Consider the following 56,860-nt stretch of genomic DNA (forward strand, 5'->3'; position numbering starts at 1 on the left):
GCGATGAAATCGACCGCATCCAGCACGCCGGTCTTATCCTCGCCCTCGGCCCCCAAGGCGTTCACACCGCCAAGGCCCATACCAAGGAACACGGCGTCGTATTCCGCCCGCAAACTGTCCAGCGTCATCGCCGCCCCAAGGGCTGCGTTATTCTGCACGGTGATGCCGCCGATCTTGAGCAGCCAGTCGACCTCTGCCTGCGCGAACCCGTCTGGTGTTTTGTAGGTGGCGATCCCGTATTCATTCAGACCGCCGGGCTTGGGCCGCGCGTCAAAGACGGTCACATCATGCCCCATCATCGCAGCACGGTGCGCACAAGAAAGCCCTGCCGGACCTGCCCCCACGACCGCGACCCGTTTGCCCGTCGGTGCTGCGCGTTCAAACGGGTGCACCCCCTTGGCCTGCAGATGGTCCGTGGCATAGCGTTGAAGCTCGCCGATCTTGACCGGCTTGCCCTCAGCCACTTCACGCACACAGGCCTGTTCACACAGCTGTTCGGTCGGACAAACGCGGGCACACATGCCGCCCATGATATTCTGGCTCAGGATGGTCTTGGCCGCAGCATCCGGTGTGCCGGTGGCGATCTGCCGGATGAACAGCGGAATATCGATGTCCGTCGGGCACGCCGTGATGCACGGCGCGTCGTGACAGAAATAGCATCGGTCTGCGGCGACCAGCGCCTCGTGCACATCCAGCGGCGGGTGCAAATCCGAAAACTGCGCGGTGTAGGCATCAGCGTCCAGCCGTCCGGCAGCGACCCCCGGTTCAAAGATTTTCTGCGACATTTTTTTATCCCTGCTGTCACTATTTATTCAGAAACGCTCCCACGGAATGATTTTTTTATCAACTGGTAAAATTATTTCACTGTTGTGAAATTTCATGCGCAAACGCCCGCCTGTTCTGAATTTGCGGGCAAAAACTCTTGATTTTGTCCTTTTTGGCGCCAAAGTCAGAGGTGCGACGCGAAAGACTTTCGACCCCTCAGCCCTTAGGCGCTGGTGCGATCAAGTTCTGACCGAGCCACGCTGCCGCATAATGTGGGCAGGACAAACACAGGAGTAACGGGGCATGGCTACTGGCACCGTAAAATGGTTCAATACTACAAAGGGATATGGCTTTATCGCGCCTGATGGCGGCGGCAAGGATATCTTTGTTCACATCTCGGCGGTTGAACGCGCCGGCCTGACCGGGCTTGCCGACAACCAGAAGGTGACATTCGACATCGAGGCAGGCCGTGACGGCCGTGAAAGTGCTGCAAATATCGCACTGGCCTGACCGGGCCGAAGCCGGATCATAATATTTTTGACGACGGGCGCTTCGGTGCCCGTTTTTTGTGCAAAACTACTCGGTTTCGTTGATCTGATCGATCAGCGTCAGCACTTTCGGGCCCAAAGCGTCGACGATTCTCGTGACGCCTTGCGCGTTCGGGTGCACACCGTCTGCTTGGAAAAAGCCCCGTGCCTGCGCCAGATCAGGCTGTTTGCCATTCTCTGACAGACCGTCGAAGAAGCTGCCCATCAGGCTCGCGTCATATTGTGAGGCCAGATCGGGATAGATGCTGTCAAAGGCGGTTTTATAGTCGGGGCCAAAGTTGCCCGGCGCGGTCATGCCGACCAGCAGCACCTCGACCTCGGCGTCCTGCGCGGCCTTGAGTATCCCGTCCAGATTGGCACGGCTGACCGACGGATCGATCCCGCGCAAAAGGTCGTTCCCGCCAAGCGTCACGATCATGCCATCCACCTCGGGCGTCATGGTCCAGGCAACACGTGAAAGCCCGCCGGCGGTGGTATCCCCAGACACGCCAGCGTTAATCACCGTTACATCCGCGCCGTTCTGATCCAGCCAGTTTTGCAGTTGAGGCACGAACCCGTCTTCGGCAGGCAGACCGTATCCCTGCGTCAGACTGTCGCCCAATGCCGCAAGAACAAGCGGTTCCGCCAGTGCGGGGCCTGCTAATACCAGAACAAGTGCCGTCGTAACCTTGCGCATCATGGTCGAACCTCCATATCCAACAGGGACCGTATTTCAAAAGGCAGCCCTATGACCGACCCGGTGTTCCAGCTTCAAGATGCATCCCTGAAACTGAATGGCAACGCCGGAAAGGTCGATATCCTACATGGGATCACTCTGGACGTCGCACAAGGCGAGACGGTCGCCTTTACCGGCCCGTCGGGGTCGGGCAAGTCTTCGCTGCTAATGGTCATGGGCGGGCTCGAGAGGGCCACAGGCGGATTGGTGCGCGCCTTGGGCGAAGACCTCAGCACCCTGTCCGAAGACGGGCTGGCCAAGTTTCGCCGCGGGCGGATGGGCATCGTGTTCCAGTCTTTCCACTTGATCCCCACCATGACCGCGCTGGAAAACGTCGCCACCCCGCTTGAACTGAACGGCGTGGCTGATGCCTTTGACCGCGCCGAGGCGGAATTGCACGCTGTGGGTCTGGGGCACCGGCTGAACCACTATCCCGCACAGATGTCGGGCGGCGAACAGCAACGCGTCGCGCTGGCCCGCGCCTCTGCCCCGCGTCCGGCGATCCTGTTGGCGGATGAACCAACCGGCAATCTCGACAGCACCAACGGGGCCGCGATTATGGAGCTGTTGTTCAATCTACGCGAAAAGCATGGGGCGACGCTGGTGCTGGTGACCCACGCCGATGATCTGGCCGCGCGCTGTGATCGGGTGGTGACGCTGACCGACGGGCGCATCGTCGGCGGGACCGGCGCATGAGCCTGCGTCTGGCCGGCCGTTTCGCCCGTCGCGAAATGCGCGGGGGGCTGCGGGGCTTCCGTCTGTTTCTGGCCTGCCTCGCCCTTGGCGTCGCGGCGATTGCCTCCGTAGGGTCTGTACGGTCCGCCATCGAAGGCGGGCTGCAACGCGAAGGCGCGGCCCTGCTGGGGGGCGCGGCAGAGATCGATTTCACCTATCGTTTCGCCACCCAAGACGAACGCGACTGGATCGAGAGGCAAGCCAGCGCCGTGTCCGAGGTTGTCGAGTTCCGGTCCATGGCTGTCGCTGGTGACGGGGCCGCCGCAGACCGTGCGCTGACGCAGGTAAAGGCGGTCGATGATCTGTACCCGCTGGTGGGCGAGATGGCACTGGAACCGGCGATGCCGCTGGAACAGGCGCTCGGGCTGGAAAACGGGCTGTCGGGTGCCGTGATGGAGCGCGCCTTGTCCGACCGTCTGGGCCTTTCCCCCGGCGACACCTTCAAGCTTGGCGTCAAGGAATTCCGCCTCTCCGCCCTGATCGTGCGCGAACCCGACAGCGCCGCCAGCGGCTTTGCCCTTGGGCCCCGCACCCTGCTCCGGACCGAGGCGCTGAACGGGGCCGGCCTGCTGGCGGAAGGGACGCTGTTCAATTCGAAATACCGGATGCTGCTGCCTGCCGATACCGACCTTGATCAACTGCGCTCTGCCGCCCGTGCGCGGTTTGAAAACAGCGGGATGCGCTGGACCGATGCGCGCAATGGTGCACCGGGGGTATCGCGCTTTGTCGAACGGCTCACTGCGTTTTTGATCCTCGTGGGCCTGTCCGGTCTGGCCGTGGGCGGTGTGGGCGTATCGGCTGCTGTACGGTCCTACTTGACCGGCAAGACCGAAGTCATCGCCGTGTTGCGTGCGCTAGGGGCTGACCGCGCGACGATCTTCCAGACATACTTTATCCAGATCGGCGCCCTGTCGCTTTTAGGCGTCGCCATCGGCGTGGTGTTAGGGGCCGTGGCCCCGCTGGTTTTTGCGCCGCTCATTTCCGCGCGGCTGCCGATCCCTGCGGCCTTTGCCATCTACCCCGCGCCACTGGCCGAGGCGGCGATCTACGGGCTGCTCACGGCGTTTGCCTTCACGCTCTGGCCGTTGGCGCGCAGCGAGAACATCCGCGCGGCGACCCTGTTTCGGGATGCATGGGACGGGGCCGCGCGTTTTCCGGCACCGCGCTATGTGGCGATCATCGTGCTGACCGTCGCGCTGCTGGTCGCGCTGGCGGGGTGGTTCAACGGCAGCTGGTGGCTGACGCTCTGGACATTGGGCGGCATCGCAGGCGCGCTTGGGATCCTCACGCTGGCGGCACTGCTGGTGCGTTTCCTTGCGCAACGCGCTGCCGTTCTGGCACGCGGACGACCGCGGCTTCGCTGGGCCTTGACTGCGATTGGCGGCAGTGGCGAAGGGGCGGGAGCCGTGGTGCTATCGCTCGGTCTTGGCCTATCGGTACTGGCCGCCGTGGGTCAGATCGACGGCAACCTGCGTCAGGCGATCTCGGGCAACCTGCCCGATGTGGCCCCGTCGTATTTCTTTGTCGATATCCAGAAAGACCAGATCGAGGGCTATACCAAACGGCTAACCGAAGACCCGGCTGTGCGGCGCATCGACAGCGCACCCATGCTGCGCGGCGTCGTGACCCAGATCAACGGCAAGCCCGCCAAAGAGGTTGCGGGCGACCACTGGGTCGTGCGCGGCGACCGCGGGCTGACCTATGCCGAGGCCCCCGACGACGACACGGTGATCACCGCGGGCGAATGGTGGGCGCCTGACTATGACGGCCCGCCGCTCATTAGTTTTGCCGCCGAAGAGGCCGAGGAGATCGGGTTAGAGCTTGGCGATACGCTGACCATCAACGTGCTGGGGCGCGACATCACCGGCACCATCGCCAGCTTCCAAGAGGTTGATTTCTCGACCGCGGGGATCGGGTTTATCCTGACCATGAACCCCGCCGCCCTGACCGGCGCGCCGCATACCTATATCTCGACCGTCTATGCCGACCCCGAGGCCGAAGCACCGATCCTGCGCGATCTGGCCACAGCCTACCCCAACATCACCGCCATCCGCGTGCGTGATGCGATCGACCGTGTGGCGGCGGTGCTCAGCGGATTGGCAGCGGCGACATCCTACGGTGCGGCGGCTACTCTTCTGACCGGCTTTCTGGTATTGATCGGGGCAGCCGCGGCAGGTGCAGATGCCCGCCGCTATGAAGCCGCCTTGCTGAAAACGCTAGGGGCCTCGCGCCGCAGTATCGCCACCAGCTTTCTGTTGCGCGCCGCCCTGTTGGGGCTGTTCGCAGGGACCGTCGCGCTGCTGGCAGGTATTTTGGGCGGGTGGGCCGTCAGCCGCTTTGTGATGGACACCAGCTTTGCCGTGGTTTGGCCCTCGGCGCTGTTGATCATCACCGGCGGAGCGCTGGCGTCGATCCTTGCCTCGCTTGGCTTTGCGATCAAAGCATTGAACGCCAGACCCGCACAGGTGCTGCGCGCCCGCGAATAAGATGGATCCTATAGACTGCAAAGGGAAACGAAAATGACGCAGACGACCCAGACGCTGCCCGCCCCCCTGCCGCCGGTGCTGACGGCAGCCCAGCAAACCCATGTGATAAATGTCCTGCGCCGTGCTGCGCGGGCCGAGGTTTTGCCGCGGTTCCGCAATCTGGCACCGGCTGACATTGACACCAAATCCGGCCCGCATGATCTGGTCACCGCCGCCGATCTGGCCGCCGAAGCGATGATCACCCGCGCCCTCGCCAAGGCCTACCCCGACGCGCTGATCGTCGGCGAAGAGGCGGTGTCGGCAGACCCCGGATTACTCGACAAGATCGCCGAAGCCCCTCTGGCCTTCATCCTTGATCCCATCGACGGCACATCGAACTTCACCCACGGGCTATCGATCTTCGGCATGATCCTTGCGGTGACACGCTTCGGTAAACCGGCCTTTGGCGTGATCTATGATCCGGTGAACGATGACTGGGTGATTGCCGATGATACCAGCACCCCGCGCTTTGAACGCGCCCTTGGGCTTTCGCGTCCGCTGCGCGTCGGCATGGGCAAGCAAATCGAGGACCTGAGCGGTTTCGTCCCGCTGGGAAACTTCAGCAAAGAGCTGCGGGTCAAAGTCGCCGGCACCCTGCCGAGCTTTGCCAAGGTGAACTCCCTGCGCTGTTCGGCCCACGAATACCGCACCGTCGCCCAAGGCCATGCCGATTTCATCCTAAGCGGCACTCTGCACCCCTGGGACCATGCCGCCGGTGCCTTAATCTGCGCCCAAGCCGGTGCCCACGTCGAGATGCTGTCGGGCGGCCCCTATGACGCGACCCTGCGGACGGGGCATATTCTGGTGGCACCGGACAAGACCACATGGAACCGCCTGCGCAAGGTCTTTGCCTTCCTCGCCGACGATTAAGCCTCAAATGCAAAACGGGCGCGAGGTTCCCCCCCCGCCCGTTCTATCACTCAGACACGTAACAGCTTACTCAGCCGCCTCTGCGTATTCCTCCATCGGGGGGCAGGTGCAGATCAGGTTGCGGTCGCCATGCACGTTGTCGACGCGGTTGACCGGCGGCCAGTATTTGTCGACGCGGAACGCACCGGGGGGGAAGCAACCCTGTTCGCGGGTGTAAGGGCGATCCCATTCGCCGACCAGATCCTCGACCGTGTGCGGCGCGTTCTTGAGCGCGTTATTTTCACGCGGCATATCACCGTTCTCGATCGCACGGATCTCTTCGCGGATCGCCAGCATCGCATCGCAGAAACGGTCCAGCTCGGCCTTGGTCTCTGACTCGGTCGGTTCCACCATCAAGGTGCCCGCGACGGGGAAGCTCATCGTGGGCGCGTGGAAGCCCGCGTCAATCAAACGTTTGGCGATGTCATCCACCGTCACGCCTGCGCTTTCCTCGAACGGGCGCACATCGAAAATACATTCATGCGCGACACGGCCCGTTGGCCCTTTGTACAGCACCTCGAACGCCCCTTCGAGCCGCTTGGCGATGTAGTTGGCGTTAAGGATCGCAACGCGTGTGGCCTGCGTCAGCCCGTCACCGCCCATCATCAAACAATACGACCACGAGATCGGAAGAAGCGACGGCGACCCGTAGGGTGCAGCGGAAACAGCGCCTTCACCACCGTTCGGATGTCCCGGAACATGCGCGATGAGGTGCGATTTCACACCAATCGGACCCATGCCGGGGCCACCGCCGCCATGCGGAATGCAGAATGTTTTGTGCAGGTTGAGGTGGCTGACATCGCCGCCCACATCGCCCGGACGCGCCAAACCGACCATGGCGTTCATATTCGCCCCGTCGATATAGACCTGACCGCCGTGATCGTGGGTGATTTTGGTCACCTCGGTCACGGTTTCCTCGAACACACCGTGGGTCGAGGGATAGGTGATCATGCAGCCAGCAAGGTTTTCGCTGTGCTTTTCCGCCTTGGCGCGGAAGTCGTCCAGATCGATATCGCCGTTGGCAGCTGTCTTGATCACGACCACCTTCCAGCCGACCATATTGGCGCTGGCGGGGTTGGTGCCGTGTGCCGACATCGGGATCAAGCAGATGTTGCGATGCCCCTGCCCGTTGGCACGGTGATAGGACGCAATTGCCAGCAGACCCGCATATTCACCCTGCGCACCCGAGTTGGGCTGCATCGAAATCGCGTCATAGCCCGTGATGTCACAAAGCTTGGCCGACAGATCGTCGATCATATGCTTATACCCAAGCGCCTGATCTTGCGGCACAAACGGATGGATCATCGAGAATTCGCGCCAGCTGACCGGCATCATCTCCGCAGCCGAATTCAGCTTCATCGTGCACGACCCCAGCGGGATCATCGCACGGTCCAAGGCCAGATCACGATCGGCCAAACGACGCATATAGCGCATCATTTCGGTCTCGGCGCGGTTCATGTGAAAGATCGGGTGAGTCAGATAGGCGCTTTCGCGCAGCATGTCGTCGGGGAAGCGATATTGCGCCTCGAACTTCTCATCTGTGCGGCGGATGCCAAAGGCGCGCCAGACGGCTTCGATTGTGGCAGGCACGCTGCGCTCGTCGAGGCTGATGCCGACGCGGGTCTCACCGACGCGGCGCAGGTTGATGCCCTCGTCCACGGCAGATTTCATCACAGCGGCCTGCAAGGGGCCGACATCAACCGTCACCGTATCAAAAAAGGATTTCGGATCGACCTTGAAACCGGCTTCTTCCAGCCCGTTGGCCAAGCGTACAGCCTTGCGGTGAATACGCTGTGCAATCGCCTTTAGACCGTCTGGCCCATGGAAAACCGCATACATCGACGCCATCACCGCCAGCAGCGCTTGCGCGGTACAAACGTTCGACGTCGCCTTTTCGCGGCGGATGTGCTGTTCACGCGTCTGCAGTGACAAACGGTAGGCACGGTTGCCGTGGGCGTCAATCGACACGCCAACAATGCGGCCGGGCATGGCGCGCTTATAGGCGTCCTTGCAGGCCATATAGGCCGCGTGCGGGCCGCCATATCCTTCGGGCACGCCAAACCGCTGGGTGGACCCGACAGCGATATCCGCGCCCATGGCACCGGGTTCTTTCAACAACGTCAACGCCATCGGATCAGCGGATACGACACCCAAAGCACCAGCGTCATGCAGCGCGGTCATATGGTCGGTAAAGTCGCGCACATGGCCGTAGGTGCCGGGATACTGGAACAGCGCCCCGAAAACAGCGTTCGCGTCCATCTTGTCGGGGTCACCGATGATCACTTCGATATCCAGCGGGGCCGCACGGGTCTGGATCACGGCGATGTTCTGGGGGTGGCAATCGCGGTCGACAAAGAACGCCTTGGCCTTCGATTTCGACAGGCGCATCGCCATCGTCATCGCTTCGGCACAGGCCGTCGCTTCGTCCAGCAAGGACGCGTTGGCCACTTCAAGACCCGTTAGATCGCTGATCATCGTCTGGAAGTTCAGCAGCGCCTCAAGACGCCCTTGGCTGATCTCGGGCTGGTAGGGGGTATAGGCGGTGTACCACGCGGGGTTTTCAAAAATATTACGCTGGATCGCAGGCGGCGTCACCGTGCCGTGATAGCCCTGCCCGATCAGCGAGGTCAGCACCTTGTTCTTGCCCGCCACCACGCGCATGTATTCTAATACTTCGCGCTCTGACATCGGCTTGCCAAAATCCAGCGACTCTTTCTGGCGAATTTGGGCGGGCATCGTGTCATCGATCAACGCGCCAAGGCTCTGCGCGCCGACGGTTTTCAACATGTCCGACATCTCTGCCGGAGAAGGCCCGATATGTCTGCGGTTGGCAAAATCATACGGCAAATATTCGGTCGGTTTGAAAACCATGGCGCAAGGCCCCTCTTCCAAATGGTATAAAATCCCCGCCGGAGGCTCCGGCGGGGCAGCGGGCGTTACCCGATGAACTTTTGATAGGCGGCTTCGTCCATGAACTCGTCCATCTGGCTCGGGTCGGACGCCTTCATCTTAAAGAACCACGCCTCGCCCTGCGGGTCGTCATTCACCAGGGCGGGGTTGTCGGACAGCGTGCTGTTGACCTCGATGATCTCGCCATCAATCGGTGCCAGAATATCGGACGCCGCCTTGACGGATTCGATCACGACGACCTCGTCGTCCTTGCTGACAGTCGTGCCTTCATCGGGCAGCTCGACAAACACCACGTCGCCCAGCTGTTCGGCCGCGTGAATGGTGATGCCAACGACGATTTCGTCGCCTTCAACCCGCAGCCATTCGTGTTCTTCGGTAAACTTCATTCTTCCATCCTTCACTAGATTATCTTTTAAAATTCGCCGCAACAAAGGGCAGCTTGGCAACGGTCACTGGCAGTCTCTTGCCGCGGACTTCGCCCCACAGCATCGTATCAATACCCGCCTGCGCTTCACTGACATAGCCCATTGCGACAGGCCCGCCTACCGTCGGCCCGAAACTGCCCGACGTCACTTCGCCCACCTGCGTGCCACCTGTCGCGGCATCAAAAAGCGGTGTGCCGTCGCGCATGGGGGCGCGCCCTTCGGGGGCCAGACCGACACGCTTGCGCGCCGTGCCAGTTTCGAACGCGGCTTGCACAGCGTCGGCACCGGGGTAGCCCCCCGCACGGTCGCCACCAGCGCGGCGGGCCTTTTGGATTGCCCATGTCAGGCTTGCCTCTACCGGGTTTGTGCCCGCGTCGATATCGTTGCCGTACAGACACAACCCCGCCTCAAGCCGCAGCGAATCCCGTGCGCCCAGACCAATCGGCGCAACGCCCTCGATCTCCAGCAAATGGCGGACCAAGGCTTCGACCTGCGCTTCTGGAATAGACAGTTCGAACCCATCCTCGCCGGTGTAGCCCGACCGCGAGGCCCAGACCTCTACCCCGTCCAGCGTCAACGTCGCAAAATCCATGAACCGCATCGCGTCAGCCGCCGGATCAAGCGAGGCGATGGCCGCGCCTGCGGTTGGTCCCTGCACGGCAATTAAGGCACGGTCGGTGATCGGGGTCACGGTGAGCTCAGGCTCAAGCGCCGCTTTCATCCGCGCGATGTCGGCCTCCTTGCAGGCGGCATTCACGACAACAAACAGGTCATCGCCACGACGCGCAAACATCAGATCATCCTCGATCCCGCCCGCGTCATTGGTGAAAAACCCATAGCGTTGACGCCCGTCTTCCAGCCCCAGCACGTTCATCGGCACCAGTGCCTCAAACGCCAGTGCTACGGCGTCCCACGACGGGCCGGTCACCATCACCTGCCCCATGTGGCTGACGTCAAAAACGCCCGCAGCGGCACGGGTGTGCAGATGTTCTTTCATCACGCCCATCGGATACTGCACAGGCATGGAATAGCCCGCAAAGGGCACCATCTTGCCACCCAGGTCCAGATGAAGATCGTATAGCGGTGTCTGTTGCAAATCGCTCATGGTCACGCGGCCTTTTCCATATCCAGAAGGCCATTGACCATACTGGCACCCAGCAGACCGCAGGAATGCAGCCCGTCAAATGCCCCCTCTGTCCTTTCGCCTGAGATCGTTATCCCTTCGGCGGACGCTGTTGCGTCACTCTCCAGAGTTGTTAGGTCCCGTTGCGGTCCTTGCGCCTGAGAGTTTCCGGGGCGGTTGCTCCTTCGGCACCGGCTTGCGCCGGTTCTCCCGTAACGGTGTGGGCAAGTGCTATGCCGGATCGCGGCGCTGCGTCAAGCAAAGTTGACAGCGCAGCGCTAAAACTTTCATCCCGTGCCGCGATATTGAGCAGCCCACCGCGACCTGCGCGTGCAAGATGTGGACATCAGCGCCGCGCGGCGCCAAAACACGCATATGACACCATATTTTTTCGGCTATGGCAGCCTCGTAAATCGCAATACCCACGCCTACCCCGACGCCCGTCCGGCGCAGTTGCACGGCTGGCACCGGCTTTGGGTTCGCATCGCAGGGGCATCGCATGTCTTTCTCAGCGTGCTGCCTGAAAAAGACACCGTCATCGACGGCTTGATCGCGGCTGTGCCTGGTGCCGATTGGGTGGCGCTGGATACCCGCGAAACCAACTACAACCGCATCGGGTCGAACGGGGCTGTCGTACACGACATCATTCCCGCCCCCGATATGGCGCATTATTCCGTGCCGACGGACACCCATGTGACATCCGGCGACCACACCATTTTGCTCAGCTATATTGATGTCGTGGTCCAAGGGTTCCTGCGCGAATACGGGGTCGACGGCGTGCAGCGGTTCTTTGACACGACGCGCGGCTGGGACACGCCGATCCTGAACGACCGCGCAGCGCCGAAATACCCGCGCGCACAAGCACTTACCGTGCAGGAAACCGCGCTGGTGGACGACAATCTGACCCGCCTATCGGCGCAGGTGCAGTAGCGACATCAACCGCCCGTCGCGGGCAAAGACCTCGGGCTTGGCGCGTTTGCGCTGCCCCCCTTGCGCGATCATCCGACGCGCCAAAACCCACGCCAGCGTCCCAAAGACCACCCCCGCCGCCGCCTGCCCGATCAGCACGCCGGGCGCGCCGAACAGCAGGCTGCCGGCCCAGACCAAGGGGATCATCCCCAGCGTGTTGCGACCCCAGTTGGTGACCGTCGAATAATAGGGGTGGCCCATATTGTTGAACGCTGCATTCGACACGAACAACACGCCGTTGAAAAAGAACGCCAGCGAAAGCGGGCCGCAGAACAGATAGATCAGCGTCAACGTAATGCCTTCGGCGTCAAACATCGCCGCCAGCGGTGCGCGGAACGCAAACAGCGCGGCGGAAATCGCCACGATCACCAACGCGGCAAAGCTGACCCCCGCGGCATAGGTCCGTTTGACCCGCCCCAGATCGCCTGCGCCAAAATTCTGCCCGATGATCGGCCCCACCGCCCCAGACAGAGCAAAGATCACGGCAAAGGCTACAGGCATCATGCGGCTGACAATCGCCATGCCCGCCACCGCGTCTTCACCATAGGCCGCCATGGCGCGGGTGACATATGCCTGCCCGACAGGCGTTGCGACCTGCGTCAGGATGGCGGGCACCGCGATGGACAAAACCGGCAACAGATCGCGCCACAGTCCCGCAGGACGTGGCATCGCGATCCCGCCATAATGGCGCACAATCGGCATCAACGCGGTATAGGCAATCACCACCCGCGCGACAAAAGACGCCCAGGCGGCACCGGTCAGACCCAGGTCGAAGGTAAAGATCAGGATGGGGTCAAGAATGGCATTCACAATACCCCCTGCGATCGTTGCCATCATTGCGCGGCGTGCATCCCCATGCGCCCGCAGGATGGCGCTGCCCATCATACCAACCATGAGGAACGGGACGGACGGCACAACAATCTGCAAGAAATGCACCGCCAGTGTCGCCGTCTCACCGCGCGCGCCGACCAATCCGACCAGAACATCCAGCGATAGAAACACACACAGCGCAAAGATCACGCCGAAAAACGCCCCATAGCACAGCGCATGGGTCGTTCGCTCTCGCGCAAGCTGCGCATCATCCTGCCCCAAGGCCCGCGCGACCAAAGCACCGGCCGCAATCCCCAGACCGATCCCGAAAGACGTGGTGAAAAACAGGATCGCCCCGGCATAGCCGATGGCCGCCGCCAGCTCGGCCTTGCCCAGCATAGAAATGAAGATCATGTCGACGAAATCGACAAGGAACACGGCCACCAGCCCGACCGAGGCCAGCAAAGACATGTTGGCCACATGCCCGAACAGGTTGCCCGATAAAAATTTGGCGCGCCCATCAACCATGATGGACGCGCCTTATGTCAGCCGACAGTGGCTTCATTTTGCCAGATAAACTCTCGCCGAAGGCTCCCGAACTTGCGCCCGCGAACCCGACCCGTTTCACCCGCGTGCCTTCACGACTTGCAGCAGCGGCAGCACGGCACCCATATCGGGTCCGTGGGGCTTGCCGGTCAGCGCCAGACGCAGTGGCATGAACAGCCCCTTGCCCTTGCGGCCCGTCTGCTCTTTCACGGCGGCAGTCCATGTGCTCCATGTGTTTTCGTCAAATTCGCCCTCGGGCAGAAGCGCCAAGGCTTCGGCGACGAACTCTTTATCCTCGTCCGCGATCACAGGCTCCGCGCCTTCGCTAAACATCTGCCACCATCCCTCAAGATCGTGAAGTGTCGTGATGTTTTCGCGGGTGACCTGCCAGAACAGGCCGGCCTTATCTGCGGGCACACCAAGGGCTGCGATATCATCGGCGACCGCCTCAAGCGGGAGGGTCTGCAAATAGCGGCCCGTCATCGGGAACAGGTCTTCGACGTCGAACTTGGTCGGCGCAGAGCCAAAGCGTTCGATGTCAAAGCCATCGATCAAGGCCTCCATATCGGTGCGCAGCTCGACCGGATCAGACGACCCCAGACGCGACATGATCGACAGCAAGGCAAACGGATGCACGCCGCGTTCGCGCAGATCGCGCAGCGCCAGCACGCCCAGACGTTTCGACAGCGCCTCGCCTTGCGGACCGGTCAACAGCGAATGGTGCGCAAAGGAGGGCACGGTGCCGCCAAGTGCGTGCATGATCTGGATTTGTGTCGCCGTGTTGGTCACGTGATCAGAGCCGCGCACAACATTGGTCACGCCCATCTCTGTATCATCGACAACCGACGCCAGTGTGTACAAAATCTGGCCGTCACCGCGGATCAAAACGGGGTCCGAAACCGACGCCGCATCAATCGAGATGTCGCCAAGGATGCCGTCCTTCCACTCGATCCGTTCCTGATCCAGCTTGAAGCGCCACACGCCCGGGCCGCGTTCGTCGCGCAGCTTGGCCTTTTCCGCATCCGACAGGTTCAGCGCAGCGCGGTCATAGACCGGCGGCTTGCCCATATTCAGCTGTTTCTTGCGCTTGAGGTCCAGTTCGGTCGGCGTTTCCCACGCTTCATAGAAGCGCCCGATCTTGCGCAGCTCGTCCGCGGCAGCGTGGTATTTCTCCAACCGCTCGGACTGGCGTTCAACGCGGTCCCAATGCAGGCCGAGCCATGTCAGGTCTTCTTTCAGACCGTCGACGTATTCTTCCTTGCTGCGCACCGGATCGGTGTCGTCGATCCGCAGGATGAACTCGCCGCCGTTTTTGCGGGCGATCAGATAGTTCATCAGCGCCGTGCGCAGGTTGCCTACGTGGATATAGCCGGTCGGGGACGGGGCGAAGCGGGTGATGGTCATTGGGTTCTCCTGATTGGCCGCTGGCTTGTCACAGCGCGGCGTCATTGTCTAGATAACGTGCGGCATCGCCCGCGTGATCAACTGGGGTCGCGCCAGCGGTTCACGATGGGATAGCGGCGGTCCAACCAGAACGCGCCCTTGGTCAAACGGGGACCGGGTGCGGACTGAAACCGTTTGTATTCACTGATATAGAGCAGGTGTTCGACCTTTTTGGCAACATCGCGGTCAAAGCCCGCTGCCACGCAATCGGCGATGGACCCGTCGTCGTCGACAAGGATCGTCAGCATCGCATCCAGATCGGGATAGTCGGGCAGGCTGTCGCTGTCCTTCTGATCCTCGCGCAGCTCGGCCGAGGGCGGCTTGTTGATGATGCGCGGCGCGATCACCTCTCCCTCTGGGCCCTTCATCCAGTCGCGGTGGTTCTCGTTGCGCCAGCGGCAGCTGTCGAAAACGCGGGTTTTATACATATCCTTGATCGGGTTATACCCCCCCGCCATGTCGCCATAGATCGTGGCATAGCCCACCGCGACCTCTGACTTGTTGCCCGTGGTCAACAACATCTCGCCGAACTTGTTACTGACCGCCATCAACAACAGCCCGCGCAGGCGCGACTGGATGTTTTCCTCGGTCAGGTCGGGTTCGGTGCCGTCAAACAGCGGGGCCAGCGTGTCGGTGATCGCGGCACGGCCCTGCGCGATCGGCACATAGTCATAGCGGCAGCCAAGCGCCTTGGCGACGGATTCAGCATCATCAAGAGAGGCTTGGGACGTATATTCGGACGGCAGCATCACACAGCGCACATTGTCAGCGCCAAGCGCATCCACAGCGATCGTGGCCACAATCGCCGAATCGATGCCGCCCGACAGGCCCAGCAACACTTTCTTAAAGCCGGTCTTGCCCATGTAGTCGCGCAAGCCCTGCACCATCACGCGGTAGTCCTGCTCAAGCTCCGATGGCATCGGCACCTTCTCGCCCTCGACCACGCGCCAGCCTTCCGGGGTCTGCTCAAGGTCGACATGGGTGATTTGCGCGTCAAAGGCCGGCATTTGAAACGCCAGCTTGCCGCCGGGGTTCAGCGCAAAGCTCGCCCCGTCAAAGACCTGATCATCCTGACCGCCCACCATATTGAGGTAAATCAGCGGCAGTTCAGTTTCGACCACACGGGCGACCATATGGTTCAACCGCGTCTCGAACTTGCCGCGATAATAGGGCGATCCGTTGGGCACCAACAGAAACTCCGCCCCGGTTTCGGCGAGTGTTTCGGCCACATCGGGGTGCCACGCGTCTTCGCAGATCGGGCTGCCGATGCGGGTATCGCCGACGGCGTACGGCCCGCCCAAAGGCGCGCTGTCGAAAATACGCACCTCGTCAAAGACAGTCTCGTTTGGCAGGTTGTGTTTGAACACGCGGCTGGCGATCTTGCCGCCCTTGAGGATCACATAGGCGTTATAAAGCTTGGCCCCTTCAACCCAAGGTGCGCCAATGGCCAGCGCGGGCCCATCGGCACAATCAGCCGCCAGCGCTTCGAGGTGCGTCATCACATCCAGCTGGAACGCCTGCTTCATCACAAGGTCTTGGGCATTGTATCCGGCAAGGAACATCTCTGGCAGAGCCACCAGATCGGCATCGGCCTCTTTGCCTTGGGCCCAGGCATCCCGCGCGAGGTCTGCGTTTCCGACCAAATCCCCGACGGTGGGGTTCAACTGGCCAAGCGTGATGCGAAAACGCGATGTCATGAGGCGATCCTTCGATAATCTACGCAAGTGATGTAGCAGATCACGCGCCAAGTAAAAGACCAAGGCGCACCGCCGGGCAAAAGACGATTGCCCCCTCGCAGGCCATTGAATAGGCTAAGCGTGAACAAACTCGCCCGCCGCTCTTGGCCGCACTCTCTTTTGAAAGTTGCTGTATGACGAAATTGAACCTGACCCCGCTGATCCTTTGCCTTGGGCTGCTGCCCTTCACCGCACTTGCGCAAGACGGCGAAGTACAAAGCAAGCAATACGACGATGGTGGCGTCTATGAGGGGACGTTTAAAGACGGCGTTCAGCACGGGACAGGCACCTACACGCTGCCCAACGGCTATGAATACGAAGGCAATTGGGTCGACGGAGAGATCAAGGGAAAAGGCGTCGCGCGTTTTCCCAACGGATCGGTCTACGAAGGCAACTTTGAAAAGGGCAAGCCGGACGGGTTCGGCAAGATCACCTTTGCCGACGGCGGCACCTACGAGGGCGAATGGGAAGCCGGCGCGATCACCGGTCAGGGCATCGCGCAATATGCCAACGGCGTGCGCTACGAAGGGTCGTTCCGCAATGCCAACCACCACGGCAAGGGCGTTATGCAGTCCCCCGGCGGCTATGAATATCAGGGCGACTGGGTGGACGGCGTCAAGCAGGGCGTGGGCAAGATCACCTACCCCGATGGCGCGCTGTATGACGGTGACATCGTCGATGGCGACCGCAATGGCACCGGCACGCTGACCATGCCTGACGGGCTGACCTATACCGGCCAGTGGAAAGACGGACAGATCGACGGCACCGGCACGCTGACCCAGCCCAATGGCGACATCTACGAAGGCGATCTGGTCGCCGGCCAGCGCCAAGGCACCGGCAAAGTGACCTACGTCACGGGCGACATCTACGAGGGCAGCTTTGCGGAAGACCGCCGCGAGGGACAGGGCACATTCACTGGCACCGATGGCTATGTCTACACGGGCTCTTGGGTTGCGGGAAAGATCGAGGGGATGGGCAAGGTAACCTACCCCGACGGTTCAGTCTACGAAGGCAGTTTTCGCGATGATCTGGCAGACGGTCAGGGCAAGATCACCTATCCGGACGGATCAACCTATGAAGGATCATGGGTCGTTGGCGTCATCGAAGGCCAGGGCCGTGCGACCTATCCCAATGGCATCGTCTATGAGGGCGGGTTCAAGAATGCCCGCAATGATGGTCAGGGTGTAATGACCTATGCCGACGGCTATAAATACGATGGCAGCTGGCAAGACGGCCAGCGCAACGGCATGGGCACGGCGACCTATCCTGATGGCACCGTCTATACCGGCAGCTTTGCCGACGGGTTGCGCGATGGCACCGGCAAGATCACCATGCCCGACGGGTTCACCTATGACGGCCAGTGGTCCGGCGGAGAGATCGACGGCGCCGGCACCGCGACCTACCCCAACGGTGATATCTACGAAGGGTCGTTCGAGGGCGGCAAACGTCAGGGTCAGGGCACCATGCGCTATAAGACGGGCGAGGAAGTCACTGGCCAGTGGGTGAACGGTGCATTGCAGGAAACGGGCGCGGCCCCTGCCGAGGATACTGGCACCGCGACCACGCCTGACGCTACGGATGAGGCCACGGATGAGGCCCCAGCAGAGTCCGAGACTCCGTCAGAGGCACCTGCCGACAGCACGGACGAGGCAGACAGCAACGACGGTTAAACCACCTCGCCCGCATCCAGACGGGCGAGCAGGGCATCCCCTTCGGCCAGAACCGTCTTGCGTCTGTCGGCGTCCATCCGGTCCCATGTGCGGTACATATTGCCCATACGTGGATTGTTCGAGAACCGGTCGCGATGCCGGTCCAGAAAGTGCCAGTACAACAGATTGAACGGGCAGGCTTTTTCGCCCGTTTTCGCACTGACGGAATAATGGCAGCTTTTGCAGTGGTCCGACATGCGGTTAATGTAAGCCCCCGACGAGACATAGGGCTTGGACGCGATGACACCGCCGTCGGCAAACTGGCTCATGCCGATGGTGTTCGGGGCCTCCACCCATTCGAACGCGTCGGCGTAGACGGCCAGATACCATTCATGCACCTGCGCCGGATCAATCCCCGCCAGCAGGGCAAAGTTGCCTGTCACCATCAGCCGCTGAATATGATGTGCATAGGCCTGCGTCTTGGTCTGCCCCACCGCCTTGGCCACACAATGCATCCGCGTTTCGCCACCCCAATAGAACCACGGCAGGGCGCGGTCATGCCCTAGGACATTGCGACTGGTATAGTCAGGCCCCTCGAGGAAATAGATGCCGCGCACATATTCGCGCCAGCCAATGATCTGCCGGATGAACCCTTCGGCAGCGTTGATCGGCGCATGACCTGCGGCATAGGCGTCGGCGGCGGCCTTGCAAATCTCGGTTACGTTCAGCAGCCCGATGTTGAGGTAGGGCGACAGGATCGCGTGATACAGGAATTCATTCTCGTTCAGCATCGCGTCTTGGTAATCACCAAACCGCGGCAGGGCGTTCGCGATGAAATGGTCCAGCGCCTGCAAGGCCTCTGCACGGGTGGTGGCGAACCAGAACGGCTCCAGATCCCCGAAGTTATCGCCGAAACGCGCCTGCACCAGATCGAGCACCTCGCGGGTGGTGGCATCCGGTTCAAACCGCAGGGGGCCATCGACGGTCACATCATCGGGCGCCGCCTTGCGGTTGTCGTGATCAAAGTTCCACTTGCCGCCAGCGGGTTGGTCTCCGTCCATCAGCAGGCCGGTCTTGCGGCGCATCTCGCGGTAGAAATACTCCATCCGCAGCGCCTTGCGTCCTTCGGCCCATGCCTCGAATTCGGCATGAGTGGCAAGAAAGCGGTCATCGGGCAGCAGATGCACCTTCAGCGGGGCGTATTTCAGCTTGTCGATCAAGCGCCATTCCCCCGGCTCTGTCGCCAGCACCTCGCTTGCCCCCGTCTGCGCGGCACGGCGCAGCAATTCCCCCACGATAGAGCCCGCGTTGTCCGTATCGTCCAATTGCGTATAGGCGACGGTCCAGCCGTCCTGTTCCAGCGCTTGGGCAAATTTGCGCATCGCGGCAAAGATCAGGGCGATTTTTTTAGGGTGATGCTGGACATAGGCCGCTTCGTCCGCAACTTCGGCCATCACGACCGTATCGCGTGCCTTATCCGCCTGCGCCAACGCGCTGAGCGTTTCTGTCAACTGATCGCCCAAAACCAGCACCAAACGCCCTACCATGGCACCGGCTTTCCCGCCCAATCAAAGAACTGGCCTGTGTCCGCAGGTGTCAGCCCGTCGATCACAGCCAGCAGATTTCCCGCCGCCTCCGACGGTGCGACAGCGGGATGGCGGGCAAGGTATTTCGCGGTAAAGGCGGTCTTGACCGTGCCCGGGTGCAGGGCGACGCAGATGCTGTGTTTGTGGCTGCGCGTCAGTTCGATCGCGGCGGTGTGCACAATCTGGTTCACCGCCGCCTTGGCGCTGCGGTAGCTGATCCAGCCGCCGATCCGGTTGTCCCCGATCGACCCCACCCGCGCCGAGAGCACGGCAAACACGCACGCCGTGTCGCGCCGCAGCAGGTCACCCGCATGGCGCAACACCAGCGCGGGGCCGACGGCGTTCAGCGCGAATTGGTCCATCATCGCATCGCGGCTGATGGATTTGATAGATTTTTCGGGCGCAGCGCCGTTTATCTCAAGCGCGCCGGTGGCGACCAGCACCACGTCGAACGGCCCGCCCACAGCGGTGATGTGGCGATCCACGCTTGTCTCGTCGGTGATGTCGAACCCGTCCACCGACCGTGACAGCCGCGTGACCGCATCGCCGCGCGCCTCGTAGGCGGCGGCCAAGGCGGCACCGACACCGCCCGAAGCCCCTATAATCAAAACCTGTTTCATGCAGGGAAACCTAGCGGAAAACAGCCCCCCTTCAAGCGCGGGAAAAAGGGCGCAGAAAAACCCTTCCCATTTGCGAATGCGCGGGTATAACTTGTCGCCATGACACACGCCGATCATATGTCGATCCTGCCGCGCCACTGCGCGACTTTCCTGCGTGCCAACCTACTGCTCCTAATCCGCCTCTGAGCGTGCCATCCGGCGCGCCCGCTCAGAGGGATGTGCCGCGCGCCACGGATTTAGACAGCAGAATGAAAGAACCCAAAAGATGACAGATACTACACAACAAGACCGCGTCTTGATTTTCGACACGACATTGCGGGATGGCGAGCAATCCCCCGGTGCCACCATGACCCACGCCGAAAAGATAGAGATCGCGGGCCTGCTGGACGAGATGGGCGTCGATGTGATCGAAGCCGGCTTCCCCATCGCTTCCGAAGGGGATTTTGCCGCCGTCAGCGAGATCGCGAAACTGTCGAAGAATTCGGTCATCTGCGGCTTGGCCCGCGCCCAGTTCGGCGACATTGATCGGTGCTTTGAGGCGATCAAACATGCCGCACAGCCCCGCATTCACACGTTTATCGGCACCTCGCCGCTGCACCGTGCCATTCCGAACCTCACGATGGACGAAATGGCGGACCGCATTCACGAGACGGTCACCCACGCGCGCAACCTGTGTGACAACGTGCAATGGTCCCCGATGGATGCCACGCGGACAGAGCTGGATTACCTTTATCGCACCGTGGAAATCGCGATCAAGGCAGGGGCCACCACGATCAACATCCCCGATACCGTGGGCTATACCGCACCACGCGAAAGCGCTGATCTGATCCGCAAACTGTTGGAGAACGTGCCCGGCGCGGACGAAATCGTCTTTGCCACGCACTGCCATAACGACTTGGGCATGGCGACCGCCAACAGCCTTGCCGCCGTCGAAGCGGGCGCGCGTCAGATTGAATGCACGATCAACGGCCTGGGCGAACGCGCGGGCAACACCGCATTGGAAGAGGTCGTGATGGCCATGAAGGTCCGCAACGACATCATGCCGTTCCAGACCAAGATCGACAGCACCAAGCTTATGAACATCTCGCGCCGCGTGGCCGCGGTGTCTGGCTTTGCCGTGCAGTTCAACAAGGCCATCGTCGGCAAGAACGCCTTTGCCCACGAAAGCGGCATTCACCAAGATGGCATGCTGAAAAACGCCGAAACATTCGAGATCATGCGCCCCGAAGACGTGGGCCTGACCGAAACCAACATCGTCATGGGCAAACACTCTGGCCGTGCAGCGTTGCGTTCAAAGCTGGAAAACCTCGGCTATGAATTGGGCGACAACCAGTTGAAGGACGTCTTTGTCCGCTTCAAGGAACTGGCCGACCGCAAGAAAGAGATCTACGACGACGATCTCATCGCCCTGATGCGCACCGCGACCGACCCTGAAAGCGACCGTATTGTGCTGGGTAGCATGACCGTGGTCTGCGGCACCGAAGGTCCGCAAAAGGCCGAAATGACCTTGAGCGTTGATGGCGTCGAAGCAAAAACGTCGCAGACCGGTGATGGTCCTGTGGATGCGTCGTTCAACTGCATCAAAGCGCTGGTCGAGCATTCAGCGCGCTTGCAGCTGTATCAGGTACACGCCGTGACCGAAGGCACCGACGCGCAGGCGACGGTTTCTGTACGCCTCGAGGAAGACGGCCGGATCGTCACAGGACAGTCAGCGGATACCGACACGGTTGTCGCATCGGTCCGCGCCTATATCCACGCGCTGAACCGCCTGCTGGTGCGCCGCGAGAAAGGCGGCACGGACAAGCGCGAGATCAGCTATAAGGACGTGGGCTAAACCATCGGCACCACGCCCCCCAAAGATGCAAAAAAGGCCCCCGAAATCGGGGGCCTTTTCTTTGTCTGTCGTCTTGTTAGCGCAGATTAGAAATCTGTCAGACCTGCAAAGGAACCTGTCGCGCTCGAGAAGATGTTGCCCAACGAACGACGCTTGGATGTGCGGCGGCCCAGTTCGTAGTTCACACCGAATGTCACTTGATCCACGTCTGCGCCACTGTCGAAGTCCAAGCGGCCCAGGGCCAGCTCTACGTTCGCACCGGGGGTGAATTCATACTGACCACCGATGGTGATCGCACGTACATCTTCCGAACCCAGATCAAGGAAACCGACAGAACCGATGGCCGAAAAACCGTTGGCGAATTCATAACCGCCTGCAACGGCGACGATGCTCAGATCGTCCAGTTTCACCAGATCGGCCTGCACGTTGTATTGCGCAACGTCATAGTCGGCGTAGGCAGCGTACAGTGTTTCGTCTTCGATGTGAACGAGGTCCAGACCGACGGTGCCTGTGGGTGTTACATCCCAAGCGGCGAAAATGCTGAAGGTCATGTCGTCCAGATCAGAGGAATCACCGATCGCGGCACCAAAAGTGTGTGCGCCTGACTGATACATCCCGAAGAGGCTGGTCACATCGGCATCCATCCCCGCAAGGTCGAAACGCGAGTAGTCCAGACCGATGTTGAACCCGTTGGCCAGCGCGTATTCAACGCCCACGGTACCCAGTTCAATGTCGACGCCTTCGATGTCGATGTTCGACAATTCGCCCGAGAAGATGAAGTTATCATAGCGGTATTCGATGCCACCGCCCAAGGATTTCACGTCGATCGTGCCTGCGCCGTCAACGTCAAAGTCGTGAAGCTTCGCGAATGCTGCGCCATAGGTCAGTTCGGCTGCAGCGGCGGTTGCCGACACGCTCAAGACGGAGGCGATAAAAAGATTACGGATCATGCTGGTTCCTTCACACAATTTATGATTGCTCGTGTGGCAGCTCTTAGGCGCGGCGGAATCCGCCTGCAACCACCAAGAGAAATCACCGTCATGATGCGTTTGAATGTGGTATTTTTGACCCGCCTGTATTCGGTACCGGACGGCCTTTAGCGATAGGGGTTCTTTGCGCTGCGATCCTCTGACAGGGACCTCTGCGAGCGCTCTACGATCATCACGGTGGCATCGGCCAGATGCTGGCGTTCGATGTGGTGATCGCCGCGGGCAACGCGCAGTTTATGCGCTTCGAGCATGACCTCGGCATGGGATGACCCGCGCGGCGGAATAAAAGTATAGCAGGCCAGTTCGATCAGGAACCCAAGCGGATCCTTGAAATAGATCGAATGCATGAACCCGCGATCCTTGACGCCGGAATTGCCGATCCCGCGGTCCTTAAGCCGATCCAGAACCTGGTCGAACATGGCGCGGTCGACTTCAAACGCGACATGGTGCACGCAGCCTGCATCGGTTGGCGTGCGGTTGTGCACGGGGTTGCGGTTTTCATTGGTAAAGATCGTGATCAAACGGCCATCGCCGGGATCAAAGTACAGATGTCCTTCGTCGGGATCGTCCAGATTTGGCTGGTCAAAGATAAACGGCATGCCCAGCAACCCCTCCCAGAAATCAATACTGGTCTGACGATCCGCGCCCATTAAAGTGATGTGATGCACACCAATAACTTGAATCTTCTGCATTTCTCGCATCCCCGTTTATCTGCCCTGACGGAAACCATAGCGCAGCGGCGGCATCATGCCACCCCAAAGGTCAACCCCCCTTTCGTCTTTGACGTCATCAGCCTATAAGCCGATGAGCCCGGGACTTGTCAGAGTCGACGGGCCAAAATGAATTTTTGCAAGGTCCGCTGCTCATGTCCTTTTTTGATCAATTCCGTGGTATGTTCTCGTCCGATATGGCCATCGACCTCGGGACCGCGAACACGCTGGTTTACGTCAAAGGCAAGGGCATCGTTTTGTCGGAGCCGTCGGTCGTGGCCTATCACGTCAAGGACGGCGTCAAAAAGGTACTTGCGGTGGGTGAAGACGCAAAGCTGATGCTGGGCCGGACCCCCGGCAGCATCGAAGCGATCCGCCCCATGCGCGAAGGCGTGATTGCCGATTTCGACACCGCCGAAGAGATGATAAAACACTTCATTCGCAAGGTGCATAAACGGTCGACCTTTTCTAAGCCCAAAATCATCGTCTGCGTGCCACATGGCGCGACGCCGGTCGAGAAACGTGCGATCCGCCAGTCGGTGCTGTCTGCAGGTGCACGCCGTGCCGGGCTGATTGCCGAACCGATTGCCGCCGCGATTGGTGCAGGCATGCCGATCACCGATCCAACCGGTAACATGGTCGTTGATATAGGTGGCGGTACAACAGAGGTTGCAGTGCTGTCGCTGGGCGACATCGTTTACGCACGCTCCGTACGTGTCGGTGGGGATCGCATGGACGAAGGGATCATCAACTACCTGCGCCGCCAGCATAACCTGTTGATCGGCGAGACAACTGCCGAGCGGGTGAAAACCTCTATCGGGACGGCGCGGATGCCTGACGACGGACGTGGCACCTCGATGCATATCCGCGGACGCGACCTGTTGAATGGCGTCCCCAAAGAGATCGAAGTGACCCAAGCCCAGATCGCCGAAGCGCTGGCCGAGCCCGTACAGCAAATCTGCGAGGCCGTGATGACCGCGCTTGAGACCACTCCGCCCGATCTGGCAGCCGATATCGTGGACCGCGGCGTCATGCTGACCGGCGGCGGCGCGCTGCTGGGAGATCTTGATCTGGCACTGCGCGAACAGACCGGGTTGGCCATTTCTGTGGCGGACGAGCCGTTGAACTGCGTGGCTTTGGGCACCGGCAAGGCGTTGGAGTACGAAAAACAGCTGCGCCACGCCATCGACTACGACAGCTAACCCAACAGCTCGGGATGCGGCAGGACGGCGCGGCCCTCGCGGTAGGAAACGTATAACGCATGGCCATCGACCGATCCTCTTCGAACGATTTTGGGCGCCCGTTGCGCCGCTTGTTGCTGGCCGTGATCGTGCTGGTGCTGGCTGGTATCTTTCTGCTGTGGCGGATCGACAGCCCCCGTGTTGAACGGTTTCGCGCCCAGATCACCGATCGCTTTGTTCCAAATCTGGAATGGGCCATGGCACCGGTTACCGGTACCGTAAACCTGTTTCGCGACTTCCAAAGCTATCAACGGCTGACCGTTCAGAACCAGGAACTGCGTTCCGAGCTGCGCAAGATGCAGACCTGGAAAGAAGCCGCCTTGCAGCTTGAACAGGAAAACGCGCGCCTGCTGGACCTGAACAAGGTCCGCCTGGACCCGCGCCTGACCCATATTACCGGCGTGGTACAGGCAGACTCGGGCTCGCCCTTCCGGCAATCGGTGTTACTGAACGTCGGTGCGCGGGATGGCATCGTCGATGGTTGGGCGACCGTGGACGGCATCGGGCTTGTGGGCCGTATCTCTGGTGTGGGGGAAAATACCGCGCGCGTAATACTTGTGACCGACACCTCAAGCCGGATACCAGCCGTAATTCAGCCGTCGGGGCAGCGGGCGATTATCGCGGGCGACAATTCAGCCGCACCGCCGATTGATTTCCTTGAAAACCCCGATTTGGTGCGCCCCGGTGATCGCGTCAGCAGTTCGGGCGACGGTGGTGTCTTTCCCGCCGGCATCTTGATCGGTCAGGTTGCCGCTGACCCGGGAGGGCGGCTGCGCGTGCGGCTCGCGGCTGACTTTGAGCGGCTGGAGTTCCTACGCGTGCTGCGCCACCACGGGTCTGAAAAGGTAAACGAAGACGCGGCGGTCATTCGCGAAGACGGGCCCCGCCTGATCGCGCCTTTGCCAATCGCACCCGAGACTGAATGATGGATGATCTGTCGACCCTGCGGTTATGGCTGATGCGCGCGGCGTTTCTGCTGTTGGCGCTGGTGCTGCTGTTTTTCCATCTGCTGCCGCTTGATACCCAGCCGATCGCATTGTTCGCGCCTGACCTGTCCCCCCCCCTCGCGACCATCGACCCCGCAGAGGCGCGGCTGCGCGCGTTGCTGGATCAAGGCAGCGACCGCATCTGGATTGCCCCCGATCTGTTGATCGCCTTTGCGCTGGCGTGGTCTGTGCGGCGGCCCGACTATGTGCCTGCGGTGCTACTGGCTGTTGCGTTTCTGATGACCGATCTGCTGCTGCAACGGCCCCCGGGCCTATGGGCGCTGCTCGCGCTGCTGGCATGCGAAAACATGAAGACCCGCGGACGTACCCTGCGCGACAGCACCTTCGGCGCCGAATGGCTGGCGGTGTCGCTGTGGCTGATCGGCATTTTGATACTGAACCGGATCGTGTTATCTTTGCTGCTGGTCCCGCCGCCCCAATGGTCGCTTAGCCTGCTCGAGCTGGGCATGACGATCCTGACCTATCCGGCTGTGGTGTTCGTGACCCATGCGTTGATGGGCGTGCGCAAATCCGCCCCCGGTGATCTGGACAGTATGGGCGGTCGCTCATGAGGAGAGCAGAATGAGACGCAGCAGAGCCGATAGCGACGCCAGCCACTCAAAGCTGAGCCGCCGTGCTGTATTGCTGGGCGGCGCACAGCTGTTGTTCATGGGCGGGCTGGCGGCTCGGATGAACTACTTACAGGTCGATCAGGCCGATCAGTTTCGCCTGCTGGCCGAAGAGAACCGGATCAACATCCGGCTGATTCCGCCGGCGCGTGGCGAAATTTTCGACCGCAACGGGGTGCGGCTGGCGCAGAACGTGCCGTCCTACCGTATCGTGATCGTGCGCGAAGACGCCGATGATGTCGACGCGGTGATGCAACGTCTGGGAGAAGTGATCGACCTTGACCCCGAAGTACGCGCACGCGCAATGGCCGAGATCAAGCGCTCTGCCCCGTTCCTGCCCGTCACTGTCGCCGACGATGTCAGCTGGGACGAAGTCAGCCGCGTATCAGTGAACGCCCCTGCCCTGCCCGGTGTCAGCCCCGAAGTCGGCCTGACCCGTGTCTATCCGCGCGGATCGGATTTTGCCCATATCGTTGGCCGGGTGGGCCGCGTCAGCCAAGCCGATCTGGACGCGCTGGAAAACCCCGATGCAGTTCTGCGTATCCCGCGGTTCCAGATCGGCAAGATCAACGTAGAGGCCCGCCAGGAATCCCTTTTGCGGGGGTCTGCCGGTACCAAACAGGTCGAAGTCAACGCCACCGGCCGCGTGATGCGCGAACTGGCCCGCCGCGAAGGGCAGTCCGGTGCTGATATTCAGCTGACCATCGATTCCAATTTGCAGAACTTCGTACAGGCCCGACTGGGTGACGAAAGCGCTGCGGTGGTGATCATGGATTGTGACAACGGCGATCTGGTCGCAAACGCATCGTCGCCCAGCTATGATCCGAACCTTTTTATCGGGGGGATTTCTTCAGCTGACTACAACCCGCTGCTGCAATCCATCTATCGCCCGTTGGTGAACAAGACTGTGCAGGGCACCTATCCGCCCGGATCGACCTACAAGATGGTCGTCGCCATGGCCGCACTTGAAGACGGCATCGTCGGCCCCGAGGAAACCACATACTGCCCCGGGCACCTCGAAGTGGGCGGACGCCGGTTCCACTGCTGGAAACGCGCAGGGCACGGCTGGATCGACCTTGACAACTCGCTCAAGCAATCCTGCGACGTCTATTACTATGATCTGGCGATGAAAGTCGGGATCGAGAAAATCTCGGCCATGGCAAACCGCTTTGGACTGGGGTGGAAACATGATCTGCCACTATCCTCTGTTGCGGCAGGTCTGGCCCCGACGAAAGCATGGAAACAAAGCGCGCGTGGCGATTCATGGGTGATCGGGGATACGGTGAATGCCTCTATCGGGCAGGGCTTCACGCTCAGCTCGCCACTGCAACTGGCGGTGATGACGGCGCGGCTCGCGACCAACCGCGCCGTGGTCCCGCGGCTGATCAAATCGATCGACGGCGTTGAACAAGCCAGCGGTGCGGGCGAGCCCTTGGGCATGAATGAAAATAACATGCGTCAGGTCCGCAAAGGCATGTATTCGGTGGTCAACGACCGGCGCGGTACAGGCTACCGGTCGCGGGTCATCGCCGACGGGGTGCGCATGGCGGGTAAAAGCGGCACCAGTCAGGTGCGCAACATCACCGCCGCCGAACGCGCGCGCGGGGTCAGCCGCAACGAAGACCTGCCTTGGGAACGCCGTGACCATGCGCTGTTCGTCGCCTTCGCCCCCTTTGACAAGCCGCGCTATGCAGTATCGGTGCTGGTGGAACACGGTGGCGGCGGATCGACCGCAGCCGCCCCCATCGCCCGCGACGTCATGCTGCAAGCGATCTATGGCGGAGAGCCCCCGCTGGACGCCTACCCCACCGCCGACCGTGGCCGCATCGCCGAGCAGCAAAAAGCCCTGCGCGCGATCCAGCCCCAAGCGGATTTCAGCGGGAAAGACCAAGCATGAGCTACCTTGAATATACGGTCAAACATGTCCCCACAGGCTTTGCCAAGATCCTGCATCTGAACTGGCCGCTGACCATCCTGCTGGCTGCTGTTTCGGGGGTGGGGTTCTTAATGTTGTATTCGGTCGCAGGGGGCAGTTTTAATCCTTGGGCTGAACCGCAAATGAAACGCTTTGCGCTCGGCATCGCGCTGATGATTGCCGCCGGTATGGTGCCGATCTGGCTTTGGCGGAACCTTGCGGGCGTGGCCTATTTCGGCACGGTGATCCTGCTGATCGGGGTCGAACTTTTCGGCGCGGTCGGCATGGGTGCGCAGCGCTGGATCGAGCTCGGATCGTTCCGCCTGCAACCGTCAGAACTGATGAAGATCACGCTCGTGATGATGCTGGCGGCCTATTATGACTGGCTCCCGCCCAAGAAGACCTCGCGGCCGCTGTGGGTGTTACTGCCGGTCCTGATGATCTTGATCCCCACAGCGCTGGTGCTCAAGCAGCCCGATCTGGGCACCGCGATCCTGTTGATGGCCGCCGGCGGCGGGCTGATGTTTCTTGCAGGGGTGCACTGGGGCTATTTCGCGGTCGTTATCGCAGGCGCGGTGGGGCTGGTGTCGGCGGTGTTCCAGTCCCGCGGCACCCCGTGGCAACTGATCAAGGACTACCAGTTCCGGCGGATTGATACCTTTATCGACCCCAGCACCGACCCGTTGGGCGCGGGCTATCACATCACCCAATCCAAGATCGCGCTCGGCTCTGGCGGGTGGACCGGTCGCGGGTTCATGCAAGGCACCCAGTCGCGCCTGAACTTCCTGCCCGAAAAACACACAGACTTTATCTTTACCACGCTGGCCGAGGAATTCGGCTTTGTCGGCGGGTTCTCCCTGCTGGGTCTCTATGCGCTGATCATCGTCTTCTGCGTCGCTGCGGCGCTGATCAACAAGGACCGTTTTTCGTCGCTGCTAACCCTTGGTATCGCGCTGAACTTCTTTTTGTTCTTTGCGGTGAACATGTCGATGGTGATGGGGCTGGCACCCGTTGTCGGTGTGCCGCTGCCGCTGGTCAGCTACGGCGGGTCGGCAATGCTGGTGTTGCTGCTGGCCTTTGGCCTTGTACAATCGGCGCATGTCCACCGCCCCAGATAGGAAACCTATGTCCCTGAACGTCCTTTTCGCCGCCCGCCCCGAACGTTGGGTGACGTATGAAGCCCCCCTGCGTCAAGCGCTTGATGCCGCGGGGATCACGGCTCACCTATCAACGGATATCACCCCGCAGGACGTGGACTACATCGTCTATGCACCCAATAGCACGCTACAGGATTTCACTCCCTACACGCGGGCCAAGGCGGTGCTAAACCTCTGGGCGGGGGTCGAAAATATCACCAACAATGACACGCTGCATATCCCGCTGGCGCGGATGGTGGATCCGGGCCTGACCAAGGGCATGGTTGAATGGGTCACGGGCCATGTGATGCGCTACCATCTGGGGCTAGACACGGACATTCGCAAGACGGACACCGATTGGACCCCGCGCACCCCGCCGCTGGCACAGGAACGTCAGATCACCATTCTGGGCCTTGGTGCCTTAGGCGCGGCTGTGGCCGAGACATTGGTGTCTCTGGGTTTCAACGTCACCGGCTGGTCGCGCAGCCCCAAAGAGATTTCAGGCGTGACCTGTCTGCATGGGGACGACGGGCTAAGAGATGCCCTACACAGCGCCGAGATCGCGGTCCTGCTGCTGCCCAACACCCCTGATACCGAGAACACGCTGAACGCCGAAACCCTAGCGCAGATGCCCAAGGGCGCGTTTATTATAAACCCAGGCCGTGGGGCGTTGATCGATGACGACGCGCTGCTGGCTGCGTTGGATACCGACCAGATCGCCCATGCCACGCTGGATGTGTTCCGCATCGAACCGCTGCCTTCCGAGCACCCCTATTGGGCGCACCCCAAAGTCACTGTTACCCCCCATATCGCCGCTGAAACCCGCGCCAACACAGCAGCACAGGCCGTCGTGGAAAACATCCGCCGCGGCGAATCCCAAGAGCCTTTTTTGCATCTGGTGGACCGCGCCAACGGCTACTGACCCACCCCGTATCGAGGGCGGGATTTGAGTTTATTTGGCAAAATGAAGCTGCAGCCCTGCGCCCCTTCATTTTGCCTCTTAAACTCTCGCCGAGGGCAGGTCAGCTGCGGGCGTTCAGCCCGCTGTCAGACCGCGCCCTTTCAACAAAGCCTCTACCCCCGGCAATCTGCCGCGGAACGCCTTGTACAGCTCCGCCGCATCCTGACTGCCGCCGGTCGACAGGATGTGTTGCTCTAGTGCCGCCGCGCGGTCGGGATCAAAGGCGCTGCCGGCTTCTTCAAAGGCGGCAAAGGCGTCTGCGTCCATCACTTCGGACCACATATAACTGTAGTAGCCGCTGGAATAGCCATCGCCTGAAAAGACGTGGGCAAACTGCGGCGTGGCGTGGCGCATGGTGATCGCGTCGGGCATCCCCAGATCGGCCAGCACCTGCGCCTGTTTCTCCATCGGATCGGCGGGTGCCGCACCGTCGTGGAATTCGAGGTCTACCAGCGCAGAGGCGACATATTCGACCGTGGAAAACCCCATATCAAAGTTTGCAGCCCCCAAAACCTTTGCAAGCATTTCTGCCGGCATCGGTTCGCCTGTCTTGGCGTGGGTGGCGTACTGGCTCAGGACCTCGGGCACCTCCAGCCAATGCTCTAACAGCTGGCTTGGCAGTTCGACGAAATCACGGGCGACCGATGTACCGCTGACGGATTCATAGGTCACGTCCGACAGCATCTGGTGCAGCGCATGGCCGAATTCATGAAAGAGCGTGCGGGCGTCGTCGTAGGACAGCAGCGCAGGCGATGCTTTGGCAAAGTTGCACACGTTCATCACCACCGGCGACTGCACCTCGGGGAATTTAGCCTGAGACCGCATGGCGCTGCACCACGCGCCAGACCGTTTTGACCCGCGCGCAAAATAGTCACCGATGAACACCGCCACATGTTCGCCGTTGCGGGTCACTTCCCACGCGCGACAATCGGGGTGATAGAGCGGCACGTCGAGGGGTTTGAATTCGAGAGAAAAGAGCCGTGTGGCGCAGTCGAAGGCCGCGTCGATCATCCGGTCCAACTGGAAATACGGTTTCAACGCGGCTTCATCGAGATCATGTTCCGCCACCCGCCGTTTTTGCGCATAGTAGCGCCAGTCCCACGGGGCCAGATCGCCGTTTACGCCATCGTCGTGCATCATGCGGGTCAGCACCTCGGCGTCCGCCTCTGCCTGTGCTTTGGCCGGTGCCCAGACATCCATCAGCAGCTGGCGCACGGCCTTTGGCGTTTTCGCCATCTCTGTTTCCAGCTTGTAGGCGGCAAAGTTGTCATAGCCCAGCAGCTTGGCCCGTTCCTCGCGCAGCGCAAGGGTTTCAGCAGCGATGCCGCGGTTATCGGTCTCATTGCCGTTGGCCCCACGCGCCTGCCACGCCAGAAACGCCTTTTCGCGCAGATCGCGACGCGGCGAGAATTGCAGAAACGGCGTGATCAAAGACCGCGAGAGGGTAATGACCGGCGCGCCCGCCTCTTTTTCTTCGCCAGCAGCGCGGGCGGCATCGATGACGAAGTCGGGCAGCCCCTCCAGATCGGATTCTTCCAGCGGCATGAACCAACTGCGTTCATCGGCCAACAGGTTCTGGGTAAACTGTGTCCCCAGCACGGCAAGCCGGTTCTTGATCTCTTTCATCCGCGCATCCGCCGTCCCGTCCAACGCCGCGCCTGCGCGGACAAAGCCGCGGTGGGTCAGCATCAGCACCCGTGCCTGCTCTGGCGTCAGGTCAAAGCTGTCGCGGTTTTCCCAGACCGATGCGACCCGCGCGAACAGCGCCTTGTTGCTTGAGATGTCAGAGAAATGCGCCGACAGCAGCGGCGAGAATTTGCGTTGCAGGTCTTCGCGCACGGGGTTGCTATCGGCCCCTGCGACGGTGAAGAACACGCCCAACACGCGGTCCAGCTGGCTGCCTGCTTCCTCGAGCGCCTCGATCGTGTTTGAGAATGTCGGCTCGTATTCGCACGCGGCGATGGCTTCGATTTCCATGCGGTGCGTCTGCAGCGCCTCGTCCAGCGCAGGGGCGAAATCATCGTCGGAGATCTGGTCGAAGGGGGCAATCTCGAACGGGGTGTCCCAATCATGTAGCAACGGGTTTGTCATGGCGGTCTCCTTTACGGGTCAAGCTATGCACTGCAGCAGGGCAATACAATCGCAATAGCCGCGCGCGGAACCCCCATGACGGGTCGTCTATTCGCCCGCGTCGCCACAGATCGGGCAGTCGTCGCGCTTGGAGACACCGATCACGCGGTTCTCGCCATAAAGCGCGTCATACATCAGCATTTGACCGCGCAGCGGCGCACCGGCACCGGTGATAAGCTTGATAGCCTCGGACGCCATCATCGCACCGATCACACCGGGCAGCGGGCCAATTACACCAGCCTGCGCACAGCTGGGGGCCAGATGTGCCGCAGGGGCCTGCGGGAAGATGCATTGGTAGCAGGGTGCACCCTTTGAAGGGTCAAAGATGCTGAGCTGCCCTTCCCATTGCGACAGTGCGCCCGAAATCAGCGGCAGCCCTGCGGCGACGCAGGTGCGGTTCACCAGATAGCGGGTGTCGAAATTGTCGGTGCCGTCCAGCACCAGATCGTAGTCGGCGAAAAGCTCTGCCGCGATGTCGTCGGTCAGGCGGCGATGGTAGGGGCGCACGGTGACAAAGGGGTTCTGTGCCTCCATCTCGGCTTGGGCTGAAAAGACCTTGGGGGTGCCGATGGCGCTGTCCTTATGGATCACCTGCCGTTGTAGGTTAGCGTTTTCAACGATGTCGTCATCGATCACGCCGATGGTCCCGACACCGGCAGCCGTCAGATATTGCAGCACCGGCGCCCCAAGCCCACCTGCCCCGATGACCAGAACCCGCGCTTGCTTGAGCGCCTTTTGACCCGATCCGCCGACTTCGCGCAGCACGATATGACGGGCATAGCGGTTCAGCTCGGTCTCTGAAAACGTGCCGGTTTGCGCGGCGGGTTTGGTGTCGTTTGCGGGTTCGGCCCGCGCACGCAAGCGGTTCAGCCCCCAGCTATAGCCAAAGATCAGTAGCAAAAATCCGGTCAGCAGTAGCCAAGGCGCCGCCGTACCCCCCGTCGCGACACGCAAGGGATGCGTCGCCGGCAGCAACAGGTTCAAGCCGATCACCAGACCAAACACCATGCCCAACATCACGACCCGTCGTTCGCGTGGCTGGCCAAACGCGGCCCCCGCGCCCCAGATCAGCGCGGCCAGTCCCAAAACCAGCAGCATCAGGCGGCCCCGTCTGAGGCGCGCAGTTTTGGTTGCGTATGTGATTGGCGCATAAGGCCCCCGCTTTGTTTTTCGGGTATTCAGACCCTAAAGCGGCAACCTAAGCATTTTTCCGCCGACACCAACCCAAAACGTAAACGGGCAGGCCCGCAGAGCGGCAAGCGTCGCACCGCTGCATCAGGTTAAAAGACACGCGCCCCCTCGACCCATGTTTCGTGCAGGATCGGCAACCCGTCGAGTCGCGCGAACCGGATCACATCGCCACGTGCCCCGACTTCAAGCGTCCCGCGATCCATCAAGCCCGCACGATGTGCCGGAGCGCGGGTCACCGTCGACAGACCACGCGACAGATCGCCCCAAAGATCGCCCAATTGGAGCGCCGCGATCAACAGCCCCGCGGGCACATAATCCGACGAAAGAATATCAAGCCGGTCTGCCTTGGCCAGATCGAGCGCTGCGACATTGCCGGAATGGGACCCCCCGCGAATGACATTCGGCGCGCCCATAATCGTCGCGATCCCGTTGGCGTGGCAGCGGTTGGCGGCCTCTACGGTGGTGGGAAATTCGGCCAGCCGTACCCCGTAGTCGTGACTGGTATCGACTTGCTCTGCCGTGGTGTCGTCATGACTGGCCAGTGCCGCGCCATAGCGGGCGGCAGCCGCAACCGTCGCGGCCTCATGGGCTTTGCCGTACTGCTTTTGCACGTCGTAAAGATACGCGACATGGCGCTGGAACGCGGCTGCGTCAAAGCTGTGTTTGCCGCGCACGTAGGCCTCGAATTTCGACAGGTCCCGAAACTGGCGCTGACCAGGGGTGTGGTCCATCATAGACACAATGCCCACGCGATCCTCGGGGCCGAACTCTGCCAGCTCTTCGGCCAGCGTTTCCGAACAAATCTCGGCGCGCAGGTGGATGTGGTGGCTGATCCGCAAGGCGCGGGCATCGCGCATGGCCAGAATGGTATCAACCATGCCGCGCGCGTATTTCTGATACTGATGCTCGGCCGAAATCATCGACCCCACGCGGATCGCATCAAACACCGTGGTGATCCCGGTCCCGGCGAGCTCTCGGTCATGGGCGAGGATCGCGGCGCGGTGCGGCCAGTCGACCTTGGGGCGCGGCGACATGTGCCGTTCAAGGTTATCGGTATGCAGTTCCACCAGGCCGGGCGCGATGTAATCCCCCTGCATGTCCCGCGCGCCCTTTGGCACGGCGGCGCCGGTATCGATATTGGTGATCACCCCATCTGCAATGCGGATCGCGCCGGTTTCGACCCTATCGCGCAGAATCAGACGGGCATTGGCGAAAATCGTCTCTTGGGTCATGGCTTTATCTTCTGATTGGATTGGCCAGCCGTACAGGCTGTTTGGGAAAGATGCTGGCGTATTGTGGCAACGGTCTGCGCCAGCGGGCCGTTATTACAGATAACCTGGTGGCGCATACCCGACGGCATCGCGAAATCTGCCCGCGCCAAGCGACGCTCGATCTCGTCTGCGTCCTCGCGGTTTCGCGCAGACAGACGGGATGCAAGCACATCGCGATCCGCGCGCAGCAGGATGACACAGAACCGCGCGAACAAAGCCTGCGCCTGTGGCAAAACGGCCCGCGACAGGTTCACCATCACGTCACGCCCCTGCGCCACCTCCAGTGCCACAGACTGCGGGATACCGTAGTGCCACCCGTGCGCATGCCAGCTAAGAATAAACGCGCCGTCATGCTCGGCCTTCCGAAAGGCACGTTCCGACACGCCGTCAAAATCCTCGCCGCCCAGCGCGGTGGGACGCGAGATCACGCGTCGGGCGAGCACGAGCGACGGGTCTGCCGCAGCCAAACCTTCCATCACGCTGTCTTTGCCAACGCCCGAAGGACCGACGACCGCAATAAACCGTCCCCTCATGCGGCCAGCCCCGGCGTGTACTGCGTCACATCAAACTGGCGGTCGCATATCTCATCGCGGGCGGCGTGGTCATGGAAGATACCAATGATCGCAGCGCCCCGCGCCTTCGCCTCGGCAATCATCGCAAGCACGGTGGCACGGTTTGTCGGGTCAAGACTGGCGGTAGGTTCATCCAGCAAAAGCGCCGGATAGGGATAGGCAAAACCGCGCGCGATATTCACGCGCTGCTGCTCCCCGCCAGAGAAGGTCGTGGGGCTCAGCTGCCACAGGCGTTCGGGGATGTTCAGTCTGTGTAACAGGGTTTTTGCCTGCGCCTCGGCCGTCGCTCGGTCCGATCCGGTCGCCATCAGCGGCTCGGCCACTACATCCAGTGTCGAGACACGCGGCACGACCCGCAGGAACTGGCTGACATAGCCCAACGTCGTGCGGCGCAGCTGGATCACCTGGCGTGGTGCCGCGGTTACGACATCCAGATCGCCTACCATAATCCGGCCCGACTGGGTCAGATAATTGCCGTAAATCATCCGCATCAGGGTCGATTTGCCGGCCCCCGACGCGCCCACCAAGGCAATACATTCCCCCTGTGCCACCGACAGCGACGCCCCCGCCATAACAGAGATTTCGGCAGCCCCCTGATTGTGCAGCACAAAGGATTTCGATACGTTTTCAACAGTAATCATCGGGTTCATACCTGTAGGACAGAGGAAACAAGAAGCTGCGTATAGGCATGCTGCGGATCGTCGAGCACCTGATCGGTCAGGCCGCTCTCGATGACATGGCCGTCTTTCATCACCATCAGCCGGTCGGCGAGCAATCGCACCACAGCCAGATCGTGGGTCACGATGATGGCGCTCAGCCCCATTTCGCGCACGAGACCACGCAGCAGATCCAGCAATCGCGCCTGTACGCTGACATCCAGACCGCCGGTAGGTTCGTCCATGAATACCAACCGCGGGCCCGTCACCAGATTGCGCGCGATCTGAAGCCGTTGCTGCATCCCGCCGGAAAAGGCCGTGGGGCGGTCGTCGATCCGGTCGGCGCTGATCTCGACCCGGCCCAGCCAGTCGATCGCCTTGTCCCGGATGTCTCCGTAGTGGCGTGCGTTCACGGCCATCAGCCGTTCGCCGACATTGCCGCCCGCACTGACGTTCATGCGCAACCCGTCGCGGGCATGTTGATGAACGAATGCCCAGTCAGTGCGCGACAGCATGCGGCGTTCGGGCTCGCTCATCGTGACAGTATCGCGCAAGCCCTCAGTGCGGGTGTCAAAGCGCACCGCACCTGCGTCGGGCTGCAAATGCCCCGCCATACAGTTCAGCAAGGTCGACTTCCCCGACCCGCTTTCCCCGACGATGCCCATTACCTCGCCCGGATAAAGATCAAAGGACACATCCGTGCACCCGATCCGCGCGCCGTACATCTTGGCGATGCCTTCCACTTGCAACAACGGGGTCATGCCGCGTCCTCCGCCAAAGGGGTGCCCTGGGCGCCACAATGCCCCGCCGCACAGCGAGTGCCGCAGTAATCCGTATCCGAACACATGAACATCCGACCGCCGGCATCATCCATGATCAGCTCGTCCAGATAGCTGTCTGTCGCGCCGCACAGATCACAGGCGTGATCTGCTTTGGTCGGCTCGAACGGGTAGTCATCAAAATCCAGACTGACGACATGGGTATAGGGCGGCACCGCATAGATACGCTGTTCACGGCCCGCGCCGAACAACTGGATACCTGCCATCTCCAGCTTTGGGTTGTCGAACTTCGGGATCGGCGACGGGTCCATGACATAGCGGCCCTCGACCTTCACCGGATAAGCATAGGCGGTGGCAATCGCACCATGCTGGCTGATGTCCTCGTAAAGTTTCACGTGCATCAATCCGTATTCTTCAAGGCTGTGCATCTTGCGGGTCTCTACCTCTGATGGCTCGAGAAACCGCAGCGGTTCGGGGATCGGCACCTGATAGACAAGGATCTGGTCCTCGCGCAGGGGCGCTTCGGGGATGCGGTGACGGGTCTGGATCACGCTGGCCTCGGTGGTGGCTTCGGTCACGGCGACACCCGCCGTTTTCTCGAAAAACCGTCTGATAGAGACTGCATTGGTGGTGTCATCGGCCCCCTGATCGATCACCTTGAACCGGTCTTCGGGCGTCAATACCGCCGCCGACACCTGTACACCGCCCGTGCCCCAGCCATAAGGCATCGGCATCTCGCGGCTGGCAAAAGGCACTTGGTAGCCCGGGATCGCCAGCCCTTTCAGGATCGCGCGGCGGATCATGCGTTTGGTCTGCTCGTCCAGATAGGCGAAGTTATAGTCGCTCATGACGCCACCCCTTCCTTCATTTTGCCTGTTAAACTCCCCCCGGAGGGGCCCTTCCCGTCGGCTTGTTCCCCCGCCTGCGACCCTGCCTGCGCCTCCCGGCGTAGCTTGCGGATCAGCTCCAGTTCGGATTGGAAATCGACGTAGTGGGGCAGTTTGATATGCTCCAGAAACCCCGTCGCCTGAATATTGTCGGCGTGGTACAGCACGAATTCCTCGTCCTGCGCGGGTGCGCCCAGATTATCCTCGCCCAACTCCTTCCAGCGCAGCGCGCGGTCGACCAGCGCCATAGAGATCGCCTTGCGTTCGGTCATGCCAAAGACCAGCCCATAGCCCCGCGTGAACTGTGGCGGCTCCGTCTTAGAGCCGGTGAACTGATTGACCGTCTCGCATTCAGTCAGGGTGATTTCGCCGATGTCGATGGCAAAACCCAATTCGGGTATGTCCATCTCTACGGCCACGGCACCGATGCGCAGCTCTGCCACAAAAGCGTGGTTGCGTGCGTAGCCCCGTTGGGTGGAGTAAGCCATGCCAAGGATAAACCCCTCATCCCCCCGCGTTAGAGCCTGCAATCGCAAGGCACGGCTAGCCGGAAGCTCCAGCGGGCTGCGGGTCAGATCGTCAGGTTTCTCTGCTCCTGCGGGTTCCGTCTGAATCAGGTCCTCGCGGTCAAGAAAGCCCATGATATGAGGCGTTTCACCCTCATTAGGCTCTGTTTGCGGCATCTCTGCGACCTCTCCATCGGCGGCGAGTTTGAAGTCCAGCAGACGGTGGGTATAGTCGAATGTCGGCCCCAGAACCTGCCCGCCCGGTGCGTCCTTGAACGTGGCCGAGACACGGCGGTCACACGCCATCGCAGCGGTGTCCACCGGATTAGAGCCGCCAAAACGGGGTAGCGTGGTGCGGTAGGCCCGGATCAGAAAGATTGCCTCGATCAAATCACCACGCGATTGTTTGATCGCCAGCGCGGCAAGGTCGGGATCATAAAGCGACCCTTCCGCCATCACGCGATTGACGGCCAGCGTCATCTGTTCGCGGATCTGATCGACGCCCAGTTCCGCCACATCGCGATCACCGCGCCGTTCCTCGGCCAGCCACGCATGGGCGTTGTCGATGGCGCGTTCGCCCCCTTTGACTGCAACATACATCAGCGAACCCTCGTCGTGCGTGGCAGCGCAGCAAGCCGGTCTGCGCAAGTAAAAATGAAATCCAGCCCCAGTGGGAACAGCATGGCATTCGCTTGAAAAGCAGCGCAGTCCGGCAGCGACAGGCTAGCGGTATCCTTGATGCCCGGCCCGCTCAGGGTCGCACCATGGGAGGACAGCTCGGGCATTTCGACGATCAGCGTTGCTGACCTATCGGGGTATTCTGCGGTGCCGATGGCGAACTTTGCGAGAGGCAGATCATCCCAGCCCCCCACGGCGAACATCGCCTTATCGGCAGGCGCAAAAGGCGCGCCGGTTTGAAAGGTAATCCAGTCGCGCACATCTTGCGTATCACAGGCCGCCCCCAGATAGATCGGCGTATCGGGATCACACAGCGTCAGGATCGCGGTACTTGCTGCCACGCTAAGCGGCGCGGGCGCGGTGGCACCTGATACGTCACAAATCGTGCCGGGGCGGGCCATGGCGGTCATCAGCCCGCGAAAGGCGCGGGCGGCGTCGATTGGGGCGTTGGTAAAACCGCCCTCCAAAGCATGGGCCTGCATCAGTCTTCCCCTCGTACCATTGTAAAGAAATCCACCTTGGTCGCCGCCGCCTTGGCCGCGCGGGTGGCCTTGGCCGTGTCACGCGCCTTGCGCAGGGGGGCAAGTATCGCGGCCTCTACCTGCGTCGCTGCTTCGGTTTGCATCAATGCGTCAATCAGCGCTGTCTGCAGCGCGTGGTCCTTGCTGCGGCCCTGCACATAGCCGTGACCGACCGTACCGCAGCCCAGTTTGACCGAGGCGCGGGTGACGGACATTTCGCCAAGGTTAAACGCGGCACCCACGGCTCCTGCCCGCCCGCGCACCATCACGCCGCCAATCTCTGGCGCGCGCAAAATACTGTGATCGGGGTGGGTGTCATAGGCGGTCCACAGGCGTGCGATCTCGGCTGCGGGGGATTTAGCGAGCAGCCCCAACCACGACTTACGAGGCGCGTTGGGGTCGATTTCTGAGTTCATCATATTCATCTAGACACCTTTTCGAGTTGTCTATACAACTAGACAAATACTACCTGTGACGCCGACCAGCGCCAAGCCCTCCTTTTGCGAAATATTTGTGACATGCCCCAACGCACCCCGATCTGGACCGCCATCGCCCATAGTCTGCGCAGCGACATCGCAGCGGGTGTATATGGCCCTGACGACAAGCTGCCGACCGAAAGCGCGCTTGCTGCGCGGTTCGGGGTGAACCGGCATACGGTGCGCCATGCGATAAAGGCGCTGACGGACGAAGGGCTGGTCCTGCCGCGGCGCGGTGCGGGGGTGTTTGTGACCTCTACCCCTACCGATTACCCCATTGGCCGCCGCGTCCGTTTTCACCAAAACCTCACCGCACAGGGGCGCATTCCGGGCAAGGAGTTCCTGACGCTGGAAACCCGCACCGCACGGCCCGAGGAAAGCAGCGCGCTTGCCTTGGCCGAGAACGCCCAGGTGCAGGTCTGCGAGGGGCTTTCCTTTGCTGATGATCAGGTGATCGCGCTGTTTCGCAGCGTCTTCTCTGCCGCGCGCTTCCCCGACATGCTGGCGCATCTTGAACAGGCGCAATCGGTGACGGCGGCGCTGCGACTGGGGGGGGTGACGGACTACACCCGTGCCTCGACCCGCATCAATGCCAAGCTCGCCAGCGCCACCCAAGCCTTGCATCTGCGCGTGACTGAGGGCGCGCCGATCTTACGCACGATCAACCTGAACGTGGATGATCAAGGCCAACCGCTGGAATACGGGCGCACGTGGTTTGCGGGGGACAAAGTGACCCTAACACTGGCAGATTCCTGAGGCGGCCGGCGTTATTCGTACCGTTCCAGAAACGCCTCTGCTGAAAGCGATCGGAAGTCCCCAAGCGCGCGGTGCAGCGCGTCGTGGGACCAGTCCCACCATGCCAGTGCCATCATGCGGTCGGCGATACTTGGGCTGAACCGCGCGCGCAGCGGCACTGCAGGGATGCCCGCTACGATCATATAAGGGGCGACGTCCTTGGTCACGATCGCCCCGCCCGCCACAACGGCCCCGTGGCCGATCGTTACCTCTGGCCGGACCTGTGCGCCGTTGCCCAGCCACGTGTCGTGTCCAAGGGTGACGCGCCGCCCACGACGGTGCGCGAACCAAGCGTCATCGTCATTCGCATCGTCAAAGTAGTCGCCTGCACGGTAGTGAAAGTGATGCAGGCTGGCTTTCTCCATCGGGTGGTCTGTGGCCCCAATCCGCACATAGGCCGCGATGTTTGCAAACTTGCCCACGGTGGTGTTGGCAATGTCGGCGTAGCGGTCGCAGTAGCTATAGTCACCAAACTGGCTGTGCGCGATACGCGACCCGCGTCCAACCTCTGTGTAGGCTCCGAATGTCGCATCTTTGATCTCGCAGTCGGGGTGCATGTAGGGGGTGTCAGCAGTAAGACGCGGCATCAGTGACCACCCTCGTCGCCATTGATCAGCTTGCGGCGCAGCCAGCCCGAAAAGCTGTCCATCGCCATGACCATCAGCACGATCAGCACGATGTAGTAGGTCACCTCTTCCCAGTCCTTCTGGGTGGCAATCGCCTGGGTCAGCAGCAAACCGATGCCGCCACCGGTGATCGCCCCGATGATCGTCGCGGACCGCGTATTGGATTCAAGGAAATACAGGATCTGGCTCAGCAGCACCGGCACGATTTGCGGGATCACCCCAAAGCGATAGCGTTGCAGCGGTTTCGCCCCGGTGGAGGTGATGCCTTCGATCTGTTTGCCGTCCACATTCTCAAGCGCTTCCGAGAACATCTTGCCGAAGGACCCCGTGTCGGTCAGCAGGATCGCCAGTGCCCCCGTCAGCGGCCCCGGCCCAAAGGCCCGCGATAAGACGATGGTCCAGATCAGCCCGTCAACCCCGCGCAGAAAGTCGAACATGCGCCGTGCAGCAAAGCGCAAGGACCGCAGCGGGGTAAAGTTCTTGGCGGCCAGAAACCCCAGCGGCAAAGCGATGATCGCTGCGCCAAACGTGCCAAGGAATGCCATCAACAACGTCTCGTACAACGCCCAAGCCACATCGCCATGACGCCACATGCGGTTGGTCCAGAAATCGTGGAAAATCGCGCCTGCTTCGCCGCTGACCGCGCGCCCCAGCAGTGCAACAGGGCCAAGCCCGTGATAGGGGCTATCGAGCGTGAAAAAGAACAGCTCCCAGCCGTAGTTGTACTTGAACACCTCGGTCCGGTTGCGGGTGATCGTCAGGCGCCCTGCATCCGTGTTAATCATCACACGGTTCTTGGATGCGCTGATATAGTCGGGGATATCGCCGGGCGGGAATGTCGCCTGAACGCCGCGCTGTCCCGGTTCGGCCACCACGGTACCATAGCCCGGGATGTCATAGGTCACTTGCGGGCCGAAGGTCACGATATGCCCGCCCCCCAGATCAGCAACGGGGCGATCCCCCAGCGTAACCCAGTCAGGGGCCGTACCGGTTTCATATGCGCCCTTACGCTCGCCTTCGATTGCGATGGAAAACGCGCCGTCACGGTTGTCCTGCGTGACATGGGTTTTGTAGCTATAGGTATCAGACACCAGCGTGCGGGCGTTGCCGACGTTGATCCGATCCCCCAGCCCCGCAATATCAAAGGCAAAGAAGATATAGACGAAATAGGCCAGCGCAATCAGGGGCAGCGCCAAAGCGGTCATCCGCTTGCGCGAGAAGTGCACCATCGTCTGGGCGTGAAGGGCGGTCGCGGTCATAGGGTCACCTTTGCACTCGGCAGTCCGTGGGTCAGACGGTTACGGAAAACGGAAGAAAGCTGATCGACGATCACAATCGTCAGGAACAGCAAAAGGAAGATGGCGGCAGCCTCGTCGAACTTGCCCTGCCCCCAGCTCATGGTGTTGCGCAGGTCGTAGCCGATGCCCCCTGCCCCGACGAAGCCAAGGATCGCAGAGGCGCGGATGTTGATCTCGAACCGCAGCAGAGCATAGCTGACGTAGTTCGGGGCCACTTGCGGGATTACCCCCAGCCACATGCGCTGGCTCCAGCTGGCCCCGACAGAGGCAAGACCTTCTACCGGTTTGAGAGAGGCGTTTTCATTCACCTCGGAAAAGAGCTTACCCAACGCACCGATGGTATGCAGCGCAATGGCAATCATCGCGGGCACTGGCCCGCCGCCCAGCATAAAGATCAACACCAGCGCGATGACGATCTCGGGGACGGCGCGCAACAGGTCCAGCACGCGGCGCAAGGGACCGACCAGCCACGGCAGAGGGGCAAGCCCGCGCGTGACCATCAGCGACAGAAACAGACCGATCATTGCGCCTAGCAGGGTCGACGCCGCGGCAATATTCACCGTCTCGATCAACGAAGGCAGGTATTTCGCCATATATCCGGGTAAAAGGTGCCCGCGCTCAATCGCTTCGGCGATCACGTCAGCGGGGAAATCGAGAACGTTCGGCAGCCCGTCCCAGAACCCGCCTGCATTGCGGTCGCCCGCGGTATTAAAGCCGCCCACCAGCAGCGCCACAAAAAGGATCAACAGCACCAGATTCATCCAGCGCTTCGATCTGGCCAGCGCCAGATAGCTGTCCTGAATCCCTGCTCGGTCGGGGTTGGTATGCGATGTCGCAGTCATGGGAAGCCTTTACGTAAAAATGCTGACCCCGATGAGGATCGGAGCCAGCGACAGTGCTTAAATTACTTTAATCAATTCGATTTTGCCTTGCGTGCCTCGATGATCGACACATAGGCGTCATGGGTGATCGGATCGAAACCAAGGCTGTCCCCTGCGGCAACGCCATAGGTACAGTCGGGATCGGTTTCATACAGGGTGTCCACCAGCGTGGTCATCTTGTCTTTGACGTCCTGCGGCAGATCACTGCGCAAAACGACGGGGCCTTCAGGGATCGGCTTAGAGCGCCAGATTTCCACCAGATCGTTCATATCAACCAGCCCCGAATCCACCGCTTTGCGCAGCGCCCCCGAGTTATAGCCGTCTTCCCAGTTGCCCTGACCGTCGGCCCAGGTCACCCCTGCGTCGATGTCGCCATTGTTGACCGCAACGATTGTCTGCTCGTGACCGCCGGTGAATTTGACCTCCCCAAAGTAGCCACCGGACTCCATGGTGATCCCTTCGCCCATCTGCGGGATCTCGATCGACGGGATCAGATAGCCTGAGGTCGAGTTCGGATCGCCAAAGCCAAAGACCTTGCCCTTGACGCCTTCGAGCTTGGTGATGCCGCTGTCGGCGCGGGCAAACCCGATGGAGTGGTAGCCATAAGACCCGTCCAGGTTCATTTTAACCAGTACAGGCTCAACCGCTTCGGGGTCTTGCAGATACACCGCCGCATAGCCCGAAGCGCCCAGCCACGCCATGTCCAGCGTGCCGCCCAGCAGACCCTGAATAACGCCGTTATAGTCGGCAGGGGCGAAAATCTTGGTCGGCACACCCAATGCATCTTCGGTCATGACGCGCATACATTCGTTAGAATTCATCCGGTCTTGGGCGTTCTCCCCGCCCAGAATACCGATACGGAATTCAGAGATGGCTTCGGCCTGTGCAGCCGCACCCGTCGCAAGGGTTGTCGTCGCCAGAGCAGCAGCAAGTAACTTGTTCATCGGTCGTCTCTCTTCTTTTGCAGATAGGCCCCCAAGGAACGGAGGCAGGGGTGATAGAAAAAACGAAGGGCTATAGCGCCGCCACCACCTTGGGACGGGCGGACAGCGTTTCGATCTGGGTCGATGTCGTCGCTTCGGAAAAGCTGGCATCCGCCCCGTAAATGTCGCGTGCCACACCGGTGGTCAGCTGCGCAGGCGTGCCGTCAAACACGATCCGCCCCTGCCGCATGCCGATCACGCGGTCGCAATAGCGGCGGGCTGTATCCAGCGTATGCAGGTTCGCGATCACCATGCGCCCGTCCTGCTCGTGGATGTCGCGCAGCGCCTGCATCACCAGCTGCGCATTCATCGGATCAAGCGAGGCGATGGGTTCATCCGCGAGGATAATCGTCGGGTCCTGCATAAGCGCGCGCGCAATGGCGACACGTTGCTGCTGCCCGCCCGATAGGGCCTCGGCACGTTTGGGCGCGTGTTCAGCGATGCCCAGACGATCAAGGATATCAATGGCGCGGACAATGTCGTCTTGGGGAAAGATGTTGAACATCGTCGACAGTGTAGACCGGCGGTTTAACGTGCCGTGCAGCACGTTCGACACCACATCCAGCCGGGGCACCAGATTGAACTGCTGAAAGATCATTGCGCAGTGGGATTGCCAGTCACGCTTCTCTGATCCGCGCAGCTTGGTGATGTCGCGCCCGTTCACCAGTATCTCGCCCGAGCTGGCGGGGGTCAGACAGTTCATCATCCGCAGCAGCGTCGATTTACCGGCACCGGAACTGCCGATGATGCCGATCATCATCGGACGGTCGACGGAAAAGCTCGCTGCGTGAACGGCTGTATTCGCGCCAAATGTTTTCGTGACGGCTTGAAGCTGAAGCATTCGGTTCCCCTTTTTTCGGGAAACCTACGGCTGCATTAAGTCACATTCATTTCAGCTATGTTAAAGTTTCGCGACAGCGCAACCCTTTGCGATCAGACCCTATTTCAGCCCCGTAGAGCCGAATCCCCCGCCGCCCCGTGTCGTGTCCGACAAGGCGTCCACCTCGACACAGTCGTATTGCTGGACCTGTGCAATAACGGCCTGGGCGATCCGGTCACCGTGCCGCATCACGAAAGGCGCATCCCCCACATAGTACAGCCCGACCATCACCACGCCGCGATAGTCTTCGTCCACGGTCCCTGGCGCGTTGGGGATTAAAAACCCGTGCTTTAACGCAAGACCGGACCGCGGCCTGATCTGCATCTCGGTCCCGCGGGGCAGCTCCACCGAAAACCCTATAGAGATCAGGCTGATCTGCCCTTTGACAAATGTTAACGGGCCATCCGGCAGGAATGCGCGCAGGTCCATCCCCGCAGCCCCCGCCGTGGCATAAGCCGGAAGCGGCAGGTCATCATTGCCGCTGACACGTTTGAATTTAATCTCCGCCATCATTCGCTCCGCGACGCCCGCTCGGACGTTTTCCAAATGGTTCAAAATCCTCGCCGAAGGCAAGAAAACTCTAGCTTAACGCGTCTGCAATGCGTGCCGCCAAATGCTGCGCCACCTGATCCTTGCCCATGCGCGGCCAGCTTTCGGCACCCGCGTCCGAAATCAGGGTCACGGCGTTTTCTGCCCCGCCCATAATCCCCGTGGCTGGCGACACATCATTGGCGACAATCCAGTCACAGCCCTTGCGCAAACGTTTGGCGGTGGCGTTTTCCACCACATCATTGGTCTCGGCGGCAAAGCCCACGACCAGCTGCGGACGCCGTGCGCCTGCTGCGCTGACAGTCTTGAGAATATCAGGATTTTCCGCAAAGCTCAGCACCGGCAAGCCGTCTTTCGACTTTTTCAACTTTCGGTCGCTGGCGCTAGCCATACGCCAATCGGCCACAGCTGCCGCAAACACGCCGGCGTCGACGGGCAATGCCGCCTCTACCGCCTCTTGCATCTGCTGTGCCGTTTGCACCCGGATCACCTCTACCCCGTCGGGGGGGGGCACATCGGCGGGACCGGTGACAAAGATCACATCTGCTCCCAAAGCAGCCAGCGCGCGGGCAATCGCCGTGCCCTGCGCCCCTGACGACCGGTTCGCGATATAGCGCACAGGATCAATGGGTTCATGCGTCGGGCCAGAGGTCACCAGAATACGCCGGCCCTTCAGCGGGCCATCCGCCAGCTTCGCCTCTATTGCCGCAACTATTTCAAGCGGTTCGGACATACGGCCCGGGCCGAATTCCCCGCAGGCCATATCACCGTCGTTGGGCCCGACGACGCTGATGCCATCGCCGCGCAAAACCGCAAGGTTGCGCTGCGTTGCAGGGTGATCCCACATGCGCACATTCATTGCTGGCGCGACCAACACCGGCGTATCCGTCGCCAACAATAAGGTAGAGGCCAGATCATTCGCTGCACCCGTCGCCATCTTGGCCATCAGATCAGCCGTGGCAGGGGCGACAACAACCAGATCAGCGACGCGGCTCAGCTGGATATGCCCCATCTCTGCCTCGTCACCCAGATCGAATAGGTCACGATACAGCTTTTGCCCCGCCAGCGCAGAGACAGACAAGGGTGTCACGAACTCCTCGCCCGCGCGGGTTAAAACAGGGGTGACAACAGCACCGCGCTCACGCAGACGGCGGATCAGATCAAGGGATTTGAAGGCGGCAATACCGCCCCCGATTATAAGCAGAATATGTTTGCCAGCCAGCATGATCGCCCCCATCGTCGGTGTTTGGCCAGACAATAGGGGGGCGGGTCATTTTGCGCCAGCCCGTTCCTGCGCAATGCGGCGCGGAAGACAGGCCAGTGCTACCGGTACAGACCGCCGGATCACATCAGGAAATGGCGCACCTCGGACGATTGCGTTTCAAGCGTCTTGCGCATCTTACCAAATGCAGCAGCCTCAAGCTGGCGTACACGCTCTTTTGACAGGCTCAGCTCTGCGCCAAGGCTTTCCAATGTGCGGGGCTGGTCACGCAATTTGCGTTCGCGCACGATAAACTGCTCGCGTTCGTTCAGCGCCTGCATCGCCGAGAACAACCAATTGCGCAGCGTCAATGTGTCGTGACTATCCTCGACCCGTTCGGCAGCTTGCGCGCTATCATCGACCAGCGCATCGATCCATTCGCGGCCCTCGTCCTCGGCAGATTGCGTCGCATTCAAAGAAAAGTCCGATCCCGACAGGCGGCCTTCCATCATCTCGACGTCATGCATCGGCACGCCAATCTCGGTAGAGATCATCTGCCGCAGCTGGTGGCGATCCAATGTCTCGCCCGCGGCCTGAGCTTCACGCTCCAACCGCGCCTGGACACGACGCATATTGAAAAACAGGGATTTTTGCGAGGACGTCGACCCGGTACGGACCATCGACCAATTGCGCATGACGTGATCTTGAATGCTCGCCTTGATCCACCAAACGGCATAAGTGGAAAAGCGTACCCCGCGATCAGGATCAAACTTGTCGGCGGCTTTCATCAGGCCCAGTCCGGCCTCTTGAACAAGATCGTTCATCGATGCGCCATAGCGCTTGAATTTACCCGCCATCGAAATAGCTAAGCGCATGTAGGCCGTGATCAGCCGATGCAGTGCTTGCTCATCACGCTGGTCACGCCAAGCATATGCGAGCCTCAGTTCTGTCTCCGCATCCAAAAGCTCTGCTTTCATTGCGGTGCGGGTCAAAGAAAAGTCACGTGATTGCGCAAGCGTCATGATGTCCATCCCTACAAACTAGGCACATGTCCTTGCGCCTTTTCATGTAAACGCGGAAAACCGCCAGTTGGTTCACGTGGATTCGAAAAAGAATTGGCTTTTCGTCCGCTGCCCGCTTTGACTTTGGCGCAGCAACGCTAAATAAATTGCAAACCACCCGCGGCAAAAGGCGCTTTGATCATGACAATTTGGCATTGGGTGCGCCACGGCCCGACTCACGAAAAAAACTTTGTCGGCTGGCGCGATGTCCCTGCTGATCTGTCCGATCACGCATTGATCGCTCGGCTGAACGCCCATCTGCCACAGTCCTCGGTTTTGATCTCCTCCGATCTGATCCGTGCCTCTGCCACGGCCGATACGCTCGCCTCGGACAGCCGAATGCGCCTGCCGCACGATCCTGACCTACGCGAGCTTGATTTCGGGCTGTGGGACGGTAAGCACGCCCGCGATGTGTCACAAAGCCATCCGGAGCTCAGCCGCGCCTACTGGACCACCCCTGGCGATATTGCGGCCCCCGAAGGCGAAAGCTGGAACGACGCGGCCCACCGCATCAACGCAGCCGTTGACCGGATCACCCAAGCCCACCCGAACACGCACATCATCGCTGTGGCGCATTTCGGCGTGATATTGACCCAAGTCCAACGCGCGCTTGGCGTCGATGCCCATGCCGCAATGGCGCATAAGATCGACAACCTCTCTGTCACTGATATTCACATCACGCCACGCGGCTGGGACATTGGCACCATCAACTATCAGGTCTGACGGTCACCCGCGCCCTGCTTCATTTTGCCAAATAAACTCAAATCCTCCGGTTTCCACATCCGTTAACGCTTCTTAAACACCCCCGCCCTACCCCTGAAGGCACGACAGGACAGCAGGGGAACAATGGTCGCACGGGCATATACGGTCGCATTCCAAGGCATCGACGCGCGCATCGTCGAGGTGCAATGCGCGTTGTCGGCCGGAATGCCGGCCTTTTCCATCGTGGGCCTGCCCGACAAAGCGGTGTCAGAAGCACGTGAAAGGGTGCGCGCCGCCCTTGGCGCGATGGCGATTGCCTTGCCCAGCAAACGGATCACAATCAATCTCAGCCCTGCCGACCTCCCGAAAGAGGGCAGCCATTTCGACCTTCCCATTGCGCTGGCGTTATTGGGGGCGATCGATATCCTCCCGCATGATGTCATCCAAAGTACCGTTGCTTTAGGCGAACTGTCACTAGACGGCAGCCTGATCCCCGTGATCGGCGCGCTGCCCGCTGCGATGGCAGCTGCGGAAAACGGGCGCAGCCTGCTCTGCCCCGCCGCCTCCGGGGCCGAAGCCGCTTGGGTGGGCAATGCACAGGTGATCGCGGCCCCGAGCCTCGGCGCAGTCGTGCGTCACTTTACCGGACAGTCCCCCCTCCCCGCAGCTACGCCGGGCGAGGTGACACAAAGCCCCAGCCGTCACGACCTGCGCGACGTCAAAGGTCAGGAACGCGCCAAACGTGCGCTTGAGATTGCGGCAGCGGGGCGGCATCATCTGATGTTCGTCGGCACCCCCGGATCGGGCAAATCCATGTTGGCGGCACGGTTGCCCTCGATCCTGCCTGCGCTCACCCCGCAAGAGGCGCTTAGCACCTCTATGATCCATTCGCTGGCGGGGCTGATGGACGATGGGGGCATCTCGCGCGTGCGGCCCTTTCGCGAACCGCATCACACAGCGTCTATGGCGGCGATTATCGGCGGTGGTCGTCTCGCCAAACCCGGAGAGGTCAGTCTGGCGCATAATGGCGTGTTGTTTATGGACGAATTCCCCGAATTCCCCCGCACCGTGCTGGAAACTCTGCGCCAACCGGTTGAGACGGGTGAGGTCATGATCGCCCGTGCGAATGCGCATGTGAAATACCCGTGCAAATTCATGCTCGTGGCCGCAGCCAACCCCTGCAAATGCGGCTACCTCAGCGATCCGTCCCGCGCCTGCAGCAAGGCCCCCGCTTGTGGTGAGGATTACATGAGCCGCGTTTCCGGCCCCCTCCGCGACCGGTTTGACCTGCGCATTGATGTACCCCCTGTGGGGTATACGGACCTGGACCTGCCGCCCAGTGCCGAAGGATCGGCCCACGTGGCCCAGCGTGTCCTTGCCGCACGATGTCGCCAGCACGACCGGTTTGCGGGACATCCCACCGCAACTTTAAACGCCGATGCCGAAGGGGGGCTGCTTGAACAGATTGCCACACCTGACACCGAGGCCCGCGCCCTGCTGTCGCGCGCGGCAGAGCGGTTTCATCTATCGGCCCGAGGGTATCACAGGGTCTTGCGCGTCGCGCGCACCATCGCGGATCTAGAAGGGGTCACTGACGTCCGTAAACCGCATCTTGCCGAAGCGCTCAGCTTTCGTCTGCCGTCGATGGCACTTGCTTGATCCACTGTGTCAGCGCATCCAGCGTGGTACGCGCCTCTGGCAAAAAGTTGTGAAAAATTGGCCAGACATGGGGAAGATCATGTTCCTCCACCAGCGTCACGTTGACGTTTTGATCCTGTAGATACGTCGACATGCGCCGCGCATCATCCCGCAGGATTTCGGTCGAGCCGACTGTGATCCAGACTGGCGGCGCACCGCGATAATCGGCGCGCAGCGGGCTCACTGCAGGGTCGCTCGGGTTTGCCCCCGCCAGATACATCTCTGCCATAAGACCGGCCTGCGCCGCCGGCAAAACGGCCTCTCGCGCAGCATTCTCGCGAAAGCTGACCCCCTCGTGCAGGAAATCTGTCAGTGGTGAAAACACAAACAGCGCACGCGGCAATGGACCTGCGTCAGCGCATAAACGGCTTAGCAGATTGAACGCCAGCGCGCCCCCTGCGCTGTCGCCGCCGAGGATAATATTGTGCGCAGCCACGCCGCTGTCCAGCACCGCCTGATAAGCCGCGGCAACATCTTGGATCGCGGCGGGAAAGGGTGCTTCGGGGGCAAGACGATAATAGGGCAACACCGCCGCCGCGCCAAGCCGCTGCGCCAATGCGCCCAGCATGGCACTGTGGGTATCGGGGCTGCCAAAGATAAAACCACCGCCGTGGATGTAGAAGATGACCAGATCGGATCGCGTCTGTGCCGGGGACACCCGCAGAACCTCGCCCGCGCCGGTCAAACGGCTGCGCGTGATCTTCGTGCGGCGCGGTGCCCGGAACAGCAGCCGCGCGGTTCTGGCGAAATCACGCCGGATCTTGTGAACGTCGCGCGTCCGCGCCAACTTGCGCTTCTCTACCAAACGCAAATAGCCGTTCAGCAGAGGGCGCAGCAGGCTCATGCGCGTTTGCGCTCGATTGCTTCCCAGATTTTACCGGCGATGTTGGTGCCGTCGAACCGTTCAAGCTCTTGGATACCGGTGGGGGAGGTCACGTTGATCTCTGTCAGATAGTCACCGATCACATCGATGCCGACAAAAATCTGACCCTTTTCACGCAGCAACGGCCCGATTGCGGCGCAGATTTCCAGGTCGCGCTCTGTCAGGCCCACCTTTTCAGGACGCCCCCCCACATGCATGTTTGACCGTGTTTCACCCTCTGCCGGGACACGGTTGATCGCGCCCACGGGTTCACCATCGACAAGGATCACGCGTTTATCGCCCTTGGACACGGCAGGCAGGAATTTCTGCACAATCAACGGCTCGCGCGAGAAACCGCTGAACAGTTCATGCAGTGAGCCCAGATTGCGGTCATTCGCATCCAGCCGGAAGACACCCGCACCGCCATTGCCATACAGCGGCTTGAGGATGACGTCTTTGTGCTTGGCTTTGAATGCTTTGATCGTGTTCAGATCGCGGGCGATGGTCGTGGGCGGGGTGAGCTGCGGGAAATCCAGCACCAGTAGTTTTTCGGGATAGTTGCGCACCCAGAACGGGTCATTCACCACCAGCGTTGTGTCTTTGAGACGGTCCAGCAAATGCGTAGAGGTGATGTAGTGCATGTCGAAGGGCGGATCTTGGCGCAGCCAGACCACGTCGAAATCTGCCAGATCGACTTCGCGCTCGGGACCCAGCGTGGCATGGTCACCTTGCACACGCTGTACGGTCAGGTCATGGCCCCGCGCCGTGATGCGCCCCTCTTGATAGGCGAGATGGTCGGGGGTGTAGTAGAAAAGCGTATGCCCGCGGGCCTGCGCCTCCTCTGCGAGACGAAAGCTGCTGTCCGCGTTAATGTTCACGTCCCCGATCGGGTCCATCTGAAAGGCGATTTTCATAAGGGGTCTCCCTGTTGTTCCTTTCTAGATGGCGCAGCAGGGCGTGGGGTGCAATGGGTCAGTCGTGCCCGAAGGCGTTTTCAAGGATGCGCAGGTCACCGGTTTGATCGACCAAAGCCACGTCGAACCGTACGTCCGTCAGCGCGCCTTTGGGTTCGCCGCCGATGAATTCTTCGGCAGAGCGATAGATACGGCGCATCTGTTTCCGGTTCAAACGCTGCAGGGCGCTGTCGTGGCTTTTGCTTTTCTTGACCTCGACAAAAATGATCCCGTCCCCGTCGCGCAGGATCAGATCAATTTCACCTGCCTTACCGCGCCAGCGTTCGTGGGCCAGTGCAAAACCGCGCCGACGATAATCCTGCGCGACCTGAAGCTCGGCCGCGCGTCCTGCGTGATAGGAAACAGCCCCCTGAACAGATTTTGCCAGTGTCGCCAGTGTTTCGGTCATCCTACGTATCTTTCCCCAATTCCAACGCCGCCTGGTACACCTGACGGCGCGGCACGTCGTATGCCTGCGCCACCATATCGACGGCATCGCGCATCGAATTTGTTTCCAATGCGTTCGCAAGGTCAGAGGTTAGATCACTTTCACTAACAGACGGTAAACGCCCGCGATCAATCAGCACCACGATTTCGCCTTTTGGGGATTTGCCGCTGTAGCGCTCGGTCAGCTCATCAAGGGTACCGCGCTGAATTTCTTCGAATTTCTTGGTCAGCTCGCGGCATACAGCAGCGGGCCGTTCCCCGCCAAGCGCTTGTGCCGCGTCACGCAGCATAGCCCCGACGCGTTTGGGTGATTCGTAGAATACCAGCGTGCCTTGCACCTCTTTCAGCTTTTGCAGTGCCGTCAGCCGTGCCCCTTTCGCACTCGGCAGGAAGCCCGCAAAAAAGAACGCGTCAGTCGGCAGACCCGCCAATGCGAGCGCCGTCAGCACTGCCGAAGGGCCCGGCGCGCAGGTCAGCATCACGCCCGCCTCGCCGGCGGCACGCGACAGTTCGAACCCCGGATCAGCGATCAGCGGCATCCCAGCTTCTGAGGCGTAGGCGACAGATTGCCCATCGCGTATCGCGGCCACGAGCTTGTCCTGCACGCCGTTGCCAGAGTGGTCATGCAACGCCATGATCCTGCGGCCGTTCAACGGGACTCCGTGGATATCCATCAACTTACGCAGGCTGCGCGTATCCTCCGCGGCCAGCACATCCGCCGAGGCCAACACGTCCAGCGCCCGCAAAGTGATGTCGCGGGCGGTACCAATGGGCACCCCGACAAAATAAAGCCCCGCTGCAAGGGGAATCTTTTGGTAATTCAAGCTGGACCCGCCTTTCGCACTCTCTATGATCGGTGCATATGTGCCCGGGGCCATTGCCGCCGACCTGCCACCAATGGAGTGACACTGTTATGATCGCTGTTTTCAACATCCTTCGCAAGCCACTGAGGCTTTTGATTCTTCCCCTTATCGCTTTAGCGCTTGCCGCGTGCGAGCCCGTGGGGATGACAAATCTGAACGGGGTCAAAGGCCCCAAAGTGGACACCACCAAACCTATTCCGGTGGCCCTGCTGATCCCGCGGGGCGGATCGGCGGCAGATAATCTGCTGGCGCAAGAGCTTGAGAACGCCGCCCGTCTGGCAATTCGTGATTTGGCCGGCGTGCAAATCGATCTTCGGGTCTATGGCACGGGCGGTAATGCGGCCACCGAAGGCACCACAGCCGCGCAGGCCGTGACGGATGGCGCGCAGATTATTCTGGGCCCGCTTTACGGTGAGGCCGCGAATGCCGCAGGCAACGCGGTTGCGGCACAGGGTGTGAACGTCCTGTCGTTCTCGAATAACCCCAGCATCGCGGGCGGTAACGTCTTTGTACTGGGCCAAAACTTTAACGATACATCAAACCGGCTGGTGCGGTATGCCAAGACCAACGGCAAGGACCGCATCCTCGTGCTGCATGGTCAGGACCTTGCAGGCCAGCTGGGCCGTGATGCGATCCTCAAGGCGATCGCCGCAAATGGGGCGACCTCTGCCGGTACTGTCGATTACGCCCTTAGCCAGACCGCTGTGACTGCTGCCGTACCCCGTGTAAAAGCGGCCATTGATACCAACGGTGCTAATGCGATCTTCCTCACGACATCCTCGGCCAGCGCGCTGCCCCTATTTGCCGAATTGCTGCCCGAAGCCGGCATCAACGGTGCCACCACGCAGTACATCGGCCTGACACGCTGGGACATCCCTCCGCAAACACTCGCGTTGCCGGGTGTTCAAGGCGGCTGGTTCGCCCTGCCTGACCCTGGTGCCACAAGCGCCTTTACGCAACGCTACAAAGCGGCCTATGGCGATACACCTAGCCCGGTTGCAGGGCTTGCCTTTGACGGGATCGCAGCCGTAGGGGCCTTGGCGAAATCCGGCAAATCCGACGCACTGTCGGCGCGCCGTCTAACGCAAGGTGCGGGCTTCCGTGGGGCCAACGGCGTGTTCCGTCTGATGTCCGATGGCACCGCTGAACGCGGTCTCGCCGTCGCCACGATCCGCGACAAGCGCGTCGTCATCGTCAGCCCCGCGCCCCAAGCCTTTGGCGGGGCCGGTTTCTAAGGGACACCTGTACGTGAAACCCCTTGTTGCACCAGCAGAATCGGGTGAGGCCACCGCGCGTCACCTGATCAGCACCCCGACACGTATCTTTGACGAAGCTGCCGTCTCGGCCGCGCTGAGCGCAGCCCTGGACGGGCTCAGCGACCCGACAGAGATACAGGCGGCTGCTGTTGCGGTGCTTCAGGACGCGCAGAAAAACGGGCGCGCGGAAATTGCGCGCGCCTTCGCCGCGTCGCCGTTCAATGCACGGCCAATGACCTCGGCCTATTGCTATCTGACCGATCAGCTTGTCCGCACCACCCTGCAAATCGCCGGCCAGCGGCTGCACCCGCTAGAGGCACCTGGACCCGACGACAAGCTCGCGGTGATCGGTGTTGGTGGCTATGGCCGCGGTGAGATGGCACCTTTTTCCGATGTGGACCTGCTGTTCCTCATCCCTCAAACCCCCAGCCAGCGCACTGAAAAGCTGATCGAATCCATGCTCTATATGCTGTGGGACCTGAAGCTAAAGGTCGGGCATTCAACGCGCACCATCCGCGATTGCGTGACCCTTGGGCGCGAAGATTTCACCATTCAGACCGCTTTGCTGGAACACCGGTTTATCGCTGCAGATACCGCGCTGGCGCAGAATCTTGACGAAACGCTCAAGACCGATCTGTTTGCAGGCACCGGTCGCAGCTTTATCGAGGCCAAGCTGGAAGAGCGCGACGCGCGGCACCGCAAGCAGGGTCTGCGCTATGTCGTCGAACCCAACGTCAAAGAGGCCAAGGGGGGCTTGCGCGATCTGCAATCGCTGTTCTGGATCGCGAAACACATCTATAGCGTCGAAAACGCCGCCGATCTCGTCGACCGCGGCGTATTTCTGGAAGAAGAGTTCAAAACCTTCGTCGCCGCCGAGAATTTTCTTTGGGCGGTACGGGGGCATTTGCACCTGCTCTCGGGACGCGCGACAGAGCAGTTGACCTTTGATATGCAGGTCGCCGTGGCCGAGGCCATGGGATACCGCGACACCCGCGGTCGCCGCGGCGTCGAAGTGTTCATGCAGGCCTATTTCCGCCACGCCACCGAAGTCGGCGAGCTGACGCGCATCTTCCTCACCAAGCTCGAAGCGCTACACGTCAAGGCCGAACCGCTGCTAGAGCGTATCTTTCGCCGCCGCCCCAAACTGCGCGATGGGTACGAGGTCGTGGGCGGGCGTCTGGCTGTCACCGATGGCCAAGCGTTCATCAGCGACAAGCTGAACCTGCTGCGCATCTTCGAAGAAGCGCTGCGCACGGGTATGCTGATCCACCCCGACGCGATGCGTCTGGTCAAATCGAACTTGGCGCTGATCGACGAAGACATGCGCAACACACCAGAGGCGCGGCGGATCTTTCTGGATCTGATGCTGAAACACGGCAACCCCGAACGCGGACTGCGCCGGATGAACGAACTGGGGGTGCTGTCGGCCTTTATCCCCGAATTCGAACCCATCGTGGCGATGATGCAGTTCAACATGTACCACAGCTACACCGTCGACGAACACACGATCCAATGCATCACCAACCTTGCTCTGATTGAAAAGGGCGAGCTGGAAGAAGACTTGCCCGTCGCCTCGTCGATCCTCAAGCACGGTGTGAACCGCAAGGTGATCTACGTCGCGCTGCTGCTCCATGATATTGCCAAGGGCCGGCCCGAGGACCATTCGATTCTTGGTGCCCAAATGGCCCGCAAGATTGCCCCCCGTCTTGGCCTCAACAAGGCA

52 protein-coding genes and 1 riboswitch (2 of these 53 cut by a window edge) are annotated in these 56,860 nt (G+C 61.0%); of the genes, 18 read left to right on the forward strand and 34 right to left on the reverse strand.

Annotation, left to right across the window (positions count from 1 at the left end):
• Positions 1-785, reverse strand: partial view of an NAD(P)-dependent oxidoreductase gene (locus GLP52_RS10315; RefSeq protein ID WP_093731415.1) — the 5' portion only. 538 nt of this gene lie to the left of the window's left edge; only the first 785 of its 1,323 coding nucleotides appear in the window; it begins with the start codon at positions 783-785; its stop codon lies beyond the left edge, outside the window.
• Between the two features lie 283 nt (positions 786-1,068).
• Between GLP52_RS10315 and GLP52_RS10320 the strand changes: the two genes are divergently transcribed.
• The gene (locus tag GLP52_RS10320; RefSeq protein WP_138663098.1) at positions 1,069-1,275 is read left to right on the forward strand and encodes a cold-shock protein; all 207 of its coding nucleotides are present in this window, start codon (positions 1,069-1,071) and stop codon (positions 1,273-1,275) included.
• A gap of 66 nt (positions 1,276-1,341) precedes the next feature.
• Here GLP52_RS10320 and GLP52_RS10325 read toward each other — a convergent pair whose 3' ends face one another.
• Positions 1,342-1,992 (reverse strand): arylesterase, encoded by a 651-nt coding sequence (locus GLP52_RS10325; protein ID WP_237272338.1) that lies wholly within the window; start codon positions 1,990-1,992, stop codon positions 1,342-1,344.
• A gap of 48 nt (positions 1,993-2,040) precedes the next feature.
• Between GLP52_RS10325 and GLP52_RS10330 the strand changes: the two genes are divergently transcribed.
• Genes GLP52_RS10330 through GLP52_RS10340 form a run of 3 tightly spaced genes read left to right on the forward strand, consistent with a single transcriptional unit; the run spans position 2,041 to position 6,158 of the window.
• Entirely contained in the window at positions 2,041-2,724 is a 684-nt protein-coding gene (locus GLP52_RS10330; RefSeq protein ID WP_237272339.1) for an ABC transporter ATP-binding protein, read from the forward strand.
• Complete coding sequence (locus GLP52_RS10335) at positions 2,721-5,249, forward strand: ABC transporter permease (RefSeq protein WP_237272340.1); 2,529 nt, start codon at positions 2,721-2,723, stop codon at positions 5,247-5,249. The genes GLP52_RS10330 and GLP52_RS10335 overlap by 4 nt, the downstream gene beginning before the upstream one ends.
• Positions 5,250-5,282: 33 nt before the next feature.
• Entirely contained in the window at positions 5,283-6,158 is an 876-nt protein-coding gene (locus GLP52_RS10340) for an inositol monophosphatase family protein (RefSeq protein WP_237272341.1), read from the forward strand.
• A 66-nt stretch (positions 6,159-6,224) separates the two neighbouring features.
• On the opposite strand, the gene gcvP is transcribed toward GLP52_RS10340, so the two are convergent.
• From gcvP to gcvT, 3 genes are all read right to left on the reverse strand, one after another.
• Positions 6,225-9,068, reverse strand: coding sequence for an aminomethyl-transferring glycine dehydrogenase (gcvP, locus tag GLP52_RS10345; RefSeq protein ID WP_237272342.1), 2,844 nt, complete (start codon positions 9,066-9,068; stop codon positions 6,225-6,227).
• A gap of 65 nt (positions 9,069-9,133) precedes the next feature.
• Positions 9,134-9,493: a glycine cleavage system protein GcvH gene (gene gcvH, locus GLP52_RS10350; RefSeq protein WP_093731422.1), complete on the reverse strand. Its 360-nt coding sequence runs from the start codon at positions 9,491-9,493 to the stop codon at positions 9,134-9,136.
• Positions 9,494-9,512: 19 nt separating this feature from the next.
• Positions 9,513-10,637, reverse strand: coding sequence for a glycine cleavage system aminomethyltransferase GcvT (gcvT, locus tag GLP52_RS10355; RefSeq protein WP_093731423.1), 1,125 nt, complete (start codon positions 10,635-10,637; stop codon positions 9,513-9,515).
• Positions 10,638-10,791: 154 nt separating this feature from the next.
• Positions 10,792-10,878: riboswitch (glycine riboswitch) on the reverse strand.
• A gap of 152 nt (positions 10,879-11,030) precedes the next feature.
• On the opposite strand from gcvT, the gene GLP52_RS10360 reads away from it, so the two are divergent.
• Complete coding sequence (locus tag GLP52_RS10360; protein ID WP_093731633.1) at positions 11,031-11,585, forward strand: gamma-glutamylcyclotransferase family protein; 555 nt, start codon at positions 11,031-11,033, stop codon at positions 11,583-11,585.
• Here GLP52_RS10360 and GLP52_RS10365 read toward each other — a convergent pair.
• From GLP52_RS10365 to GLP52_RS10375, 3 genes are all read right to left on the reverse strand, one after another.
• Positions 11,565-12,962, reverse strand: a complete 1,398-nt coding sequence (locus tag GLP52_RS10365) for an MATE family efflux transporter (RefSeq protein WP_237272343.1) — start codon at positions 12,960-12,962, stop codon at positions 11,565-11,567. The two genes, GLP52_RS10360 and GLP52_RS10365, sit on opposite strands and share 21 nt — an antisense overlap.
• Before the next feature lie 96 nt (positions 12,963-13,058).
• Positions 13,059-14,384 (reverse strand): glutamate--tRNA ligase, encoded by a 1,326-nt coding sequence (gene gltX / locus GLP52_RS10370; protein ID WP_237272344.1) that lies wholly within the window; start codon positions 14,382-14,384, stop codon positions 13,059-13,061.
• Between the two features lie 77 nt (positions 14,385-14,461).
• Positions 14,462-16,120, reverse strand: a complete 1,659-nt coding sequence (locus GLP52_RS10375) for an NAD+ synthase (RefSeq protein WP_237272345.1) — start codon at positions 16,118-16,120, stop codon at positions 14,462-14,464.
• Between the two features lie 173 nt (positions 16,121-16,293).
• On the opposite strand from GLP52_RS10375, the gene GLP52_RS10380 reads away from it, so the two are divergent.
• Positions 16,294-17,829: an MORN repeat-containing protein gene (locus tag GLP52_RS10380; RefSeq protein WP_237272346.1), complete on the forward strand. Its 1,536-nt coding sequence runs from the start codon at positions 16,294-16,296 to the stop codon at positions 17,827-17,829.
• Here the strand turns inward: GLP52_RS10380 and GLP52_RS10385 are convergent.
• Both GLP52_RS10385 and GLP52_RS10390 read right to left on the reverse strand, forming a co-directional pair.
• Positions 17,826-19,355, reverse strand: a complete 1,530-nt coding sequence (locus GLP52_RS10385; RefSeq protein WP_237272347.1) for a cryptochrome/photolyase family protein — start codon at positions 19,353-19,355, stop codon at positions 17,826-17,828. The genes GLP52_RS10380 and GLP52_RS10385 overlap by 4 nt on opposite strands.
• Positions 19,349-20,014, reverse strand: a complete 666-nt coding sequence (locus GLP52_RS10390) for an SDR family NAD(P)-dependent oxidoreductase (protein ID WP_237272348.1) — start codon at positions 20,012-20,014, stop codon at positions 19,349-19,351. Before GLP52_RS10390 ends, GLP52_RS10385 begins: the two co-directional genes overlap by 7 nt.
• A 265-nt stretch (positions 20,015-20,279) precedes the next feature.
• On the opposite strand from GLP52_RS10390, the gene GLP52_RS10395 reads away from it, so the two are divergent.
• Positions 20,280-21,848, forward strand: coding sequence for a 2-isopropylmalate synthase (locus GLP52_RS10395; protein WP_237272349.1), 1,569 nt, complete (start codon positions 20,280-20,282; stop codon positions 21,846-21,848).
• A gap of 86 nt (positions 21,849-21,934) precedes the next feature.
• Here the strand turns inward: GLP52_RS10395 and GLP52_RS10400 are convergent, their stop codons facing one another.
• On the reverse strand, positions 21,935-22,798 hold the full coding sequence (locus tag GLP52_RS10400; protein WP_237272350.1) for a porin: 864 nt from the start codon (positions 22,796-22,798) through the stop codon (positions 21,935-21,937).
• A 146-nt stretch (positions 22,799-22,944) separates the two neighbouring features.
• Positions 22,945-23,529, reverse strand: coding sequence for a VOC family protein (locus GLP52_RS10405; RefSeq protein ID WP_237272351.1), 585 nt, complete (start codon positions 23,527-23,529; stop codon positions 22,945-22,947).
• Between the two features lie 173 nt (positions 23,530-23,702).
• On the opposite strand from GLP52_RS10405, the gene GLP52_RS10410 reads away from it, so the two are divergent.
• From GLP52_RS10410 to GLP52_RS10435, 6 genes are read left to right on the forward strand one after another with little or no spacing between them, the layout of a single operon-like run.
• Complete coding sequence (locus GLP52_RS10410; RefSeq protein WP_093731432.1) at positions 23,703-24,749, forward strand: rod shape-determining protein; 1,047 nt, start codon at positions 23,703-23,705, stop codon at positions 24,747-24,749.
• A 59-nt stretch (positions 24,750-24,808) separates the two neighbouring features.
• Positions 24,809-25,714 carry a rod shape-determining protein MreC gene (gene mreC / locus GLP52_RS10415; protein WP_093731433.1) on the forward strand — a complete coding sequence of 302 codons (906 nt, stop codon included), beginning with the start codon at positions 24,809-24,811 and terminating at the stop codon, positions 25,712-25,714.
• Positions 25,711-26,346, forward strand: coding sequence for a rod shape-determining protein MreD (locus GLP52_RS10420; protein ID WP_093731434.1), 636 nt, complete (start codon positions 25,711-25,713; stop codon positions 26,344-26,346). The genes mreC and GLP52_RS10420 overlap by 4 nt, the downstream gene beginning before the upstream one ends.
• A gap of 10 nt (positions 26,347-26,356) precedes the next feature.
• On the forward strand, positions 26,357-28,300 hold the full coding sequence (mrdA, locus tag GLP52_RS10425; RefSeq protein ID WP_237272352.1) for a penicillin-binding protein 2: 1,944 nt from the start codon (positions 26,357-26,359) through the stop codon (positions 28,298-28,300).
• Positions 28,297-29,436: a rod shape-determining protein RodA gene (gene rodA, locus GLP52_RS10430; protein WP_093731436.1), complete on the forward strand. Its 1,140-nt coding sequence runs from the start codon at positions 28,297-28,299 to the stop codon at positions 29,434-29,436. The genes mrdA and rodA overlap by 4 nt, the downstream gene beginning before the upstream one ends.
• Positions 29,437-29,443: 7 nt before the next feature.
• Entirely contained in the window at positions 29,444-30,376 is a 933-nt protein-coding gene (locus GLP52_RS10435) for a 2-hydroxyacid dehydrogenase (protein ID WP_237272353.1), read from the forward strand.
• A gap of 114 nt (positions 30,377-30,490) precedes the next feature.
• On the opposite strand, the gene GLP52_RS10440 is transcribed toward GLP52_RS10435, so the two are convergent.
• The 10 genes from GLP52_RS10440 to phnG form a co-directional block, all read right to left on the reverse strand.
• On the reverse strand, positions 30,491-32,506 hold the full coding sequence (locus GLP52_RS10440) for a M3 family metallopeptidase (RefSeq protein WP_237272354.1): 2,016 nt from the start codon (positions 32,504-32,506) through the stop codon (positions 30,491-30,493).
• 87 nt (positions 32,507-32,593) lie between these two features.
• Entirely contained in the window at positions 32,594-33,643 is a 1,050-nt protein-coding gene (locus GLP52_RS10445) for a HesA/MoeB/ThiF family protein (RefSeq protein WP_237272355.1), read from the reverse strand.
• A 182-nt stretch (positions 33,644-33,825) separates the two neighbouring features.
• A complete protein-coding gene (locus GLP52_RS10450; RefSeq protein WP_093731440.1) occupies positions 33,826-34,968 on the reverse strand; it encodes an alpha-D-ribose 1-methylphosphonate 5-triphosphate diphosphatase in 1,143 nt (380 codons plus the stop codon).
• Entirely contained in the window at positions 34,965-35,540 is a 576-nt protein-coding gene (phnN, locus tag GLP52_RS10455; RefSeq protein WP_093731441.1) for a phosphonate metabolism protein/1,5-bisphosphokinase (PRPP-forming) PhnN, read from the reverse strand. Before phnN ends, GLP52_RS10450 begins: the two co-directional genes overlap by 4 nt.
• Complete coding sequence (gene phnL / locus GLP52_RS10460; protein WP_093731635.1) at positions 35,537-36,220, reverse strand: phosphonate C-P lyase system protein PhnL; 684 nt, start codon at positions 36,218-36,220, stop codon at positions 35,537-35,539. The genes phnN and phnL overlap by 4 nt, the downstream gene beginning before the upstream one ends.
• A gap of 5 nt (positions 36,221-36,225) precedes the next feature.
• Positions 36,226-36,996 (reverse strand): phosphonate C-P lyase system protein PhnK, encoded by a 771-nt coding sequence (phnK, locus tag GLP52_RS10465; protein ID WP_093731442.1) that lies wholly within the window; start codon positions 36,994-36,996, stop codon positions 36,226-36,228.
• Positions 36,993-37,862, reverse strand: a complete 870-nt coding sequence (locus GLP52_RS10470; protein WP_093731443.1) for an alpha-D-ribose 1-methylphosphonate 5-phosphate C-P-lyase PhnJ — start codon at positions 37,860-37,862, stop codon at positions 36,993-36,995. Before GLP52_RS10470 ends, phnK begins: the two co-directional genes overlap by 4 nt.
• Positions 37,859-39,007, reverse strand: coding sequence for a carbon-phosphorus lyase complex subunit PhnI (locus tag GLP52_RS10475; protein WP_237272356.1), 1,149 nt, complete (start codon positions 39,005-39,007; stop codon positions 37,859-37,861). Before GLP52_RS10475 ends, GLP52_RS10470 begins: the two co-directional genes overlap by 4 nt.
• Complete coding sequence (gene phnH / locus GLP52_RS10480) at positions 39,007-39,567, reverse strand: phosphonate C-P lyase system protein PhnH (protein WP_237272357.1); 561 nt, start codon at positions 39,565-39,567, stop codon at positions 39,007-39,009. The genes GLP52_RS10475 and phnH overlap by 1 nt, the downstream gene beginning before the upstream one ends.
• The gene (phnG, locus tag GLP52_RS10485; RefSeq protein ID WP_418896411.1) at positions 39,567-40,022 is read right to left on the reverse strand and encodes a phosphonate C-P lyase system protein PhnG; all 456 of its coding nucleotides are present in this window, start codon (positions 40,020-40,022) and stop codon (positions 39,567-39,569) included. Before phnG ends, phnH begins: the two co-directional genes overlap by 1 nt.
• A 102-nt stretch (positions 40,023-40,124) precedes the next feature.
• Here phnG and phnF point away from each other — a divergent pair, with 102 nt between their 5' ends.
• On the forward strand, positions 40,125-40,838 hold the full coding sequence (gene phnF / locus GLP52_RS10490; RefSeq protein ID WP_237272358.1) for a phosphonate metabolism transcriptional regulator PhnF: 714 nt from the start codon (positions 40,125-40,127) through the stop codon (positions 40,836-40,838).
• A gap of 11 nt (positions 40,839-40,849) precedes the next feature.
• On the opposite strand, the gene GLP52_RS10495 is transcribed toward phnF, so the two are convergent.
• The 8 genes from GLP52_RS10495 to GLP52_RS10530 form a co-directional block, all read right to left on the reverse strand.
• Positions 40,850-41,464, reverse strand: coding sequence for a chloramphenicol acetyltransferase (locus tag GLP52_RS10495; RefSeq protein WP_237272359.1), 615 nt, complete (start codon positions 41,462-41,464; stop codon positions 40,850-40,852).
• A complete protein-coding gene (gene phnE, locus GLP52_RS10500) occupies positions 41,464-42,762 on the reverse strand; it encodes a phosphonate ABC transporter, permease protein PhnE (protein WP_093731449.1) in 1,299 nt (432 codons plus the stop codon). The genes GLP52_RS10495 and phnE (GLP52_RS10500) overlap by 1 nt, the downstream gene beginning before the upstream one ends.
• A complete protein-coding gene (gene phnE, locus GLP52_RS10505; RefSeq protein WP_093731450.1) occupies positions 42,759-43,643 on the reverse strand; it encodes a phosphonate ABC transporter, permease protein PhnE in 885 nt (294 codons plus the stop codon). Before phnE (GLP52_RS10505) ends, phnE (GLP52_RS10500) begins: the two co-directional genes overlap by 4 nt.
• A gap of 71 nt (positions 43,644-43,714) precedes the next feature.
• Complete coding sequence (gene phnD / locus GLP52_RS10510; protein ID WP_093731451.1) at positions 43,715-44,626, reverse strand: phosphonate ABC transporter substrate-binding protein; 912 nt, start codon at positions 44,624-44,626, stop codon at positions 43,715-43,717.
• A 70-nt stretch (positions 44,627-44,696) separates the two neighbouring features.
• Positions 44,697-45,506: a phosphonate ABC transporter ATP-binding protein gene (gene phnC / locus GLP52_RS10515; RefSeq protein WP_237272360.1), complete on the reverse strand. Its 810-nt coding sequence runs from the start codon at positions 45,504-45,506 to the stop codon at positions 44,697-44,699.
• Positions 45,507-45,605: 99 nt separating this feature from the next.
• Positions 45,606-46,055: a dUTP diphosphatase gene (gene dut, locus GLP52_RS10520; RefSeq protein ID WP_208595999.1), complete on the reverse strand. Its 450-nt coding sequence runs from the start codon at positions 46,053-46,055 to the stop codon at positions 45,606-45,608.
• A gap of 70 nt (positions 46,056-46,125) precedes the next feature.
• Entirely contained in the window at positions 46,126-47,319 is a 1,194-nt protein-coding gene (gene coaBC / locus GLP52_RS10525; protein WP_237272361.1) for a bifunctional phosphopantothenoylcysteine decarboxylase/phosphopantothenate--cysteine ligase CoaBC, read from the reverse strand.
• 119 nt (positions 47,320-47,438) lie between these two features.
• Entirely contained in the window at positions 47,439-48,326 is an 888-nt protein-coding gene (locus GLP52_RS10530; RefSeq protein ID WP_410468930.1) for an RNA polymerase factor sigma-32, read from the reverse strand.
• A gap of 171 nt (positions 48,327-48,497) precedes the next feature.
• Here GLP52_RS10530 and GLP52_RS10535 point away from each other — a divergent pair, with 171 nt between their 5' ends.
• Positions 48,498-49,079: a histidine phosphatase family protein gene (locus GLP52_RS10535; protein WP_093731454.1), complete on the forward strand. Its 582-nt coding sequence runs from the start codon at positions 48,498-48,500 to the stop codon at positions 49,077-49,079.
• A 123-nt stretch (positions 49,080-49,202) separates the two neighbouring features.
• Positions 49,203-50,717, forward strand: coding sequence for a YifB family Mg chelatase-like AAA ATPase (locus tag GLP52_RS10540; protein WP_093731455.1), 1,515 nt, complete (start codon positions 49,203-49,205; stop codon positions 50,715-50,717).
• Here GLP52_RS10540 and GLP52_RS10545 read toward each other — a convergent pair.
• From GLP52_RS10545 to rsmI, 4 genes are read right to left on the reverse strand one after another with little or no spacing between them, the layout of a single operon-like run.
• Positions 50,683-51,600 (reverse strand): alpha/beta hydrolase, encoded by a 918-nt coding sequence (locus tag GLP52_RS10545; RefSeq protein WP_093731456.1) that lies wholly within the window; start codon positions 51,598-51,600, stop codon positions 50,683-50,685. The two genes, GLP52_RS10540 and GLP52_RS10545, sit on opposite strands and share 35 nt — an antisense overlap.
• The gene (gene gshB / locus GLP52_RS10550; protein ID WP_093731457.1) at positions 51,597-52,532 is read right to left on the reverse strand and encodes a glutathione synthase; all 936 of its coding nucleotides are present in this window, start codon (positions 52,530-52,532) and stop codon (positions 51,597-51,599) included. Before gshB ends, GLP52_RS10545 begins: the two co-directional genes overlap by 4 nt.
• 58 nt (positions 52,533-52,590) lie before the next feature.
• On the reverse strand, positions 52,591-52,980 hold the full coding sequence (locus tag GLP52_RS10555) for a YraN family protein (RefSeq protein ID WP_093731458.1): 390 nt from the start codon (positions 52,978-52,980) through the stop codon (positions 52,591-52,593).
• A gap of 1 nt (position 52,981) precedes the next feature.
• Positions 52,982-53,842 carry a 16S rRNA (cytidine(1402)-2'-O)-methyltransferase gene (rsmI, locus tag GLP52_RS10560; protein WP_093731638.1) on the reverse strand — a complete coding sequence of 287 codons (861 nt, stop codon included), beginning with the start codon at positions 53,840-53,842 and terminating at the stop codon, positions 52,982-52,984.
• An 89-nt stretch (positions 53,843-53,931) separates the two neighbouring features.
• Here rsmI and GLP52_RS10565 point away from each other — a divergent pair, with 89 nt between their 5' ends.
• Together GLP52_RS10565 and GLP52_RS10570 are read left to right on the forward strand one after the other, a co-directional pair.
• Positions 53,932-55,116 (forward strand): penicillin-binding protein activator, encoded by a 1,185-nt coding sequence (locus GLP52_RS10565; RefSeq protein WP_093731459.1) that lies wholly within the window; start codon positions 53,932-53,934, stop codon positions 55,114-55,116.
• 13 nt (positions 55,117-55,129) lie between these two features.
• On the forward strand, positions 55,130-56,860 hold the 5' portion of the coding sequence (locus tag GLP52_RS10570; RefSeq protein ID WP_093731460.1) for a [protein-PII] uridylyltransferase. 1,053 nt of this gene lie beyond the right edge of the window; only the first 1,731 of its 2,784 coding nucleotides appear in the window; its start codon is at positions 55,130-55,132; its stop codon lies off the right edge, out of view.

The organism is Sulfitobacter sp. M22, from assembly GCF_021736025.1.
In the GTDB taxonomy this organism is placed as follows: Bacteria; Pseudomonadota; Alphaproteobacteria; order Rhodobacterales; family Rhodobacteraceae; genus Sulfitobacter; species Sulfitobacter litoralis.

What these genes read in the sequence shown, in the direction of transcription:
- GLP52_RS10320 (WP_138663098.1), top strand. Translation starts at nt 1,069, where the DNA reads ATGGCTACTGGCACCGTAAAATGGTTCAATACTACAAAGGGATATGGC.
- GLP52_RS10325 (WP_237272338.1), bottom strand. Translation starts at nt 1,992, where the DNA reads ATGATGCGCAAGGTTACGACGGCACTTGTTCTGGTATTAGCAGGCCCC.
- GLP52_RS10330 (WP_237272339.1), top strand. Translation starts at nt 2,041, where the DNA reads ATGACCGACCCGGTGTTCCAGCTTCAAGATGCATCCCTGAAACTGAAT.
- GLP52_RS10335 (WP_237272340.1), top strand. Translation starts at nt 2,721, where the DNA reads ATGAGCCTGCGTCTGGCCGGCCGTTTCGCCCGTCGCGAAATGCGCGGG.
- GLP52_RS10340 (WP_237272341.1), top strand. Translation starts at nt 5,283, where the DNA reads ATGACGCAGACGACCCAGACGCTGCCCGCCCCCCTGCCGCCGGTGCTG.
- gcvP (WP_237272342.1), bottom strand. Translation starts at nt 9,068, where the DNA reads ATGGTTTTCAAACCGACCGAATATTTGCCGTATGATTTTGCCAACCGC.
- gcvH (WP_093731422.1), bottom strand. Translation starts at nt 9,493, where the DNA reads ATGAAGTTTACCGAAGAACACGAATGGCTGCGGGTTGAAGGCGACGAA.
- gcvT (WP_093731423.1), bottom strand. Translation starts at nt 10,637, where the DNA reads ATGAGCGATTTGCAACAGACACCGCTATACGATCTTCATCTGGACCTG.
- GLP52_RS10360 (WP_093731633.1), top strand. Translation starts at nt 11,031, where the DNA reads ATGACACCATATTTTTTCGGCTATGGCAGCCTCGTAAATCGCAATACC.
- GLP52_RS10365 (WP_237272343.1), bottom strand. Translation starts at nt 12,962, where the DNA reads ATGGTTGATGGGCGCGCCAAATTTTTATCGGGCAACCTGTTCGGGCAT.
- gltX (WP_237272344.1), bottom strand. Translation starts at nt 14,384, where the DNA reads ATGACCATCACCCGCTTCGCCCCGTCCCCGACCGGCTATATCCACGTA.
- GLP52_RS10375 (WP_237272345.1), bottom strand. Translation starts at nt 16,120, where the DNA reads ATGACATCGCGTTTTCGCATCACGCTTGGCCAGTTGAACCCCACCGTC.
- GLP52_RS10380 (WP_237272346.1), top strand. Translation starts at nt 16,294, where the DNA reads ATGACGAAATTGAACCTGACCCCGCTGATCCTTTGCCTTGGGCTGCTG.
- GLP52_RS10385 (WP_237272347.1), bottom strand. Translation starts at nt 19,355, where the DNA reads ATGGTAGGGCGTTTGGTGCTGGTTTTGGGCGATCAGTTGACAGAAACG.
- GLP52_RS10390 (WP_237272348.1), bottom strand. Translation starts at nt 20,014, where the DNA reads ATGAAACAGGTTTTGATTATAGGGGCTTCGGGCGGTGTCGGTGCCGCC.
- GLP52_RS10395 (WP_237272349.1), top strand. Translation starts at nt 20,280, where the DNA reads ATGACAGATACTACACAACAAGACCGCGTCTTGATTTTCGACACGACA.
- GLP52_RS10400 (WP_237272350.1), bottom strand. Translation starts at nt 22,798, where the DNA reads ATGATCCGTAATCTTTTTATCGCCTCCGTCTTGAGCGTGTCGGCAACC.
- GLP52_RS10405 (WP_237272351.1), bottom strand. Translation starts at nt 23,529, where the DNA reads ATGCAGAAGATTCAAGTTATTGGTGTGCATCACATCACTTTAATGGGC.
- GLP52_RS10410 (WP_093731432.1), top strand. Translation starts at nt 23,703, where the DNA reads ATGTCCTTTTTTGATCAATTCCGTGGTATGTTCTCGTCCGATATGGCC.
- mreC (WP_093731433.1), top strand. Translation starts at nt 24,809, where the DNA reads ATGGCCATCGACCGATCCTCTTCGAACGATTTTGGGCGCCCGTTGCGC.
- GLP52_RS10420 (WP_093731434.1), top strand. Translation starts at nt 25,711, where the DNA reads ATGATGGATGATCTGTCGACCCTGCGGTTATGGCTGATGCGCGCGGCG.
- mrdA (WP_237272352.1), top strand. Translation starts at nt 26,357, where the DNA reads ATGAGACGCAGCAGAGCCGATAGCGACGCCAGCCACTCAAAGCTGAGC.
- rodA (WP_093731436.1), top strand. Translation starts at nt 28,297, where the DNA reads ATGAGCTACCTTGAATATACGGTCAAACATGTCCCCACAGGCTTTGCC.
- GLP52_RS10435 (WP_237272353.1), top strand. Translation starts at nt 29,444, where the DNA reads ATGTCCCTGAACGTCCTTTTCGCCGCCCGCCCCGAACGTTGGGTGACG.
- GLP52_RS10440 (WP_237272354.1), bottom strand. Translation starts at nt 32,506, where the DNA reads ATGACAAACCCGTTGCTACATGATTGGGACACCCCGTTCGAGATTGCC.
- GLP52_RS10445 (WP_237272355.1), bottom strand. Translation starts at nt 33,643, where the DNA reads ATGCTGCTGGTTTTGGGACTGGCCGCGCTGATCTGGGGCGCGGGGGCC.
- GLP52_RS10450 (WP_093731440.1), bottom strand. Translation starts at nt 34,968, where the DNA reads ATGACCCAAGAGACGATTTTCGCCAATGCCCGTCTGATTCTGCGCGAT.
- phnN (WP_093731441.1), bottom strand. Translation starts at nt 35,540, where the DNA reads ATGAGGGGACGGTTTATTGCGGTCGTCGGTCCTTCGGGCGTTGGCAAA.
- phnL (WP_093731635.1), bottom strand. Translation starts at nt 36,220, where the DNA reads ATGATTACTGTTGAAAACGTATCGAAATCCTTTGTGCTGCACAATCAG.
- phnK (WP_093731442.1), bottom strand. Translation starts at nt 36,996, where the DNA reads ATGACCCCGTTGTTGCAAGTGGAAGGCATCGCCAAGATGTACGGCGCG.
- GLP52_RS10470 (WP_093731443.1), bottom strand. Translation starts at nt 37,862, where the DNA reads ATGAGCGACTATAACTTCGCCTATCTGGACGAGCAGACCAAACGCATG.
- GLP52_RS10475 (WP_237272356.1), bottom strand. Translation starts at nt 39,007, where the DNA reads ATGTATGTTGCAGTCAAAGGGGGCGAACGCGCCATCGACAACGCCCAT.
- phnH (WP_237272357.1), bottom strand. Translation starts at nt 39,567, where the DNA reads ATGCAGGCCCATGCTTTGGAGGGCGGTTTTACCAACGCCCCAATCGAC.
- phnG (WP_418896411.1), bottom strand. Translation starts at nt 40,022, where the DNA reads ATGAACTCAGAAATCGACCCCAACGCGCCTCGTAAGTCGTGGTTGGGG.
- phnF (WP_237272358.1), top strand. Translation starts at nt 40,125, where the DNA reads ATGCCCCAACGCACCCCGATCTGGACCGCCATCGCCCATAGTCTGCGC.
- GLP52_RS10495 (WP_237272359.1), bottom strand. Translation starts at nt 41,464, where the DNA reads ATGCCGCGTCTTACTGCTGACACCCCCTACATGCACCCCGACTGCGAG.
- phnE (WP_093731449.1), bottom strand. Translation starts at nt 42,762, where the DNA reads ATGACCGCGACCGCCCTTCACGCCCAGACGATGGTGCACTTCTCGCGC.
- phnE (WP_093731450.1), bottom strand. Translation starts at nt 43,643, where the DNA reads ATGACTGCGACATCGCATACCAACCCCGACCGAGCAGGGATTCAGGAC.
- phnD (WP_093731451.1), bottom strand. Translation starts at nt 44,626, where the DNA reads ATGAACAAGTTACTTGCTGCTGCTCTGGCGACGACAACCCTTGCGACG.
- phnC (WP_237272360.1), bottom strand. Translation starts at nt 45,506, where the DNA reads ATGCTTCAGCTTCAAGCCGTCACGAAAACATTTGGCGCGAATACAGCC.
- dut (WP_208595999.1), bottom strand. Translation starts at nt 46,055, where the DNA reads ATGGCGGAGATTAAATTCAAACGTGTCAGCGGCAATGATGACCTGCCG.
- coaBC (WP_237272361.1), bottom strand. Translation starts at nt 47,319, where the DNA reads ATGCTGGCTGGCAAACATATTCTGCTTATAATCGGGGGCGGTATTGCC.
- GLP52_RS10530 (WP_410468930.1), bottom strand. Translation starts at nt 48,326, where the DNA reads ATGGACATCATGACGCTTGCGCAATCACGTGACTTTTCTTTGACCCGC.
- GLP52_RS10535 (WP_093731454.1), top strand. Translation starts at nt 48,498, where the DNA reads ATGACAATTTGGCATTGGGTGCGCCACGGCCCGACTCACGAAAAAAAC.
- GLP52_RS10540 (WP_093731455.1), top strand. Translation starts at nt 49,203, where the DNA reads ATGGTCGCACGGGCATATACGGTCGCATTCCAAGGCATCGACGCGCGC.
- GLP52_RS10545 (WP_093731456.1), bottom strand. Translation starts at nt 51,600, where the DNA reads ATGAGCCTGCTGCGCCCTCTGCTGAACGGCTATTTGCGTTTGGTAGAG.
- gshB (WP_093731457.1), bottom strand. Translation starts at nt 52,532, where the DNA reads ATGAAAATCGCCTTTCAGATGGACCCGATCGGGGACGTGAACATTAAC.
- GLP52_RS10555 (WP_093731458.1), bottom strand. Translation starts at nt 52,980, where the DNA reads ATGACCGAAACACTGGCGACACTGGCAAAATCTGTTCAGGGGGCTGTT.
- GLP52_RS10565 (WP_093731459.1), top strand. Translation starts at nt 53,932, where the DNA reads ATGATCGCTGTTTTCAACATCCTTCGCAAGCCACTGAGGCTTTTGATT.